Source organism: Gluconobacter cerinus (assembly GCF_002723935.1).
Lineage (GTDB): Bacteria > Pseudomonadota > Alphaproteobacteria > Acetobacterales > Acetobacteraceae > Gluconobacter > Gluconobacter cerinus.
On the sequence record NZ_BEWM01000009.1, the window covers coordinates 1 to 47,623 of the forward strand.

At 56.3% G+C, this 47,623-nt stretch carries 43 protein-coding genes and 2 pseudogenes; 20 read left to right on the plus strand and 25 right to left on the minus strand.

Annotated features, from left to right (window positions below; genetic code table 11):
• From GCE01_RS14745 to GCE01_RS14790, 10 genes and pseudogenes are all read right to left on the minus strand, one after another.
• Positions 1-1,452 (minus strand): annotated as a pseudogene (locus GCE01_RS14745) (ATP-binding protein); the annotation flags it as partial.
• A gap of 13 nt (positions 1,453-1,465) precedes the next feature.
• Positions 1,466-2,113 carry a hypothetical protein gene (locus GCE01_RS14750; RefSeq protein WP_099213460.1) on the minus strand — a complete coding sequence of 216 codons (648 nt, stop codon included), beginning with the start codon at positions 2,111-2,113 and terminating at the stop codon, positions 1,466-1,468.
• A 6-nt stretch (positions 2,114-2,119) separates the two neighbouring features.
• Complete coding sequence (locus GCE01_RS14755; protein ID WP_099213461.1) at positions 2,120-2,551, minus strand: hypothetical protein; 432 nt, start codon at positions 2,549-2,551, stop codon at positions 2,120-2,122.
• Positions 2,552-2,654: 103 nt separating this feature from the next.
• On the minus strand, positions 2,655-3,188 hold the full coding sequence (locus GCE01_RS14760; RefSeq protein ID WP_064273044.1) for a hypothetical protein: 534 nt from the start codon (positions 3,186-3,188) through the stop codon (positions 2,655-2,657).
• A 10-nt stretch (positions 3,189-3,198) separates the two neighbouring features.
• The gene (locus tag GCE01_RS14765; protein ID WP_064273045.1) at positions 3,199-4,392 is read right to left on the minus strand and encodes a hypothetical protein; all 1,194 of its coding nucleotides are present in this window, start codon (positions 4,390-4,392) and stop codon (positions 3,199-3,201) included.
• 67 nt (positions 4,393-4,459) lie between these two features.
• The gene (locus GCE01_RS14770; RefSeq protein ID WP_064272963.1) at positions 4,460-5,746 is read right to left on the minus strand and encodes a DotG/IcmE/VirB10 family protein; all 1,287 of its coding nucleotides are present in this window, start codon (positions 5,744-5,746) and stop codon (positions 4,460-4,462) included.
• Positions 5,743-6,720 carry a DotH/IcmK family type IV secretion protein gene (locus tag GCE01_RS14775; protein WP_064272964.1) on the minus strand — a complete coding sequence of 326 codons (978 nt, stop codon included), beginning with the start codon at positions 6,718-6,720 and terminating at the stop codon, positions 5,743-5,745. The genes GCE01_RS14770 and GCE01_RS14775 overlap by 4 nt, the downstream gene beginning before the upstream one ends.
• An 11-nt stretch (positions 6,721-6,731) precedes the next feature.
• Complete coding sequence (locus GCE01_RS14780; protein WP_064272965.1) at positions 6,732-7,361, minus strand: DotI/IcmL/TraM family protein; 630 nt, start codon at positions 7,359-7,361, stop codon at positions 6,732-6,734.
• Between the two features lie 127 nt (positions 7,362-7,488).
• Complete coding sequence (locus GCE01_RS14785) at positions 7,489-8,535, minus strand: hypothetical protein (protein WP_232309036.1); 1,047 nt, start codon at positions 8,533-8,535, stop codon at positions 7,489-7,491.
• A 99-nt stretch (positions 8,536-8,634) separates the two neighbouring features.
• The gene (locus tag GCE01_RS14790; RefSeq protein ID WP_099213462.1) at positions 8,635-9,408 is read right to left on the minus strand and encodes a helix-turn-helix domain-containing protein; all 774 of its coding nucleotides are present in this window, start codon (positions 9,406-9,408) and stop codon (positions 8,635-8,637) included.
• 163 nt (positions 9,409-9,571) lie between these two features.
• Here GCE01_RS14790 and GCE01_RS17225 point away from each other — a divergent pair, with 163 nt between their 5' ends.
• The 9 genes from GCE01_RS17225 to GCE01_RS14835 are packed head-to-tail and all read left to right on the plus strand — an operon-like array spanning position 9,572 to position 18,067.
• Positions 9,572-9,988, plus strand: coding sequence for a hypothetical protein (locus GCE01_RS17225; protein ID WP_064272967.1), 417 nt, complete (start codon positions 9,572-9,574; stop codon positions 9,986-9,988).
• A gap of 54 nt (positions 9,989-10,042) precedes the next feature.
• Positions 10,043-10,429: a hypothetical protein gene (locus GCE01_RS14800; protein ID WP_064272968.1), complete on the plus strand. Its 387-nt coding sequence runs from the start codon at positions 10,043-10,045 to the stop codon at positions 10,427-10,429.
• Positions 10,426-10,968 carry a hypothetical protein gene (locus GCE01_RS14805; protein ID WP_099213463.1) on the plus strand — a complete coding sequence of 181 codons (543 nt, stop codon included), beginning with the start codon at positions 10,426-10,428 and terminating at the stop codon, positions 10,966-10,968. Before GCE01_RS14800 ends, GCE01_RS14805 begins: the two co-directional genes overlap by 4 nt.
• On the plus strand, positions 10,968-12,161 hold the full coding sequence (locus GCE01_RS14810; protein WP_064272970.1) for a hypothetical protein: 1,194 nt from the start codon (positions 10,968-10,970) through the stop codon (positions 12,159-12,161). Before GCE01_RS14805 ends, GCE01_RS14810 begins: the two co-directional genes overlap by 1 nt.
• A 1-nt stretch (position 12,162) precedes the next feature.
• Positions 12,163-13,701, plus strand: a complete 1,539-nt coding sequence (locus tag GCE01_RS14815; protein WP_064272971.1) for a chromosomal replication initiator protein DnaA — start codon at positions 12,163-12,165, stop codon at positions 13,699-13,701.
• A 3-nt stretch (positions 13,702-13,704) separates the two neighbouring features.
• The gene (locus tag GCE01_RS14820) at positions 13,705-16,047 is read left to right on the plus strand and encodes a DotA/TraY family protein (protein WP_099213464.1); all 2,343 of its coding nucleotides are present in this window, start codon (positions 13,705-13,707) and stop codon (positions 16,045-16,047) included.
• Entirely contained in the window at positions 16,044-16,481 is a 438-nt protein-coding gene (locus GCE01_RS14825) for a hypothetical protein (protein WP_145995810.1), read from the plus strand. The genes GCE01_RS14820 and GCE01_RS14825 overlap by 4 nt, the downstream gene beginning before the upstream one ends.
• 48 nt (positions 16,482-16,529) lie before the next feature.
• Positions 16,530-17,543, plus strand: a complete 1,014-nt coding sequence (locus GCE01_RS14830; RefSeq protein WP_064272974.1) for a hypothetical protein — start codon at positions 16,530-16,532, stop codon at positions 17,541-17,543.
• A complete protein-coding gene (locus GCE01_RS14835) occupies positions 17,540-18,067 on the plus strand; it encodes a hypothetical protein (RefSeq protein WP_064272975.1) in 528 nt (175 codons plus the stop codon). Before GCE01_RS14830 ends, GCE01_RS14835 begins: the two co-directional genes overlap by 4 nt.
• Positions 18,068-18,100: 33 nt before the next feature.
• Here GCE01_RS14835 and GCE01_RS14840 read toward each other — a convergent pair whose 3' ends face one another.
• A complete protein-coding gene (locus GCE01_RS14840) occupies positions 18,101-18,400 on the minus strand; it encodes a hypothetical protein (RefSeq protein WP_064272976.1) in 300 nt (99 codons plus the stop codon).
• Between the two features lie 966 nt (positions 18,401-19,366).
• On the opposite strand from GCE01_RS14840, the gene repC reads away from it, so the two are divergent.
• On the plus strand, positions 19,367-20,611 hold the full coding sequence (gene repC / locus GCE01_RS14850) for a plasmid replication protein RepC (protein WP_064272978.1): 1,245 nt from the start codon (positions 19,367-19,369) through the stop codon (positions 20,609-20,611).
• Positions 20,612-20,663: 52 nt separating this feature from the next.
• On the plus strand, positions 20,664-20,948 hold the full coding sequence (locus GCE01_RS14855; RefSeq protein ID WP_015074983.1) for a DUF2312 domain-containing protein: 285 nt from the start codon (positions 20,664-20,666) through the stop codon (positions 20,946-20,948).
• 165 nt (positions 20,949-21,113) lie between these two features.
• Here GCE01_RS14855 and GCE01_RS14865 read toward each other — a convergent pair whose 3' ends face one another.
• A complete protein-coding gene (locus GCE01_RS14865) occupies positions 21,114-21,782 on the minus strand; it encodes a recombinase family protein (RefSeq protein ID WP_083956171.1) in 669 nt (222 codons plus the stop codon).
• 319 nt (positions 21,783-22,101) lie between these two features.
• Between GCE01_RS14865 and GCE01_RS14870 the strand changes: the two genes are divergently transcribed.
• Positions 22,102-23,478, plus strand: a complete 1,377-nt coding sequence (locus GCE01_RS14870; RefSeq protein ID WP_099213465.1) for a transposase — start codon at positions 22,102-22,104, stop codon at positions 23,476-23,478.
• A 193-nt stretch (positions 23,479-23,671) separates the two neighbouring features.
• Here the strand turns inward: GCE01_RS14870 and GCE01_RS14875 are convergent, their stop codons facing one another.
• Complete coding sequence (locus GCE01_RS14875; RefSeq protein WP_099213466.1) at positions 23,672-24,397, minus strand: helix-turn-helix transcriptional regulator; 726 nt, start codon at positions 24,395-24,397, stop codon at positions 23,672-23,674.
• A gap of 68 nt (positions 24,398-24,465) precedes the next feature.
• Here GCE01_RS14875 and GCE01_RS14880 point away from each other — a divergent pair, with 68 nt between their 5' ends.
• Complete coding sequence (locus GCE01_RS14880; protein ID WP_099213467.1) at positions 24,466-24,864, plus strand: VOC family protein; 399 nt, start codon at positions 24,466-24,468, stop codon at positions 24,862-24,864.
• A gap of 236 nt (positions 24,865-25,100) precedes the next feature.
• Here the strand turns inward: GCE01_RS14880 and GCE01_RS14885 are convergent, their stop codons facing one another.
• A complete protein-coding gene (locus GCE01_RS14885; RefSeq protein ID WP_099213468.1) occupies positions 25,101-25,748 on the minus strand; it encodes a TetR/AcrR family transcriptional regulator in 648 nt (215 codons plus the stop codon).
• 79 nt (positions 25,749-25,827) lie between these two features.
• Between GCE01_RS14885 and GCE01_RS14890 the strand changes: the two genes are divergently transcribed.
• The 4 genes and pseudogenes from GCE01_RS14890 to GCE01_RS14900 all read left to right on the plus strand — a co-directional run bounded on the left by GCE01_RS14890 (position 25,828) and on the right by GCE01_RS14900 (position 29,577).
• Positions 25,828-26,577 (plus strand): SDR family oxidoreductase, encoded by a 750-nt coding sequence (locus GCE01_RS14890; RefSeq protein ID WP_099213469.1) that lies wholly within the window; start codon positions 25,828-25,830, stop codon positions 26,575-26,577.
• A 398-nt stretch (positions 26,578-26,975) separates the two neighbouring features.
• Complete coding sequence (locus GCE01_RS16725; protein ID WP_145995811.1) at positions 26,976-27,749, plus strand: hypothetical protein; 774 nt, start codon at positions 26,976-26,978, stop codon at positions 27,747-27,749.
• Between the two features lie 64 nt (positions 27,750-27,813).
• A pseudogene (locus tag GCE01_RS14895) lies at positions 27,814-28,635 on the plus strand (IS5 family transposase); the annotation flags it as partial.
• A gap of 363 nt (positions 28,636-28,998) precedes the next feature.
• On the plus strand, positions 28,999-29,577 hold the full coding sequence (locus GCE01_RS14900) for a hypothetical protein (RefSeq protein ID WP_099213470.1): 579 nt from the start codon (positions 28,999-29,001) through the stop codon (positions 29,575-29,577).
• Positions 29,578-30,059: 482 nt separating this feature from the next.
• Here the strand turns inward: GCE01_RS14900 and GCE01_RS14905 are convergent, their stop codons facing one another.
• On the minus strand, positions 30,060-31,076 hold the full coding sequence (locus tag GCE01_RS14905; RefSeq protein WP_099213471.1) for a hypothetical protein: 1,017 nt from the start codon (positions 31,074-31,076) through the stop codon (positions 30,060-30,062).
• A 187-nt stretch (positions 31,077-31,263) separates the two neighbouring features.
• Positions 31,264-31,857 (minus strand): recombinase family protein, encoded by a 594-nt coding sequence (locus GCE01_RS14910; RefSeq protein WP_099213472.1) that lies wholly within the window; start codon positions 31,855-31,857, stop codon positions 31,264-31,266.
• 208 nt (positions 31,858-32,065) lie between these two features.
• Between GCE01_RS14910 and GCE01_RS14915 the strand changes: the two genes are divergently transcribed.
• On the plus strand, positions 32,066-32,332 hold the full coding sequence (locus GCE01_RS14915; RefSeq protein WP_099213473.1) for an AbrB/MazE/SpoVT family DNA-binding domain-containing protein: 267 nt from the start codon (positions 32,066-32,068) through the stop codon (positions 32,330-32,332).
• Entirely contained in the window at positions 32,332-32,721 is a 390-nt protein-coding gene (locus GCE01_RS14920) for a PIN domain-containing protein (protein ID WP_099213474.1), read from the plus strand. The genes GCE01_RS14915 and GCE01_RS14920 overlap by 1 nt, the downstream gene beginning before the upstream one ends.
• A 267-nt stretch (positions 32,722-32,988) precedes the next feature.
• Here GCE01_RS14920 and GCE01_RS14925 read toward each other — a convergent pair whose 3' ends face one another.
• The 5 genes from GCE01_RS14925 to GCE01_RS14950 all read right to left on the minus strand — a co-directional run bounded on the left by GCE01_RS14925 (position 32,989) and on the right by GCE01_RS14950 (position 43,737).
• Entirely contained in the window at positions 32,989-33,792 is an 804-nt protein-coding gene (locus GCE01_RS14925) for a YdcF family protein (protein WP_099213475.1), read from the minus strand.
• 482 nt (positions 33,793-34,274) lie between these two features.
• Positions 34,275-35,480 (minus strand): GIY-YIG nuclease family protein, encoded by a 1,206-nt coding sequence (locus GCE01_RS14935; protein WP_099213476.1) that lies wholly within the window; start codon positions 35,478-35,480, stop codon positions 34,275-34,277.
• Positions 35,480-37,573, minus strand: a complete 2,094-nt coding sequence (locus GCE01_RS14940) for a DEAD/DEAH box helicase (protein WP_099213477.1) — start codon at positions 37,571-37,573, stop codon at positions 35,480-35,482. The genes GCE01_RS14935 and GCE01_RS14940 overlap by 1 nt, the downstream gene beginning before the upstream one ends.
• Positions 37,574-37,576: 3 nt before the next feature.
• Positions 37,577-40,282: a class I SAM-dependent DNA methyltransferase gene (locus GCE01_RS14945; RefSeq protein WP_099213478.1), complete on the minus strand. Its 2,706-nt coding sequence runs from the start codon at positions 40,280-40,282 to the stop codon at positions 37,577-37,579.
• A 314-nt stretch (positions 40,283-40,596) separates the two neighbouring features.
• Positions 40,597-43,737, minus strand: coding sequence for an error-prone DNA polymerase (locus tag GCE01_RS14950; protein WP_099213479.1), 3,141 nt, complete (start codon positions 43,735-43,737; stop codon positions 40,597-40,599).
• A gap of 18 nt (positions 43,738-43,755) precedes the next feature.
• On the opposite strand from GCE01_RS14950, the gene GCE01_RS16895 reads away from it, so the two are divergent.
• Entirely contained in the window at positions 43,756-43,977 is a 222-nt protein-coding gene (locus GCE01_RS16895) for a hypothetical protein (RefSeq protein WP_167386178.1), read from the plus strand.
• On the opposite strand, the gene GCE01_RS14960 is transcribed toward GCE01_RS16895, so the two are convergent.
• The 4 genes from GCE01_RS14960 to GCE01_RS14975 all read right to left on the minus strand — a co-directional run bounded on the left by GCE01_RS14960 (position 43,974) and on the right by GCE01_RS14975 (position 47,362).
• Positions 43,974-45,503, minus strand: a complete 1,530-nt coding sequence (locus tag GCE01_RS14960) for a Y-family DNA polymerase (protein WP_244591260.1) — start codon at positions 45,501-45,503, stop codon at positions 43,974-43,976. The genes GCE01_RS16895 and GCE01_RS14960 overlap by 4 nt on opposite strands.
• Complete coding sequence (locus tag GCE01_RS14965) at positions 45,388-46,179, minus strand: ImuA family protein (RefSeq protein ID WP_099213482.1); 792 nt, start codon at positions 46,177-46,179, stop codon at positions 45,388-45,390. The genes GCE01_RS14960 and GCE01_RS14965 overlap by 116 nt, the downstream gene beginning before the upstream one ends.
• A gap of 182 nt (positions 46,180-46,361) precedes the next feature.
• Positions 46,362-46,676: a hypothetical protein gene (locus GCE01_RS14970; protein WP_062500473.1), complete on the minus strand. Its 315-nt coding sequence runs from the start codon at positions 46,674-46,676 to the stop codon at positions 46,362-46,364.
• A complete protein-coding gene (locus GCE01_RS14975; RefSeq protein ID WP_062105920.1) occupies positions 46,673-47,362 on the minus strand; it encodes a ParA family protein in 690 nt (229 codons plus the stop codon). The genes GCE01_RS14970 and GCE01_RS14975 overlap by 4 nt, the downstream gene beginning before the upstream one ends.
• Between the last annotated feature and the right edge of the window lie 261 nt (positions 47,363-47,623).

Consider the following 47,623-nt stretch of genomic DNA (forward strand, 5'->3'; position numbering starts at 1 on the left):
AATATCCGCGATATGTTCGCGCACACCACCGCCAGTCGGATCGAACGGCCAGATCCCGCCGTCGGGCTTGCGAAAGAGGATGGAGCCTTGCGGGAAGGGTGAGGCGCTTCGCATCCACGGCATCATGCTCATGGCATCGCCGAGAGGCGCAAGAGACGGGGTGGCCGTAGAGCCCAGAGAGAGCACGGGAACCGATCCCATGGCGGCCTCAAGCGGATCACCCGGTACCCGGGTCGTTTTGCAGCCGCCCCAGCTTTCAATGCCCTGAGACAGATCGGCCGCACGGCGACGCAGCAGCTTGTCTTCGCCGACTGGTGCCCAGGTGCTGGCGGTCATCCGCATCCGGACGGAATTATGGTTTTCCGTCTCGCGCATACGTTTGATGGCCTGAAAGGCGCGCGTGATGTCCTTGTTGCCCGGAAACATGCCGAGCATGGTGGCCCCCGTTTCCTTGATCGCGAACGCAGCCTTGCCGCCGCCTTCGAGGATCATGGAACTCCGCCAGGGCAGACGCTTGCGGCCCAGAGTGTTGAGCAGTTCGGAGAACGGGCGCGGATCCTCGGGGCCGAGAAGCATGTCCACGGGCGCATAGGTGTAGTCACCGACCGTCACGAGCTGGCCGCCCTGATTTTCGGCATCTGCGTTGAAAATCTGATCGCGCAGGGACGGCCAGAGCAGGTTTTCGGTCTTTTTACTCTGCTTTTCGTCATCCGGAAGACGCGGCATGACAGGGTCGCCCACCAGCGTCGGCTTCCAGCCGCTTCCGGCCGTCTCTCGGTAGAGCGTCTCACGCGCCAGCGTGATGGATTCATCGGCGCGCAGCAGCGTCGTGGAAATGCCAAGATTGGACATGCTGTCCTGCACACGCGCGACAAAGGCGTCGTGACGACCGGCCATCAGTTCAGAGCGCAGGGTGAAGCGCTGACCGCTCCCCGCTTTTGGCCAGGCCTTGACCTGATCTTTCCGCTCCGCCGCCACCTGTTTCTTTTCTTCGCGGGTCAGCACGGCGGGTCGGGTCCACAGGATGTAGCAGGCATCTTCCCATCGCATCACCTGAGGCCACCGCAGGCGGCGCTCGTTGATGATGTCGTGGAAGTCGGCGTTCATCATGCGTGAAATCTGCTCGCACCCGTTGAGCGCCAGCAGATCGACGGCCACGCGGGCCTGATCGGGGTCGGAGATGTACCAGCCTTCGATCGCATGGCCGGTGCCTTCGAGAAGGCCTTGCAGCTCAATGCGCTGTTGCTCGGCGATGGCCTCAACGTCTGCACGCGAGCACATGGTGCGCAGACCGTTCACGCGCAGGACAGAGACGTACTCGCCCCGCAGCGTCACGAGCCGGTCCTGATGAACGGCATCCGTGTGATTGGTCTCGACATCACAAAAGGATTCGAGGGGCTGACGAAGGAAGAGGCTCGCGCTGGCAAGCAACTCGGTCAAAAAGCCAGACATTGGAAACTCCGCGTCAGGATGGGGTGAGAGCAAGGGCCTTGTCGAGAAAGGCCGGATAAACGTCAGCGCCAGCGTCGAGCAGTCTGCCGGTCGGCAGAATACGAAGGCCTGCGCGGAGCAGATCGAGATTGCGTCGGACGGCTTCATCGGCGCTGCCACACAGGCGCATGGCCGTTGTGACCTGACGGATGGAGCCCGATTGCAGCCGGTGCTCGGCTTCAGCGCGCCGACTTTCGAGCAGACGCAGGAGCGTCATGGGCGTGCGGAAGGAGGGGGAAAACTGCGTGCCAAGCAACGGGTCCGGGATAGCCTTGAGGATGTTCTCCCAGAACTGGAGGTCAGACTGACCCTGTTGTCTGGCCATCAAGCGGAGTGTCTGGTGGGCCGTGCGAACAAGAAACATCAGGCGCGACTGAGACATTTCCGGCCACCAGACGAGCATGGCTTCGGCGTCGATAGCTGCCCGCGACGTATCCTGAAGAAGATTGCACACCTGACAGACCCGGAGACCGGCCCCTGAGGAGGGACCAGTCCATGGGAGACCTGCACCGGGCGACAGCAAACCGCAGCACGAGCAGGTAAACGCGCCATCCGACCCGTCTTTCCCGGGCCGGATCTCCTGGTCGAGACCAGGCTGGAGGAAGAACGGATCGGAGGTCATGTCGGCTTACTGGAACTGGTAGCTCTTGGCGGTATTGCTGATTTCAGCATTCCCGTTGGAGGCCGTGTTTGCAGAGTTGTTGATCCACTTCGGACCCGTTGCCGCCACACCGGCCAGAACGAAGCAGACGACGCCGGCGATTGCCATGCCAGGGCGCTTCGTCTCTTCCTTCTGGGACTTGTAGAACAGCACGATACCCGTCACGAGGGCGACAATGGCCAGAGCGTAAAGGGTTGCGGCAGACCCGACACCGATTGTGTCCGTGCCTTCCTGCGCCATGTTCTGGATCTGATGGCCAAGACCGTTGCTGGAGGCTGTGCCCCCTGCGGCAGCAAGGGCTGTGCCAGCCATCACCATCGGCAGCATGGTTGCTGTTGCAACGGTTGCGCCGATCTTGGTGAGGGCGCGGGAAGAAGACGGGGCTGTCTGGGATGTCATGAGTTGTTTCTCCGTTGTGAGGGACAATCCCCTCTGCCGATGACTCTGACCGCGCGATCTGCGACTGAGGCGGGAGAGGGGTATTTTTTTTCGTCAGTCCGTTTCAGGGCCAGAAAGAGAGGATCCAGGTGGCGTCCTTGACCGGATTGAGGAGCATGACGCCAAAGACGTACTGAATGCCGCAACCAAGGCGCTCGCGGTTCGATCGGCCTTTCTGGATGGCAAACCAGGTCAGGACGGCGAAAAAGCACGTCCAGGCCCCGAACATCTGAAAGAACAGGGCAAAGTCTTTGACGATCGCCATGATCGCGTCTTTGGGGCCGGTGCCGGTAATCAGACTGTCGGCCGTGCTGTAACTGGTGGCAGCGTCGCCCAGAGTGACCTGCACGTCCGTTCCGGCCGAGGCGGTGCTTTTGGTGAGGATGACGTTGAACGAGGCGAAGACACCGCACAGGACGAGGGACAGATAGGGCAGCCAGGGCTTGTCCTGCAGGGCCTGAATGGTCGGGTGGTAATACTGGTAGATCCCGATCAGGCTGAAGATCAGGCAGGACACGGCCGCCGCATAGCAGGCCGTTGGCAGGAGCCAGCCCATGCCAACGGCGATTTCGTGGACGAGATTGACAAGGCCTTCCATGCTGGCCTCCTCAGTTCAGGTCGCCATGAGCCGTGTGCAGAACCCAGGTGGCGCCCTGCTGGCTAATGGTCAGGACCGCGCCGTAGCCCGGGATGACCGTGCCAACACCCACCTCGAACTGGCGGGCCTGCCCGCTTGGGGCCGCACTGTCCTCAATCATGGCGAGTTGCGGCGAGGCCGCGACGATCCGGTAGTGATGGACCCACTCAGGCTTTGGAGCCGGACCCGCCACGGCGGCCGGAGCGGGTGGGGCGGCTGAAGATGTTGCGGCCACTGTCGCAGGCTTGTTCATGGCAGCGCTCAGGGCCGCACGTGCCTTTTCGGCGGCGGCATGGGCCTGGGCGGCTTCATCGGCACCGGAGTTCTCGGCACCTGTCACGGCGTGATTGGCTTCGACCAGAGAGACGCGCCGCGTCAGATCGTTCAGCCGGTCTTCTTCGGCCTTGCGCTGTCCGGCAAGGGACTGGCGCAGCTCTTCGACTTCGCCGCGCTCGCGTTCAATCACGCGGGCCTCAGCCGTGACGAGCTGAAGCACGTCGATCTGCTGCTGCGTCGCCATGGGCGCGGCCTGAAGGGTCTGGGCTGTCTTGACCGGATCGGCAGGCGGTGCGGGCGGCACAACGGCCGGAGCCTCAGTTCGGGGGGCGTCAGGCTGGGCTGACGCAGACTGCGATGCGGCTGACGGCGTTGCAACGACGGCCGCAGGCGGCGCTTTCGGGGACGTCGCAGTGTCGGGCGGGCTCGCAGCAGCTTTCGGATGGCCGAGGGTCTGCATTTCTGCAAGATCGGCGGTTGCAGGAGGGGCCGCTACCGGAGCGGGTTCGGGGGCCTGAGCCACGGGCGCTGCCGACTGATCCATGCCGACTTCCTGGCCAGGCGCGGAGACAGCGCGATGGTGGTGCCCACTTGTCGCCAGAATCCCCACGAGGAGAACGGCGCAGATCCCGAGGCCCGAACCGCCGTAGAGTTTCTGGCGGGGTGTCAGTGCCTCGTAGCGCGAGATGATGGGCGTGAGAAAAGAAGCAGAGCCGGACGATGCAGGGGCCGTCGTGTGATTGTCATCATGGCCCGTGGCTTCGGGGGTGTCCCCGTCCGGACCGTCAGACACCGTGTCGTGCTGGTGAGGCGGTGGGGGCGCTGCCGGGACGGGATCCATCCGGCGTGGCGTGACTTCGGTGTTCAGGTGGTGAACTGTGGAACTCATAAAAAAGATCCTTCTGGCTGAGACTGCCAGAAGGATCGGGGAACGATCTGCGACTGAGTGCGAAAAATCAGGGCTTGTCGAGAACAGGATCCATGAACATCACACCCACGTTCACGTTGGCGGCGAGGATGATCCGCGCGCGTGTTGGCGTGTCCTGTGTCAGGGCACTGTTGACGGCCGAGGCGGCACTTCCTGCGGCGACACCGAGCTGCTGACCCATGTTCAGGCGCTGGATATAGTTCATGCCGCCCAGGGCGCTGTAGCTGCCTTGGACATTGGACGTGGTTTCGATGGCCTGCCCAAGGCCCTGCACGAAGGCTGCGGCGGCAGGCATGACAAACCGCTGGAAAATCAGGGGATCAACGCTGGAGGCGACACCCTGCTTCATGGTGTCGGGCGCCATCACCACGCCGTTGGTTGCGAGAGTGCGGCCCTGATGAATGATCTTGTTGACCTGCACGACCAGGAGCTGCTCGTTTCCGGGTGCCCGCGCAACCGTTGCAATCATGCGGTCGCCCGCAATCGGGCCGCTATCGGCTTCCAGCACGATCTGCCCTGACAGGTCGCTGTCGGTCGCTGTGACGGTATGGGCATAAATCCCTCGACCGGCCGGAATGAGCGCTGGCGCGGCGGCTGTATCATGTGAGGCCGTGGCCGCTGCGGAGGCTCCTGCCGCACCACGCGAGGCCATGGCTTTCTCGGCCTGGGGCTGCGCCTCCTGCTCTGGCTTGAAGACGGCTTCCTGAAGATCCGAGACAGGCGGCCGGGTCTGAAGGCCGCTTTCGATGCGCGCGATCTCTGCGACATAGCGGGCACGGCGCTTCTCGCGCTCCTGCTGCTCGGCCTGAGACGTCTCACCATTCCCGGATGCGGAATAGGCGGGATCGGTCTGGACCAGCGGGGCTTCCGGCGCGTTTTCGATGTGTGGAGGCCTCGGTGGTGGAGCTGGCGACGGTATCGGAGCGCTGTAGCCGACTTCCTGGGGGTGAGGCGCTTCGGCTTCATGCGGAAGAACCGCATCCGTCCGCTCGCCCTTGGTGTTGCGTGTTACTGCGGGAGCGAGATCCGGGGTGTAGGATTTCCCGTCCCCCTCGGATTGCTGTGCGGCCTCAGTGTTTTGCATCTGGCGCAGGCGATCCTGCTCAGGGTTGGTATTGGTCCCACCGGGCAGAGCGTTCATCTCCACGATCTGCCCTGGATTGGATTTGGGCATCTGCTTGGTCTCATGATGTGAGACGAGAAGCACCAGAGCGATCACGGAGACGGCCGAGGCACCGAGCAGAATCAGGCGGCGGTTTCCTCCGCGTGTTGCGCTCGACAGAACGGATTTGAATTTGGGAAGCTTCGGGATCATGGCGTCATGTCCTTGAGAGACGCGGACACGGTCCGACCGGAATCCGACAGGAGAATGTAGGGGGTCTGGCGGAAGGCATAGAGGGTGTAGCCGTCTTCGCCACGCTCTGAGCTGTCCCAGGCAGGCGTCATGAGCGCCAGCCGCGTGCGGATGTAGAGTTCATTGCCCATGCGCCACGCCCGCACATCATCAGGAGAAAGACCCTCGACGCTCTGGGGAACGGCGGAGGCCGGAGCGATCCCGGACAGCATGGCATTCATGAACGGCTCTGCCGTCCCGGGGGCGGCTTCCGGACCCATTTCCTGCTTTGCATTGGGGCCGTCTTCGTTCACGCGGACCGTCAGGTTGTCATCATAGGTGCCGCGCCCTGCCAGAAGCAGGAAAGAGATCGGCTTGATTGCGCCCTTCAACGTGACGAGCAGGCCGCCACGCGGTGACAGCGACAGTGGCTCGATGTTGATGGTGTTGCTGCCAGCATAGGGAACACAGGTGTAAAAGCCTGTGGTCTGCACGGCAGGCGATCCCCCTTTGCCACCGTCCGAGGAACAGTTCTTCAGACCGTCAGGATTGGCGGATGTGCTGGTCGTGTTCCAGGCAATCGGCCAGGGTGCGCCCGAGCGGTCCACAAAAGAGACGGCTGTGGGATAGCCCTTGGTCGTAAAAATCAGGGATGTCTGCTGACCGGGCGCGAAAGAGACGCGGATGGCCGGTCGGCTGGTCGGTGCGGCGACTTCCGTAGCAACATCTTCACGCGCCTTCTGGTTCTCTTTGAGGCGATTGCCGAGACGGCGGATCATCTCCGGTGTCAGGGGAATGGCTTCGTCCTCGGCAGCCTGCTGGTCCTGCTGCTCTGGAGAGAGGTGTGGCGCGGCTGGCGCGGCATCTGGAGCAGGTGCAACCGACTGTGCCATCGCGGTGAAGGGCAGGAGGCCCATGAGGCCGAGAAGGGCCAGCGAAAAAGAGCGGGTTTTCATGGCGCGGATCCTCACTGCGGGCTGGCCACAAGCTGGGTGATGGCAATGCCGTCGGGGTGATCCTGATCTTCGACCCTTTCCACATGCACGGTTGCAATCAGGGTCTGCGAACTCTCCTGATTGACGTTCTCGCAGGTCTGAACGAACGGAAACTGCACGACATAATGGTGATGGCCGTTGACCATGCTCTGCTGGCGAATGGTTGCGGCGCGCGTTGGCTGTGCATAGCAGAGCAGTTTGGCTTCTTTCATTTTCGCCAGATTGCCGTCCTGAACGAAGGACTGCGCGAACGTATTCCAGCCATTGATGGTGAAATGCGAGCCTGCTGCGTTGAGCTGCGACGGATAATCCCGGTAATTGATGTTGTACGGCTTGAGCGACCACTTGATGACCCAGGACAGGAAATCCTCCTGACTGAGGATCGGGCTGTTCAGCGCGATAGCCGGGCGAGGAGCGTTGATCCCGTCCACGAAGAAATACTTCGGGTGCGGATGGTACGACCAGGCGCGGGCCAGGAGCACGGCCAGCACCACCACGACGGCGGCGAGGGCAATGGACGTCTGCAAGGAACGCTCAACGATCTTACCCTGAAAATCAGGATCGGTCAGGCGTCGGCTCAGGGATCCCGAGGAGCGGCTCATGGCGCGGTGTCTCCGTGGAACGACAGCGGGGCTGCGGATGGCATTTCAAACCTCATGATGACTGTGTCATCGTCACCGTGACCCGTTGATCTGCGACTGAAGCTGAAAAAACAGAGAAATTTGCGGATTAATCGCCAGAGCGCATGACGGCGGTCTGTTGGTGCAAACGGCTGATCCGGCGGCCGTTACGGCGGGTGGTCCAGAAGTAGAACCCGGCCTTGCCGAGGCATTCGCGGCGCACGTAATCCATCTTGTTCAGATAGACTTCATACAGGGCCGGTTCGAACGCCTTGCGCATGTCTTTCTTGGAACGGCGAGGCAGGTGCAGCCAGCCGGACTGACTGACGATAGTGCGATCCGTCAGGAGGAAGTCCTCTGCCACGGCATCAGGGGACTGGTGTGCAAAATGTCGCATGGCGAGCTCGTGCTGCATTTCTACGGACCAGCGTGTGGTGCAGGCGTTCCGGCTGAAGCCGATGACCAACCCGGAGGGTGAGTTTCGGACCTGCCATCTGCGGCCCCGACGCTCTTCCGGTGTCAGGCGGGACGCCTGTTCCCAGGTGAGAATGACGGATGGATCAGCGGGAATAGCAGTGGAGTCAGGGGTAGGGCGGAGACTAACGAGCTTACGCTGGAGACTACGGACACTGCGGCCCATCTGTTTCGCAATGCGTTGGAGCCCGATGCGCCGCTCACGGTGGGCCAGAAGAGTGGCAACGTCGGCGTCCGTCCAGACCACCTCGGCATAACGCTCCCGGGCAGGCAGGCCGAGGGCGGCGCGTTTCTTGCGCACGGCCATGACGGTGCGATCGAGGCGCTTTGCGATAGTGGGAAGGTCTTCGCCCTCGGCCCATGCGCGGCTGAGGCGGCTGATATCGAGGAGAGACCATGCCCGAGGGCCATTCCTGAGCGGAGTGCGCTTGAGAACAAGTCCTTCCTCTCGCGCAATGGCCTCTATTTCGAGACGGCTTATGAAAAGTGCAGCCGCGATGTACGCGACGTTCACACCCTGAACGATCATCTTTTTTAAGAGGGAACGTGCTTGTTCAGGAGCTCCGAACGGCGAGAGACCAGACGACCGAAAAGCATCTTCGTTTTTACTGTGAAGCTGCATCCCTGAAGCCAGATTGGCCTGGGTAGACAGGGCAAACGACGGTTGAAGAGCAGCAAGCATCGCTAGAAATACCGTTATTGTTGCAGACGGTATCCTTATCTAGCGACGATAGCTTATATGCAAGAAAAAACTTCCTTAAACGATAAGATTATCGTCTAGTCAGTTTATTATATCTTTCGTGACGCGTTGAAGAACGTCCAGTTTATCGAACAATATCCTTGCCTGTTCGGATGTGGAGAGGATTCCGCTGTAGAGGCCCCGAACACGAAAGAGAGCAAAAAAAGTGGCGTCTACCCTTGGAAAGCCTGCGAATAGCAAGGCTGTCGGAACACGTAGGGCCGCTGCAATCTTCAAGAGGGTGTCGAGATTGGGGTTTCGCATTCCTATCTCGATAAGGTGGATTGCTGGCGCGTGAAGGCCGCTGGCGGCAGCCAGATCGGCACCGCTCAGCCCTCTGGCCAGACGAATGTCGCGTATTCGTTCGCCGAGTTCTACGAGAACTGGCTGTCTCTTGTCGGGCGGAACCTTTTTGCCCTCGTTAAGAGTGTGGTCTGTCTTAATCCTCTCCACTTCCGAAAGGATTTCCAGCAATGATTCCCTGTTCTTTTCGAATATCTTACTGAGCGAAAGGCATATCTGTAGTTCGTCGTCAGACGCCTGACCTTCCAAAGGTAATATTTCGTGCCTATCGGGAGGTAATATGTTGTCAGGAACTTCTTCAAGACCCTGAATAAGCTTCCATAGAGAGTTGTAGGCAGGCGCCTTACCTTTCTCCATGTTCTGAACTGTATTCACAGATAGTCCACTCATAAAGCAGACCCGAACAACATTTAGTTCCCGTTTCTCCCGAACCTCGCGTACTCTATCGCCTAACTCAGTCAGATATCCTTCAACAGAAGCATCATTTGCCTGCGTCTCTGTTTTCTTGTTCATGGCTAGTTCTCTTTCTCGGCAGGCTTACGCACCGGACTTCGGGTCCGGATACTGCAAAATACCCACGAGAGCGCCCCTGACAACTGAGTTCGTATTTAACATTTCTCCTCAGTCGCATGTTGATCTGCGATTTAGAATTTTAAGTTATTTCAGGAGAAACCGAATGTTTGTAATCTTGCCTCCCGCCCATGTGCAACCAGCTCCAACGACGCCTAAGTCTTTGCTGACGGAAGCGGCTTTTGAGATCAGTCATGCGCCTCCACCTCTTCCCTCGCCTGTCCCCACGGGGCCAGTCTCGCTGGCACCGTCCGCAGAGCTACCCGCTCCATCCGAACAGCCAAAGGTGGTTCATCACTTCCGCATGACCGCCGGATATGGGCATCAGGTGCCGTTGTCGTTCGCCGTCAGGCAGATCGTGCCATCCGGTGTCCGTGTCACTTACGGCGCAGGCGTTGATCCAGGTGAGGCCGTGGACTGGCAGGGCGGCCGGGAATGGAACAAGGTTCTGGCCACCACAGTCGGTCCACTCGGCGAGCGTATCGAGGTCGGGCGTGCACACGTCACTATTTTGAAGAAATAAGCGTTAGTCGCAGATCGAGCTGCTTCTCTGCTGGGACTTACCCAGGAGAGAGGCATGTCACCAGACGATCAAACACCGCACAGGGAAACCCCCCCGAGTTCTCTGGCTCCCAATCTCGCTCTCGCACGCCACAATCTGCTTGAGCATTTTCGTGTCCGGAATGGACACACGTTCGGCACCGACGGGGCGGTCGTCGCCTCTCTGGCCGACCTTCTTGCGTCCCTGCCCAATGAGGAGCGACGGACCCTTGTTGCCGAGGTGATCTCAACCGTGGCCGGTGGAGAGGATCTTGTGGCAGCCGCTGTTGCCAGCCGTACTGACCTTGTCACCTGGACCGACAGTCAGAAGCGGGCAGAACTCTCTGGCCGGGTTTTCTCAGAGGACCGTCTGGCGCTTTTGCGCGATCTTCTCGCTCCTGAAGAAGAAAGGGCGGTCGCATGAAACGGGCACCCTTTCTATTTATCGCGGCTGCCTTGTCGCTTCCCGTAGGTGCCTCTGCCGCAACACAGGGCAGTCAGGCCTGCGCCACCCTGACACAGGCCGCAGCGGACGCCGTCAACGGGCGGATCAAGGCCAACAATGCCTACGAAAAGCAGCCTGAAAGCGTCAGTGGCCTGTCGTGTCTCGACAAATTCTTTAACGGGACCGGCCTCAATCTCCTGACAAACATCGCCAACCCTGCGGCACTGATCAACGATGTTGTCGGGCAGGTCGAAGGAGAGATCTGTTCTGCGGCCCAGAGTGAGTGGAACAACACCGTCGGGGCCGCGCAGCAGTGTGGCCTGAGTTTGAACGGTGTGAATGTCGGTCTTGGCCTGTCAGGCGGGAATGGCCTGATGTGCCCCTCTCTGAATTTTGGCGGCAATCGTCCCCAGCTCGCGGCCGGAAGTCTCGGGAATGGGGATTCCAATGGCTACGTGCGCGGTGAGCCACGCTTACCGACCGGGTACACAAGCACACCGTTGGATGGGGTATTCTGATGAAGATCCGCCTCAAGCCAACAATCGCAACGATGCTCCTCTGCACGACCGTTCTTATCGCGATGCCGAAGCCTGCGAATGCGTTCATTGGTGAAGCAGCCGTGGTCGCGGCCATCAGTGCCCTGCAGAAGTTTACGGGCAGTGCGCTGTCGTCGATGACCAAGACCCTGACTTCTCAGTTGAATAATTCGATGGACAGCCTGACGAACCCGAACTCCGTCAGTTCCATGCTGAACAAGGGCTTCACCCAGCTAAGTAACTACGAGAAGGCAGGTGTTGCGGCCGAGCAACGCATCGCGGATGCGTCCAATACAGCCATGGCGGAGTTCGCTCGCCGCCAGCAGGACACCACGATCCGCGATGAGCACATGATGAACCCCGAGTTCTGCACGGGGATCGACGGGTCGCAGGCCACCCAGGGCGCGTCTCAGTCGGCAAGGACGGCGACACGGGCCATTGCGACGATTACGGACAGTCGGGGAGAAGCCGACGCAGGAACGCCGTCTTACTACGGCAAGGGCCAGGGCGTGGCATCGAGCATGGCGCTGCACGGGCGGCGGTATTGCTCACAGGAAGACGTCACGGCCGGTCTCTGCTCGGCTCTCTCTCGACTGCCCAATGCAGACCAACGGGCCATTTCGCTATTTGGGCAGGATACTCTGTCGGCTGACGGCGGTGTGGACGCTGCCAACGATTACAGCACCACACTCATTCAACCCGTGGCTCCGGCTGCGCTGCGCGGGGAGCAGCTCACGTCCACGTCCGGCCGCGAAGCCGCGCTGCGTCGGCGTGCCTACAACGCCCGCATGTCGCTCTCGCGCTACGTCATGAATTTCATCACTTCGCTTGAGATACCGTCGATCAATCTGACGGATGTGCAGAAAACCGAGATGCAGGCTGAAGGAATGGCCGTCTCGGATCAGGCCTCGTGGCTGACGTCGATGAGCCTTGAGGTCAACCGTCGTGTCTCTGGTGTGACCTGGAACAAGAACCTTCAGCAGATGCCACCCGCCACAGTGATGCGTGAGCTGGCCATTGAGCAGGCGCAGGCCAACTACCTCGCCCTACAGAATTACCGCCTCGGCCTTTTTCAGTCCTCGCTCGCCGCTACGCAGGTGGCGCAGCACGAAGAGGAAAGCGAGGCCAAAAGACTTGCCCCCATCCCATCTCCCAACGTCAATCCCGGAGGCTGACATGGCCCAGAATGATACGCAGATCCCTGCCCTTGCGGACGTCTTCCAGAGCCTGGAGCGCGTGCGGCCTCAACTTGAGAAGGATGCGCCCCAACTGGCCGGGCAGATCACCCTGCTGGCGCAGAAGCATCAGGATCCGGACCTTGCGGCCAATGAGCGGTTTCGGACCAACGTGGCCTATATGCTTCAGGACGCCGAACGTCTGGTTGGGCCTGTTCTGCCGCAGGAGAGCGGGCTACGCGAAGAGATGACGCAACGCGCCATGACCGTGCCCGGCCTGACGTCCGAGACCCTCAAAGGCTTCATGGGTCAAACCCCGGATCTGATGGATCAGCGACTGGTTGACACCGTCCGCTCCGTTTCCGAGCAGGTGGCCTCCATGGGGGCTGACCAGCAGGGCAATCCGGAGATTGACGAGGTTCTGCACTCGCTAACAGATCGGGTCGCCAACGCCGCACGGTTCTCCACGCATGACCCTGACGTGCAGGCCGTTACACAGGACGAACAGGCAGACGTAAGACCTGTGGAACCGGCCTCCGAATTTGATGGCAGTCCTGAGCCACCACCTTTCGATGATATTCCGGACGCTCCTGCGCCAGAGGACAGTGAGGATCCACGCGTGCAAGAGGGTGAAGCCCCAACTCATCCCTCGGAAGAAAAGGCTGATCCACGGATGCATGCCTCTCCTGGCGGAGGCGATCCGGGTGCAGATCACCCACAGGCCCAACGTCCCGGGCGGCCGCCCGGGACTGAGGCGAAAGAGAAAGCGGCTCCTGAAACCCCAGACAACGGAAAGGCTGGCTCGAAGGCGAAGGCCAAACCTGGGCCGGAAAAGGAAGAAGCAAAAACTCCGGAAGACGAAGCGAAGGAACAAGTTGTCTATCAGGTGCGCGGCCCGGGTCTCTTTACCCGTCTCGCACAGGCCATTCGTCCCGAGGCTGTGCAGCAGACCGTCACGCCCGGGTCCAACTGGATGGCCAAGGCCCAGACGATGAATGCGGCCCATGGGCAGCAGGCCGATGCCAATCATCTGGATCAGACCGAGGCCCTGGGCCTGAAGGCGCAGAGTGCTCTGGAGGCCGTGCAGAATACTCCGGCGTCTTCGGTGATGCGCGAAATCGCTGAGGCCGCAAAATCTGAGCCAAATGGCATGGATGATGTGTTGAGCGAAATGCGGCCGGGAGGTCGGCATGAAGGCCTGCAATCGCGATTTCAAGCCGAGCGGAGCACCAACCAGGCGTTCGCAGCGCAACTAAAGGAAGCGGGTGAAGCCGTCGCGGCCTATGGTGCTCATCGTGAGAAAGCCGCCGATATTGGGGTGCAGCGTGGGACAGAGGCTCAGGTCGAGCAGCGCTTCAACGGCCTGGACAGCAAGATTGGCGAACTCGCCAAGGGGGTGCCGGGAAAGGAGGCCGGGACCAGCATGGTCGAAGATCTCTCAGAGAAGGCGCGTGAACTGGTGAAAAAGGCGGTTGAGGCCGTCGCCTCTGTCTTCCGGCCGTCTCCATCCGCATCCGCCAGCGCAAGCCCAGGAATGTAACTGATGACCTTCTTTAAACGGTTCAGCAGAACAGGCGGGGCGCTCTGCGCCCTGCCCCTCCTTTTTGCAGCAGGGATAGCTCACGCACAGTCGGTCACAGGCAACTCGACGTCCGGGAACTCCACCTACGGCGTGACCTGGAACATGCTCGATCCTGGTGACGACTGGGCTGCGACGATGATCAAGTCCGTCTTTCCGGTGTTCGGATCGTCCTCGACCTCCACAGGCACCGAGGCCACGGTTATCGGAACCATGCTGGGCGATCTGTCCGGTTTCGTCATGGCGCTGGCCATGGCGTTCGTCTCATACGTCATGATGATGAACATGCACCGCTCGGCCGAGACGTCGAAGGTGCTTGGATCCAATCAGACCTCCATGAGTATCGTGCGGATGGCCTTTGGCGCCATCATGATGCTTCCGGTGGCAGGTGGTTTCAGTGCTGGTCAGGCCGCGTTCGTTCAGGGTTCGCTCTGGGGTGTTGGCATGGCGAAGACGGTCTATTCCTCCGCCGTGCAGGCGATTGGTCCGGACGGAAAAACCATCGCACAGCCCATGGTACCGGGTACGAAAACCATTGTGGCTGGCTTGATCGCCAATGAAATGTGCCGGGATCTGGTCAATCTTGCCTCGTCCAATTCCAGCCTTGTACCGGCACCGACCGGGAGAACTGTGAAGGCCGTATCCGGCTCCGATCTGGGTATGATTACTTATCCGTATCAGATGACGACGGGAGACGGGCAGCCCGTTTGTGGGTCCGTGACCATCCAGGCGCCACGTACCGCGACGAAGATCCTGGGCGTTACGGTCGATACGGCCGCTATGCAGCAGCAAATTCTGGATAGCGTTCTGGTGGGCGAGATCCGGCCTCAGGTCCAGCAAGTTGCGAACCAGTTCTGGCAGACCAAAAAGTCGTCCAGCCTGGCACCCCTTGTTGATCTGATGACGCAAGCGACAAACGATTATACCAGCAAGCTCACGACAAAGGCGGCGAGTATCCGCCAGCAGGTTCAGGCCGCCGTCACGAAACGGAGCACCAGCTTCCAGGCATGGGACAGCGGAACCAACGGAGACGCTGCCAATACCAAGGGCCGTCTCGACAATCTCGGCTGGACGGGCGCGGGCGCCTATTATCTTGAGTTTGCCCGTCTTAACGGGGAAACCATGTCGCTGATGGCGTCCACGCCGACTGTGAGCGCCCCGACCTACGTTGGATTGGGCGAAGACGTTCATGGCGATATTGCGCCGATGATGCAGTCCATTGGCGCACTTCTGGCCAACATCTCCAACATGGTTGCGACGCAGGACGGCATGAACGCTCCAGGTGGCAGCAGTGATCTTTATGCCGGTGTAACCCCAAGTGGTGACGGCGCTGGCGTGCTGTCACAGGTTGCCCGCTCTCTTCACCTGAGTGACTACACGCTTCAGACGGTCATGGCGTTCATCGAGCCGTCTGGTGCTGAGGGCTACTGGACGGATCCGTTCGGGAACCTCATGGGGCTTGGAAACTGGATGATCACCACGGCCCTTCTGGTCATGGCGTCCGCAGCGCTCCTCAGCTCGGACGCGGGATCGGCAGTCACAGCGGCTGGCGCGGCTCTAACTGGCAATTTCGCGGGGGCTGCTGGCATTGGTGTGGGGCATGTCGTCGTGCAGTTCCTCAGCACGCCAATCCTCACAGGCGCAATGGCGCTTCTGCTTCCGGGCCTTACACTCGCGTTCGTGCTGCCGATGATTCCCTGGGTGATGTGGATGGCGGGCGTTGCTGGCTGGCTCATTCTGGTGTGCGAAGGCGTAATCGCTGTCCCGCTCTGGATGCTGGCCCACATGACAATGTCCGGAGAAGGCCTGCATGGGCACGCGAAAGCAGGATATGCCCTGATCTTCAACGTCCTTTTCCGACCGACCCTGATGCTGTTCGGGCTTTTCCTGGGCTACTTCGTGTTTGATGCCATGTCCTGGCTGATCCACCAGACATTCGGCGTAGCCGCAGGGTTCGTACTGTCACATGGCTGGATCGTGACCAATCTCATCGGCGTTGTCGTCATGCTCGGCATGTACGTCACGGTCCATATCACGCTTGCTCTCATGTGCTTCAGGCTGATTGCGATCCTGCCAGAACGTGTTCCTGCCATGATCGGCTTCCATGAAGGGAACCGTGTCGATCTGGATCAGTTTTCAAGAGATGCGGCTGTTGTTGGTATGGCGGGTACATTACAAGGCATCCAAAGATCACTGGCTCCGCAAAAAGGTTCTAATGATGGACAGCGACCTTCAGCACAGTTAGTGAATGGGGTACGTAATTCTGCCGCTGGTGGTAACGACACGACCATGCAGCGCATTACTTGAAGGTGAAGGCAATGGCTGAAAGTGAGGGCATGGGAGCGTTAGCAGGCTATATGCTTGGTCGCGCTTCGGTACAGCAGGACCAGTTCATAGAGAGCTGGTCTTCCCGACTGCGCAGACGGTCCGGTCCAACTTTTGAGCAGCTTACTCACGAGCTGCTCGCCCAAAGAGATACCCTGAATAGCATGGTAGCTAATTTGCGCGAGAAGCTGGAGCACTCATCTCGAAGAGAAGGTGCTTTAGTTGCCGAGCTGTCACAAGCGCGCTACGACTACGAGCGTCAGCAAGCGCTAACAAAGCAGTGGCAGGATTTTGGCGATAAGTCGGAGGCTAACTACGACGAGCTGAAGGCTTGGGCGGAAAAGGCCGAGGTTTCACTCAAACAGTATCGCGCCCTCTACGGCCCTCTTCCAGACGCTCCAAAAAGCAGCTCTTAGTCGCATCTCACCCCGATAGGGTCTCCTTAATTCTTCAGGAGACCCTTCATGCGTTCTCGTACTTCTCTTTATCTCGCCGGATCGCTGTTCCTGGCAGCACCGGCAATGGCGCAGACCCAATGCGCCGTTCCTTCCTCGCCTGCCCAAACATCAGCACCTCCAAAAACCGCTCCGCTCGGGCCTCAGCCGACTGACGCGATCCAGCGACTGGTACAGGCAGGCAGCGAGATTCTATGGGCAGAGCCGCAGCACGGACTACAGACAGGTGTTGCTCATGGCGATAACCAGCTTCTGGTATTCTTCACGCCTGAAAATCACAGCTTCATTATTGGCGGGACGCTCATTCCCGTTCCCTATGACCGCCTTCACGAGCTGATGGGCAAACGGGCGACGGATCTTGAGGTCTGGCGCGGAACCAAAGGCATGTTTGTGCGCAATGGCGACCGCTTCCAAGTAGTTTATGCGACGCCAGACGGTCAGGCCGCGATCGCCGGCACGGTGTGGGACACCGCAGGCAAAAACATCACAAGACAGCAGATCCGCTACATTCCAGGGGCCGTTCCCACGGTTCGGATCGACGTCCCGGGAGGCGGAAAGGCCTCGGCCGGGTCGTTGTCCGAGCAGATCTATGCTGGTGTGATCGGCCAGAAGGGCGCGCCGGAAGTGGTCATGTTCATTGATCCGCGCTGCACGTTCTCGATCCGGGCCATGCAGCTCCTTCAGCCCGCCGTTGATAGCGGCAAGCTGCGTCTAAGGGTCGTGCCGCTTTCGCTCCTGGATTATGAGGATGGAGGCGCAAGTACCCGTTACGCTAAGGCCATGACCTCGCTGCCTGAGGATGCAAGTATGGTTCAGGCCTGGACGTCTGGAGGCCTTTCGACTGCTCTGGATCAGCCTTCTGCCGAAGCACAGTCACGACTTAACGCGAACATGGCCGCCGCGAAGGCGGTATCGCTAACAGGCACTCCGACCTTCTTCTGGAAGCACCATGACGGATCTCTGGGACGTCTCGATGGCGTGCCGCCCGATCTGAACAAGTTCCTTGCGGACGTCAGCCAGTGAGCGGGGCGAGCGAAAAGAAGGGAGTCCTGGCTAAAACAGGCCGGGCCGCCCGGTTTGTTGTGGGCTCTCCATCTGTCGCAGTCGGGGCCACGAGTATCCGTGACGGATACAGTCTGCTTCGGACGCTCTGGGGCATCGTCCGGAGAAAGCCTGAGGCGGAGGACGGGTTTCAGGTGGATGAGTCGGGTCGCATCGACCTGGTTGCGACGGCAGAAGTGTATGATGTCAGTCCGGCCGCAGTCGAGATCTATCTCCAGAATCAGCAGGCCAAGACGTATCAGCGCGCCTGGGCCGCCGCCCTCATCGGGGCTATTCTGCTCGCAGCTTGGATCATCGTAGGCCTCAGCGGCTTGTGGCATAGCCAGACTCTCGTGACAGCGATCGAGATGATGCCGTTCTGGTTCGCTCTGGGGCTTTATATTCTGCAGAATGGCTGGCTGAACTGGCAATTTCGCCAGCGGCGAAAGGTCGGGATGTTGGCCTATATCAGAGAGGCCGACACCCTTTTCCCTCGACGTCCCTGAAACAGGAAGCGGCCCAGACGGACCGCTTTTCTTTTAGAAGGTTCCAGGGGGATGCGTGGAGTTATTGTTGGGGCCACCAACGGCCCAGCCCGCGTGCTCATAGTCTTCACGGTCCCCCGAGTTACGGGGATCTTCGATTTTTACGATGTGGCCCTGCCGGTCGTAGACAGGCGGTGCCCAGACGGCTCTTGACGACCCGTAGGCCGCGCCCGGCTCATAGCGAGCATGTTTGAGCGGAGGCGGCTTGGGGCCATGGCCGTGATCGGCCGTGACGTTGCCTGAGCAGGCGGTCAGGACAAGCAGTCCTGTAACCGATAAAAGACGCACAATCATATCTAGATCTCCTGAATGGAGATCATAGAATTGCGCCGGCTTCTGCGACTTAACGAAAAACCTTTCGCTTAGTCAGGCAGGGAACCAACGTCTTCCTCTTCGATGCACAAACCTGCTTCGAGAATAGCAAGACAGTTTAGGCACTCGCGTTTCAATTTTTCGCTCTCAGCATTCTCGAATGAAAGCGACGTAACTTGGACTGAAAGTCTACGAGCATTGGAAAAGCATTGATAAATCTTCTGAATGTCAGAAGCCGCAATGGCGAAGGAGCAGGAGAGCTCTTTTGACTGTTCTTTGATCAGCATTAAGCAACTATGGAAGTCTTTCAGTATTTCTCGTGAGTTATAATCACGAAAACTTGTAGGAGTATTGGCTGAAGGAACTGTCGAACCCATCTTGCACCTTTGCGACTACAGAACGCTCCGAGAGATAGAGGCAAAACCGGCATACATTATCAAGTTTAACTTTGCCTTTATCTTATCTCTTGTTTGCTCGTAGCACGGGCCTGCGCAAAGAAAAAAGGTTTCATTAACGAATTGTGAAAAAAAATTACTAAAGGCCGCTTTTGTTCTCATCGGCAGCTTGCGAGTGTGGAACGGAGTCATGTTACAGATGAAAGTCGCAGATCCCTGTGGCGATCTCTGAGCGGCCGAGAGACTCTGAAAAGGGCCTTTCTTTCTCGCTACAGGAGAAGCATAAAGGCAAATCGCCTATTTGGGCTTGAAGAAGGAATTGTTTGAGTGAGTTAGCCAGAGCCCAGATACGTTTAAGGCCCCGCTTTCACGAGGCCCTAGAACGTAGTCCCATCGGTCACCAAACCGATTGAACTGGATTGAAAATTTCAGTGCTGATTTTTCAATCCTACATTTCAGCTTCGAATGCAAGAGTTTCTTGCAAACGGGAGGGGCTTGTTTGAAGGGTTGGAGAGCAGGGCTTCGGAAATCCCGAAATCCTGAGAAGTTTTCCATGACCTATTCTCTTTCGCATGACCCCCGTCAGGCCGGGGTGAGACGCATTACCCCGGCCATGATCCTCGCGGAGATGCAGTGCGAAGCTCTCCCGCGAAGTGGTGCCAGCAAGGCGCAGATTCTCAGTGCGTTGCACACAGAGCCTCGTGCGCTTGGCCTTCAGCCGCGCCAGTCCGATCTGCTTGGCTTTCTAATCAGCCGCACGAAGCCGGTGGACTGGGAGGACGACAACCTCACAATCTGCGCCGTGCGCAATCGTGACATCTGCGAGCGGTTCGGCATCGAGAGGTCCACGGTCAAACGCTGGTTACGCGGCCTCAGCGAGTTAGGCTGGATCATCATGCGCGATAGTCCGAATCAACAGCGCTGGTTGAGACGTGACGGCCGCAATGGGGCCATCCTTGAGGGATACGGGTTCGATCTGTCGCCGCTGTCTCGGCGCTACGACGAAATGCTCCAACGCGTTGAGGCCTTCAGAGAGCGGGAGCGCGAAGGAAAGCGCCTGCACAAGCGCGCCATGATCCTGAGCCGCCGCATCACGGCCCTTTCCGCCACGGCCCTTGAGACGGTCGGGGATAAGGCAGAGGTCATGAGCATCCAGCAGAACGGGCATCAGCTCCTGGCGCTGCGTGGCAATGACCACGATGTGGACATCCTGTCGCCATTGGTTGAGCAGATGGAGGGATTGGTCGAGCGTCTGGAGGCCCTGATCGCAGGCGTTGACCCTGTGGAAATGGACCCCATGGGGCGCACTGATGGACCCCATAATACTGATACAAACCCAAATACGATAACTAAAGTTACTGTAAGCGGAGCCGGCTGCGCCGGCGTTGGCATAGACGAAGGAGTAGTTGGGTCTGACAGTGCCTCCCCTGCCAAGGCCTCGCCGCTTCGGGGCTTCAAGGCCGGACCGAACTTCCTCCTTCAGCTCGTCCCGGATCTGCGCGATCTCTGCACCAGCAGCCGTCCCCATGAGGCCGAACTGATCGAGGCCGTGGAGATGCTCACTGGCTCTCTGGGGATTTCGTCTCATGCCTGGCGTCAGGCTTGCAGTGTGATGGGCCGATATGAGGCGGCTGTCGCGGTGTGCGTCATTTCCGCCAAGGCGCGAAAGGGCAAGGTCAGGTCGGCCGGTGGGCTGCTACGGGCCATGATCGAGCGCCACCTCGACGGTACGTTGGCTCTGGACCGGACCCTCTATGGCCTGGCGTCAGATCTTTCGGCCGACCGCACCTACCATTGAGGTGTCAGTCGCAGATGGGATCTGCAGAATGGGCGAGTGAAAGGAGAATTGTATGTTGGCACATGAGGAACAGGACGTAGCACCTGCCGAGACAGCAGCTCAGACCGGAGGAATTGCGGCCGATCGTCTCAGATCCATTATCGAGCGTGTCGAGCGACTGGAAGAAGAGCGAAAGGCACTGGCTGGCGACATCAAAGACATCTTCAGCGAGGCCAAGTCGGCTGGCTTCGACGTCAAGATCATCAAACAGATCCTGAAACTTCGGAAAATGGAGCCCGCCCAGGTCGAGGAGCAGGAGACCCTTCTGGACATCTATCGCCGTGCTCTGGGAATGTGAATCAATGGTGTGTCCATTGCGGACACACCCTTTAGGAGAGAGCGAATTTCTACGCCAACAGTTGCGGCCTTATCCTACCGTGTGGCCATGGTGTCCGGAGCCGTTGGAATCAGCCTGATTCTCGCGGGATATGCGCGGCTAAAATATCTTCGGTCTCACCCAACCTCACCTGGACTGTCGGCCGCGACGACCGAGCGGCTTCTTCTGATCGTATTCTGCGGGGCGATCCTGAATATTGCCGTCGGTTTTCTCGTTCTCTGAAGGCGGTTGCCATCCAATCCGTTCCAGAGTGTTCAACAGGGTGGTGCGAGGAATCTGGAAGCTGCGGGCGACGGACATTTTGCTCGCTCCCTTCTTCAGGGCTTCAAGGGCCATTTCCAGCTTTTCCTGATTTATCGCAGGCGGCCTTCCTCCCTTACGGCCTCGACGTTTCGCAGCGGCAAGCCCTGCCATGACCCGTTCATGAATCAGAGCCCGCTCGTATTGCGCTAGGGCGCCGAAGAGCGAGAACATCAGTTCACCATGTGGCGTCGTGGTGTCCATTTGCTCTGTCAACGACCGAAAGGAGACAGATTTCTCCTTGAGACCCGCGATGATTGACAGGAGATGCGGAAGAGATCGGCCCAGGCGATCCAGCTTCCAGACCACGAGAACGTCTCCACTCTTTATATAAGAGAGACATTCTTTCAGACCCGGTCTGTCGTCGCGTGTTCCCGAGGCCTTGTCCTGGAAGATATTCCGTTCGTCCACCCCCGCCGCGAGAAGGGCGTCGCGCTGGAGGTCGACAGACTGACGCTCATCGAGCGAAGAAACACGCATGTAACCGATCAGCATGTCGGAAAACCCCGTTTTTTGTGTTTTGGTCACTTACACCAAAGCGACGGGGTTTGTCGTCAGTTTTCACTTCATTTTAGGCTAGGAGGCCTCATGAGCGTGATCCGAAACGTAGGTCATGTCGGAAAACAGATGATTCCCGACAGGGGGGAATGCCAGTCTGGCGCGCTCGCATGTTTGTAGATGTTCACGCTAAATGGCCGGTTTTTGATCACGGTATATGGCCACCTACAGGCAGCAATGGGGGGATAGTGTTGAAAAAGTCGCGCTTGCTTTGAGAGTGAAGCACTGATTCATTCTTCGCAGGAGGACCCTGCAAATGATGGGTGATCGAACGAAAATACAGGAGGAACTGTTCTACGAGTTCCGTCTTGAAGATCATGTGCCAGCTGGCCACCTTTTGCGTTCAATTGATCGCTTTGTTGATCTGGACGGCCTGCGTGAGCATCTTCGCCCATTTTACAGCGGCACGGGGCGGCCTTCGATCGATCCCGAGCTGATCATCAGGATGTTAATCGTTGGCTACGTGATGGGTATTCGATCCGAGCGACGGTTATGTGAAGAAGTCCATCTTAACCTGGCCTACCGGTGGTTCTGCGGCCTTGGTCTCAACGGCCCTGTACCTGATCATTCGACATTCTCGAAAAACCGGCACGGACGCTTCCGGGAGAGTGATCTGCTTCGCCAAATGTTTGAAATGACCGTCCGACAGTGCATCGCCAAGGGACTAGTGGGCGGTGAAGGCTTTGCGGTCGATGCCAGCACGATCAAGGCCGACGCTAATCGGCAGCGTAGTGTTCCGAGCCCAGACAAGCTGCCAATCGAGGCCGCCCATCGTGCTGTGCGGGAGTATTTCTCGGTGCTGGACGATGCTGCATTTGGGTCTGCTACGCCCGTACAACCAAAATATATCTCTCCGGTCGATCCTGCGGCACGTTGGAACGCTGCAAGCGGTGGCCTTGCTTATTATGCCTACTGCACAAATTACCTCATCGACCTTAAATCGGCTGTCATCATGGATGTAGAAACCACGACAGCCATCCGGCAGGCCGAGGTTACGGCGCAACGCCGAATGATAGAGCGTACTCAGGAAACATTTGGAATATGGCCCGAAAAGCTTGCTGCGGATACAGCTTATGGCTCCGCTGAAAACCTTGCGTGGCTGGTTCATGAGCGTGGCATAGAACCTCACATTCCGGTTTTCGACAAATCTGCCCGGCAGGACGGGACTTTCGAACGCCGAGATTTCACATATGACCACGTGCACGATCTTTACGTCTGTCCTGGCGGACAGGAACTGAAGCAGCAGTGGCGCAAGATCAACTCGGATCGACCAAACGCCCCTCCCGACAACCTACTTCGATACCGTTCGTCGAAACTCGCGTGCGACGTATGCACTCTCAAACCGAAATGCTGCCCCGATCAGCCCAGTCGTAAGGTCCTGCGCTCCGTCCATGAAGGCGCTCGTGATCTGGCCCGCGACATTGCCTTAACTGACGCCTATATCGTCTCCAGACGAGAACGAAAGAAGGTCGAAATGCTGTTTGCTCACCTCAAGCGCATTTTGAAGATCGATCGGTTGAGGCTCAGAGGACCAAACGGCGCCCGTGATGAGTTCCATCTCGCCGCAGCTGCCCAAAATCTCCGCAAAATGGCGAAACTGATACCTCCCGGAGCGCCTGCCTTGTCCACCTGAGGCAAGAAAGCTGCACCTATGCCGAAGTGGTTTGGCAACACTTTCACTCTTCACCATGAGTTTTTCAACACTATCGGGGGAAAGCAGAACGTCCGCTATCTGTGCTCGAACGCAAAACAACAGACGTTCCTACTCGCCTAAAATATGTATCGAACGATATTAACGCCTTCGTCTGGCAGGACTGGGGAAGCGATCAACCGGCTTCACTGGTAATTTTAGCGAGTTCCGATGTGCGTTGCGCTTTCCAGCGTTGAAGCAGTCGGGTGCGAGGCTCACCTATCTTCTTATCCAGAATTTCTACCGCCTGTATTCGGTCCGTGCGGAAATGACGAAAGTCCTGCCTCAGCTCGCACCAGGCGATCAACATGCACGTGGTGTCCGAATAACCGAGAACAACCGGCCATACTGTACGCTCGGTAACCTCCCCCTGTTGATCCCGATAATGCAGATGTAGCTTTGTTCCGGCACGGATTGCCGCTCGAAGGTTCGTCCTGTCATCTTTGTCTTGTGATGCGTCCAGAGGCAGCTTTGTCGCTGTGCTTGGAACGCTGATAAACGGCTGCAAGGCCGGGGGGACAACCGCGGCAACCTTGGCGAGCACGTCCAATGCGGCGCGTGACAGCTCCTTTTCGCCATGGGCCGCCACCCACTGTGCTCCCAGAACGATTGCTTCAAGCTCAGCCGGGAGCAGTGCGAGGGGTGGCATGTCATATCCAGTTCCCAGAACGTATCCAACGCCAGCTTCTCCTGAAATAGGCACGCGCTGCCCGATCAAATGTGCGATGTCGCGGTAGATCGTACGGATGGAGACTTCCAGTTCTTCGGCCAGAGCCCTTGCCGTAACGGGGCGAGACGACCGACGCAGGATTTGGATGATCTGAAAAAGGCGATCGGTGCTACGCAAAGCTTCTGCAATCATGCTGACAGGATGTTGTCAGCATGATTGTGCCAAAAGGTTGGGAGCACAACCTGAGCAGGAACTGCCCGATGACGTTTACCTCTATCCGCCTGATCGCCTCCGACATCACGACGATGGTGGCCTTTTACGAACTGGTGACGGGACAGTCTGCCGAATGGCTTGCACCCCAGTTTGCCGAAATCCTAACTCCTGGCGCGACACTTGCGATCGGGAGTGCTGAGACGGTAGCACTGTTTATGGAAGGGAGTGCCGAACCAGGTGCCAATCGCACGGCCATTCTGGAATTCAGGGTCGACGACGTGGATGCCGAGTTTACGCGCCTGAAAGACAAGGTAGACGTTGTGATCGAACCCAAACTGCTGCCGTGGGGTAACCGTACGGCCCAGTTCCGCGATCCCGAAGGCACGATCATCAGCCTGTTCACGCCGGTAACTGAAGCCGCCAGAGCCCGTTTCGGGAGCCGGTAACAAAGCACCGGATGATCTCCGATGATGAGCTACACGTCGTGTTTTGTATTAGGTAAGTAGTACGCATAAATGCGGCGAATACCGCTGTCGAGAACCACTCTCCCGCGATACATCCCCCGTTTTCTTCGTAGACTGCTATCAATGTCTTCTTTACGTTCCGTTTTAGCAGTACGCTGACGTCTGAGACGTCGACAGAAGTGTTCGGACAAACGCTCGACTTTGCAGAATGGATGAAATTAGGGGGCTATCTCCACGGTGCCTGATGGCGCACCAATGCAGGCATCATCAAAGGCGACTGTCCTAAAAACGCCGGCAATACCGACCGAAACACGCCGCCTTGCCGTCAATTCATTGTCCCCGAACCGGTCTATGGCCCAGGACAATGCCACGACGAGTTCGAACACTTCTGCCGCTGTCACAGTATCCACAGTGTTTCCGGACAGGGTTGCCTGACGGAGAAATGCCCCCGTTCGATCAATCAGCGCAGCGCACGCAGAAGCCATGGACGATTGCGGGTCTGCCTGAGCGGAGGCAACACAGGTCGGCAGGTCATGCCAGATGCGCAGTGTCCATGCGAGCCGGATCAGCCATTCTGCCAGTGCCTCTTTCGGCGCGAGTGATATGGACAGCGCATCAGCTTCGGCCAGAGCAGCCTCGATGCTGACCGAAGCCACGGCGGCAAGCAAATCGTCCCGCGTCGGAAAGTTCCGATACAGCGTCGCATTTCCCACTCCTGCACGTAGGGCGATGCCGTCAAGGGAGGCGAGAACGCCTTCTTCCTCGAATGTGGCACGTGCGGCCGTAAGGATCGCATCACGGTTACGCCGCGCATCGGCGCGCATGGGGCGCGGCGCGGCTGAACGTATTTCCCGCTCAGCGGTCATAAATATCCTCCCTTGACGAATCGGGGATAGTCCCCGGATAGTGTTCCGGGGAAAATCCCCACTTTCGGAGAACTATAGAATGACGCAGGCAATCGACAAGACCAACCGTAATCTGGAGGATCGGGTCGTTCTCGTAACGGGTGCCAATGGGGGGCTCGGGGAAGAATTCGTCCAACAGGCCATTCAGCGTGGCGCTCGCCGCGTTTATGCCGCAGCGCGAAAACCCAAAGTCTGGAATGACGCTCGTATCGTGCCGCTAACGCTCGACATTACGAAAGCCGAGGACATCGCACGCGCTGTTGCGACTGCGCAAGACTGTGACCTGCTCATCAACAACGCGGCCATCGCACCGGAAGCCGATGTCTTACTTCAGCCCGAGATGGAAACACGGCGAATCTTTGACACGAATTTCTTCGGCACGCTGAACGTCGCCAACGCCTTTACACCGGTCCTCGGTGCCAATGGCGGCGGGACAATGCTCAATATTCTGTCCGTTGCGGCTTGGGTCAGTATACCGACGGCCTATGCCGCATCGAAGGCCGCGTTGTGGTCCGCGACCAACGGTTTGCGTATGGCGCTTGAGGGACAAAACACGCAGGTCATCGGGCTGCTGGTCGGTATGATCGACACGCCGATGACGAAAAACTGGACTATTCCGAAGAGCAGCGCGGCGAGCGTCGTGACAGAAGCTTATGTCGGTATTGCCGCCGGTGCTCTGGAAATTTTGGCCGATGATACGACGCGCGACCTGAAGTCGAGACTCAACACGAAGGGCGAGGAACTCTATCCGTGGGTCCATGCCCAGCTCCGAACGCTGATGGCCTCGTAACCCGAGCTGACATAAGAGGGTGAAGCTGAGTTGATGACTGTCCCTGTCTGATTCAACGTCTTTGAACAGACAGGCAGTTCAGGGGGGTGAACGGAATGTCCGCTTCTCGAAAAAAACGGGAGAAGCGGCAATAGAAGCTCAAACTTACGGGTAGCTTCACAATGGTGGACAGTCTGACGACACAACCTTATCAAACCAATTTCTCAACAATTTTAGGTATGCATAAAGAAAGTTTCATGCACGACCCAAAAAAGCAGCACGCCCTCAGAGCGTAATAAGCATTTCTATTTTGATGTTGGCGGAGCCCCGGACACTTGCAAGCAGAGGTGAACCGGGGCCACGTTTGACAGTCTAGAAAATTTCGCTCATTAATTCAATACCATGCGAGGAGGAAAATTGTGGCACAATGTTTTTCTCCGGCGGAGATAACAGAGTTTGAAAAAATTCTATCTCGCGAGAGAATAGATTATTGGAAAGCCATAGCAAATGATCAAAGACTGGCTACATGGCGATCCCGAATTAAATGTCCGGTTCCTGTAGACGATAGTCATGCAATTTTGTTGCACGAATGGAATTTCGCGCTGTCGTCAGCGTTTTTAGCAACTTTGCAGCCGTTCGAGTTGAGCATCCGCAATCACATGCATTCCGCGATGTCCAATTATTTAAAGACGGACCATTGGTGGGGTAAACACGGGAACAATAAATGGGAGGCGTCCGACAATATTGTTGGTAATTATAAAGAAGCCGTAAATGATGCAATAGCTATTGCAAGTAGGCGCGCTAAAGGTGTTACGTCCGGCGGCGTAATATCTGAGTTGTCATTTGGTTTCTGGTTATCCCTGCTTGGACCGTCCTATGATAACCCAAATAGCCACCCTTATTGGAGACAATGCTTTCATTCTGTTTTTGATAAACTGGGACCTTCGAGGCGAAAAGATGTCTATTTTGATCTGGAGCGTATTATTCGTTTAAGAAATAAATGTGCACACTTAGATCCCATAGTGAAAATGGATTTACAGAACGAATTTAATCATATCATTTATTTTTGCAAAAAATTTAGCCCGGAAACAGCTAAATGGATTGAAGATACTAGTTTACTTCCGGGCCTCTTAAATCGTGACTGGATTTCTGCTTTAAAAAAATGTGGGAGACTAATTGGAAGCGCTCCCTAAGAGCCCTTTTGGAAATTCAGCATGATGGGTTTTCAGGGCGTGTCGCGCGTGATTCAAGCTCTTGATGTGGACGCCCGAGCAGAGAGGCCGAATAGCCGATATTACTCGCAGGACGAAACGCTATCCGTCTGACCTGACAGATGAGGAATGGGAACGCCTAGCGCCTCTGATGCCGCCTGCGAACCGACGTGGTCGGAAACGGGCAACCGATTTTCGTGAGATCATCAATGCTCTGTGCTATCTCGTGCGCTCAGGTTGCGGCTGGGAGATGCTTCCGGTTCATTTTGGCCCGTGGCAGACGGTTTACTGGTGGTTTCGCCGGCTGATGCGCCGTTTCCTGTTCCAGACCATTCATGGCATTTGTCTGATGCTCGATCGTGAAGCGGCAGGACGTGAAGCCAGTCCATCGGGCAGCGTCATTGATAGCCAGGGTATCAAGGCGCCTCATGCAAAGACGCGTGGTTATGACGCAGGCAAGAAGATCGTCGGTCGAAAACGCCACATCGCAGTTGATACGGATGGCCGGCTTCTCTTGGTCCGGCTGACAACAGCCGATATTTCGGACAGCGCAGGGGGACAGATGATCCTTGATGCCATTCGTAAACGCTGGCCTTGGGTGAAGCACCTGTTTGCCGATGGAACCTATGATCGCCTCCAGTTGATGGATAAGGCCGCTTTTCTCGACTTCACAGTCGAGGTCGTCCGGCGATCAGATACAGCGAAAGGGTTTGAAGTCCTACCGCGTCGATGGGTCGTTGAACCGACCTTCGGCTGGAGGATCCGCTGGCGTCGTCTTGTGAAGGATTACGAGCAACGGATCGACGTTGCCGAGGCCATGATCCACATCGCCATGGGAAGCCTCATGCTACGCAGAAACGCTCATCCTTGGATTTCCAAAAGGGCTCTAAGCGCAAGCCGTTATGTAATAAATCCGTTATTTAATCTCAATTATAAGCGACAGCAGAAACATGTCCGCTTTCGGGAGACCAATACATAATTTGAATGTCGGATATGTAGGCGGAAGGAGCCATCCCCCAACGATCTGGGTAGTCTGTTACGATTTAATTGCTTTTTAGCCTGCGAGGACGGAATTTTTTGCCTTGCGTTCGGCAAGGGATTCCAAGGGGCTGGAAAGCCCGGTGTCCGGCGAGTTATCCTCATATTCTGGAATTTTCCTATTGGCTTTCGGGTCGTATTTCTTACCTCCCACAAAGAGATTTAGTTTGTCGGTGCTAGATGGAGGATGTAATTGGAAAAAAACATAAAAGATGGTGACGCAGAACAACTACTGCCGCGGCAGATCAGGTTGGTTCAGTCCCTCGCTGATTTCCAGATGGCATGCAGTGCCATGGAATTTATATGTGAACTTGACGAAGATCGCCTCGTTACTCGCGTTGAGCGACGGCGCTATCGATGTTTTGAAGACACCGCTGTAATTGCCTATGGGCGCGCCTTCACAAATGCTAATAATTTGCCTTTGCTTAGTTTTAAACAGATCAAGATTAGCCCCAGCTCTGACGAACGTGCTCTGCATGAGCGACTGTTAGAGCGGCGCAACAAGGTCATAGCTCACTCCGATGCTGATCGGCAGCGCATTACCTTCACAACCGAATGCTTCAGTTTGGAAAACAAGCTGGTAATGATGCCACGTTGGGACTTCGACGATGCGCTGGAATTTTTTGCTGAGCGGGAGGCGTTGGCTGCGTGGTTCGGCACCCTTATATCGGCGACTAGCAAACGTCTATTTGAACAAGTGCAAAGCATGTCGGAGATACGCTTCGTTCGTGATCATACTTTGATTGTAAGTTCCGGTGCAGAAGAGGGCTAGGATTCAAAGGTGCTATGTATTCGCCTACGGACTAAGATCACTAATTAATCGGGCACAAGGCCAATACGTTACCAAAATCCTAAACCTCGCGTGAGGAAATGTAATAGATCACAGCGGGGTGTGAGCCGCCTCTCGGCAGAAAGAAGTAATGCGGGTGTTGCTCGCCAATATCCCCAGCTACTTTATGATGGTCGTAACGGGGCTGCGTGTCCGGTCGTAAACGAAAGTCCGCTTTTAAGACGGGCTCCAAAGAGCTTGAGCGTCCGGCATGAAGGCGCATCCCGTCTGTCCGCTTCATATTCGTTGAGCGGACAGGCAACTTACGGAGCTAGCGGAACGTCCAGATTCAACGGGATAGTACAAACGAACACTCACTACACCAAAATAGATAAACCCAAAAAATTACAAATTAAGCTCCATATTTGGCGACAATTCACAATGGATACCTGTTCTGAAGACCAAGCAATCTGGACAAATACCATTTACCGAGGAAGCGTCAGGAGGAAATTATCTGCCAAATCGAACAGATAATCTGTAGGATCCTCGCCGCGCTCTTTCATATGTAGCATCTCGCATACCTTATCATCATCTAGAATGAGCATAAGTTTACCTGATTCTCGCATCGCTCCCTGAGTCATCGTCACCGCATTTTTGTCAGCACCATCTCGACTAAAAATAATGGCAACACGCCTTAGAGCTTTTTCCAATAAATATTTCTCTGTCGTAAGAATTTGTCCTTGCTTTATTTTTCCTGTATAATTTTTAAATTCGAAAATTACGTATCGACTATCCAAGTGTTGTACAATAAATTGCCAAAACTCAGTGGTGGATTGGATGCGGCAAACAGAATCGTAACGGTTTAATCCATCATCAGTTCGTTTTTGATCATGCCAGCCATAAAGATCATTAGGAAATAAATATTTTAGTATTCTCACGCACAGTTTTTCATAGTCAGGCCAATGTTTTTTGCCTCGATTAAGCTTTTTAAGCTCTTGACACAGTTCAGTGCCTTTAGAGTCTTCTTGAGGTGGCGCCTGGTTCAATGGCGTCTCGTTTAATTTTGGTTCTGATGTTGTATCACCGTCTTGTGTCAGATCATTGGACGGTATCCCAAGAATTGATTGGAGTTTTCCAAGAATCTCAGTATTTTTTGCAGACCAATTTATTAGATCGGCGCGGTCTATGAAGGTCAAATTAAAGCTCGTCTCTAGGTAAAGACGCAATTCGGCGGGAAGATAGCAGGATACGACTAGCATACCTTTTGTGACTCGCGCTTTAACACCTTCGTGGTTCAGTCGGATAGCTGCATTTTCAATAAGTCCTGCTTGAGCACGTGGGGTCCTATAAAATTTGACTTCAATCGCCCATTTTTCGTTGCCAAGCGTTGCATGGAAATCGAATTTATTATTTGTCTCCGGTAAAGAAGGAGAAATAATAAAATTATTAATCTCTAGTATATTTCCAACCAGATTTTCAAATTCTACCGCTTGATCTTCCATATTTCCCCACAAAAGTGACAGAAGAAAAGTCTTCTACATTTGCCAAAATATTATCTGTTATTTTAAATCTAATAATCCGTTTGCACAACGGCATTCATAAAATGATTTTGAGTGATGTCCGTGATTGCTTTTGCATTGTGGGGAAAACCTGATGGTGTCGGATATGTAGGCGGAAGCGGAACTACCGCTATAGAGAGCCGGAAGGAAAGCTCTCAGACCGAACCCGCATAATGGTCTGCCGACTTGTGGAGAATTTTCTGGCAAGTGCAGAAACGCTCATACCCTCCGCCAGGTCCTTGAGGACGCCTTGCTTCTCACCTTCTGACAGTGTGGAAGGCCGCCCCAGGGTCTTCCCTTCTGACTTTGCCCGCCTGAGACCAGACTGCGTGCGCTCAATCAGCAGATCCCGCTCGAACTGTGCGACAGCATTCAGAACCTGCATCGTCATTGTGCCGGAGGAACTGGTCAAATCAGCACCGCCAAGTGCGAGGCAGTAAACCTTCACTCCCATGGCTCCCAGCATTTTAACCGTGGTGCTGACATCCATCGCATCGCGACCAAGACGATCAAGCTTGGTCACGATCAGAACATCTCCAGCTTCCAGTCTATCCATAAGGCGAGCAAAGCCACGCCGTTGCGCGATGGATGTACTCCCGGAAATTGTTTCGGTAACGACGCGACGCGGCTCAACCCGAAAACCGGCTGCTTCAATTTCCTGAATTTGGTTTTCGGTCGTCTGCCCGACTGTAGAGACGCGAACATAGGCAAAGGTGCGTGGCATGGGGCTCATTTCGTCCGAATAGGATGTCCGAAATATGAACTATGTCCGAAACACTGTAAAGGTAATTTGCGGACAGATTGGTTTGCCCCTGTCCGAAAACGATCGTTTTCGGACACCCGAATGTTATGGCATCAAAAATAAAAATGACCTAAACACAGAAAATGACTCAAACTAAGAATGCAACCTTCTTGGATAGGAGATCAGTTACATGATTCGTGTCAACGTTATGCCGAATGGTCGACTTGTTCTGCCGGTTGGCTTGCGTAAGTCGCTTGGCGTCGAAAAAGGCGGCCAGCTCATGGCGGAGATCGTAGATGGGCAGGTTCGCTTAATGACGCCTGATGCCTCGCTTGATCGGGCAAGAGCACTGTTCCGAAAATATGTCCCGGCCGGCACCTCGATTGCGGACGAAGTCATTGCTGAGCGACGCGCTGAAAATGCGCTCGACAGCCATGACGATGGGGTGAAGCGCTGATGCCGATTTGCGTCATTGACACATCCGCTGTCTTTGCGGACCTGAACGAGGAAACAGGAGCTGAAGAAGCTCGGTACTGGCTGCGCGATGCAGCCATTTCCGCGATCAACCTGCAGGAGATCGTTTCTAAAGCTGTTGATAAAGGCGTCCCGGCCGAAGGAATATCCGAACTTATCTCAGCTTTGCGCCTAGACGTGCGGCCTCTTGATCAGAACCTGGCTCTCGCGGCCGGATTGATGCGCGATGCGACCAAGCGGGTTGGTCTCAGTCACGGAGACCGTGCCTGTCTGGCGCTAGCCAAAAAAATGGGTCTCCCCGCGGTCACGGCCGATCGGGCATGGGCTGAAATTGCGGACGCAATCGGAGTTGAGGTGGTTCTCATTCGATAGTCGTACGCAGTGTAAACCCTATGCAGGTTTTCTGTTCCACGGCTGCTTGCCCCCCCAGAAGGAGCCGCTCGAAATAAGCGGATCTTCCGGTTTCGCCTCATCTCAGACGTAGAAGATTCGAAAAGAGGAATCGAATAGCGGACAAGACTTATGAAAGAGCAGACCATAAAATGGGTTCAAAATCGGGTCAGTCGTTTTCAATTTCTTCTGGTTGCACTCCATGCATTACATACAAAAACTCATTATGAGACAGGATGATCCTCCCAGTCATGCAAGCGCACGATTCTTCGCTTTTTCATGATTTTTCAAAAGCCCATGAACATGTTGATACGCGGTCTCAATCTCAGAAGGAATTTCAACATGTGGGATAAAACCCCGTCCACACGGGCCGTAACCGTTCTCATCATCTCGCAACCGGGGAATTTCTCCCATGATCAGAGACAGGAACCGCTCCGGGCTCCATAGTCGCGAAGGGAGCTCCTCAGCATACGTCACGATTCCGTCTCGTATCTCGAGACGCGGAACAAAAGTCGGACAGCTATAAAAAACAGTTGCACATGATGCCTCCTGCCAGACTTTCTGGAAGGTGACGAAAGTTCGTAACTGCATGGCCGGATCCTGAAATAGGATAGTAGAGCAGGGTTCCAGCCCGAGTTCCGAGAGCAGTAATTTTGTAAAGCTCGCGTTCTCGCCGCAATTGGTGGAGCGCGTTTCCAGAACCAATTTTTCTTTGGGAAAACTCCAGACTTCCGAAGCCAAAGTGCCAAAAATCTCGGCTTCGGATCTGTCTTTCAGGTATATTTCTGGTAGCAGGTTTTCTGATCTGACAGTCTCTACAAGAAGAGTGGTAGAGTGCCCGATGCCCCCTGAAAAAAGCAGGTGACAGTTGGCTTCACGTGCAGCCTCACAGGCTGCATGAGCCGTCTCAAGGATGGCATTTCCGGCGTGGATCACCAGATCCACTGAAGCACTGTCAGCCTGAGGCATGTCATTGAGGGCCAGAAAAGCTGATATCGCATTGACTGCATCAATATCGTTCTGCGCTTTAAGATAGGTATTGAAATCAGACATATTATTCTCTTTATCTCACCGAAGGCCGCCCTACACAGGACATAATGTCTCTACCGTAATGCGCCCGATTTCGGAAAATACCTCAAAAAAAAGTTTTTCATCAGGGTGACCGCCACGGGTATAGGCGCAGACGATGGGCGTTGCTTCCGACCTTGGTCATGCACGGCTATATCTTCGGCAGCATCCTTACCATTATTGCCGGTTTTGTCGCCCGCAGCCCAAGTGGTTGGAAACCTTGCATGTAATCTTCTGCTGACCTTCACTTACGGTCGTTTTTAAATGTCTGCTTATTGATGGCAAACGCTAAAAAGCAGACAGTCGCAAATCCCCCCAGAGCTGCCTGAGAGACACCACGCAGGCGGCCAGATACCGTGATGAGAAACTGGGGCATTTAATGTGAAGATTTATACAACGCACACGAAAGTGCATTTTACGTACGCGTGGGGTGAGCACCGTTAGAATTCGTGTCATCGCTCCACGCCTCAGTTCGGTACGATTTTCTGCGTCGCCACATCGTAGTGGAAGAGATGTAGCTGCCCGTCCTCGATCAGTTTAACGGCTTGGCCAACGTGTTCTGGCAGCACATAAAACCACTCTTTTGGCGAGATCTTCTTTCCAAGACGATCCACGACGAATAATTCGGCAGGGCGTGCGGATACGAAAAAGCGATGCAGAAGATCCTCAACTTTATGGCGGGAGAGGTTCTTGAGGCTGTATGTGGCGACGATATCCACTGGAGCTAGTAGAAATGTTGGATCGTTACGGGCATCAGCTACACGGCGGGCAACGTCCTGACTGGTCACACCAATTTTGTGTAAGATCATCCGCTGCTCACGAATGGCAGGATCCTCTGAGCGCGACCGAGCGACATAGATTGTGCCAGATAGTTCAAGCTGATCACTCTCCCATTCTGGGTCAACCGGGCCAAGTCCCACCTTCTGCACGGTGCGCGCAGTCTTGTCTTCCGATAAGGACTTCCGGAAGGAAGACATTAAAGGGTCGCTCTCTGTCCCGTTCGAAAAAATGATCCGCAACCGATGATCCCGAGAACCGCCGCGTGAGGTCATCTCTGACTTCTCCGCAATCATGGCGAGCAGGCCGTTACGAATGAAAAAATCGCCTTCGATAGGCTCAATAATGGCCCATTTTTTTACAGCCCTTGCTTTTCTCTCTCCCGTCTCAAGAGCGCGCTGAACGATCTCGAAGCGCTCACGAAATTTCTCAAAATCCCGGCAGGGTACAAACTCAGCGCGATGATCGGGTGTCACCCGTTCGCTTGAGGGGGTTGTGTGTTGGAAGGTGACGAGTGAGGGATCAACCTCCAGTTCGTCATCATCAAAGATGTCATCGAGACTTTCCGGGATAGCCTCCTCAGGGACTTCGTCTTTCCACGAACGAGGCGGGGCGATTGACTTTTCGTCCAGAAGACCTAGGCGATCGGCTGCTATCATTTTCTCGGTTGGTGAAGTTTTTACAGCGCCCCACGTCATCGCCAGCTTCATCTCGTCATGAGACAGTGCCTCTGGATCTGGCAAGCGGCCGTTCTGCTCGACAAAACAGGTAACGTCCAGCAACACCGCGACGCCACGATCTGTGGCGCTTCCACTTCGGGTGCCACGTTGTTTGAGATCCAGAAGACCAAACTCGTCGTGTTCGCTGTAGATGTCATCCAGAGAGGGGCGCGCCATTATTGTGCCGCCTCGCGCAGACGCTTGGCTTTTTCGGCTTTCAGCCAGGCAAGCGCTTCGGCCATGCGTTTCTCCAGTGTGTTAGCGGAGTTCACATTGGGCTCGCGGCCTTCTGTCGCGCGAAATGCTTTAATGCGCGGCCATAAAGTCCGTGCTTCGTCTCCACTCATATTCACCCGCAAGGCGACCATGGCGGATTGCACATGCGCGAGGATCTCAGCATTCAAGGACTTAGACGCGACTTCGAAGCGTTCCTGAAAGACGTTGATGCTATCAATCAACTCAATATCGATGTCCCGAACATTGATAAATTTCTTCACCATGGCCAGCAGAGTGTTCGGAGCACTGTCAGGTGTCTCCTCACCACCATCGTTCGCTTCGCCTGTTGTGGGGGCACCTTCGGTTGGTGGAGCACCAAGCACGGATTGCGCGCCCGTAATATCCTGCTCGGCTTGCTTGCGGGCCAATGTCAGGACGTTCATATGCGCAGCCAGATGCTGGCGAACGGATTCAGCCTCTTCTGTGTCCAACGTCTCGTAACGTCTTTCGATGATATCCGTCAGAACCATCTGCGTTGCGACTTCAGGTGCGGTTTCCGGTGACAGCACACGGCGGTCCATTTCCTGATAGGCCGTCGCCATCAGATCGTTCATGTCCTTTTCACAAATCGCCCGCGCGCGGTCTGTGGGTGGCTCCATGAGGCCTTTAATCCCGATGGTGACATTACCTTCATCATCCGTGCCAATCGGTGCACGAACATCCCCATCTTCCCGCCGGTAGAATTTCAGGTTCGGAGCGAGGACCTGCTCCATCAGCAATGAACCCGAGATCGCTTTCAGCATATCATTCACAGCATCAGTGACGACGCCCGTTTCAACCCCGGGCTCAGCGACAAGGTTTGTGAACAAGGCGCGAGGCTTCCCGGGCGCATCACGGGTTGCACGACCGATGATTTGCACGATCTCAGTCAAGGAGGAGCGGTAGCCGATGGTCAGAGCGTGTTCACACCATACCCAATCAAAGCCTTCCTTAGCCATGCCAAGGGCGATGATGATATCGACTTTGGCTCTGTCAGCGTCATCATCACGCTTACCATCCGCTCCTCTAATCTCATGGGATAGAGCGGTCTTCACGTTGTTGCGGCCCGGACCATCATCTACCAGATCAGCAATCTTCAGAAGCCGTCCTTCTGCTGTGCGGACCAAATCAAAGCCGGTCTCAGGGTCTCGACCTTCATGCTTTCCTAAGAAATCAAGGATCCGACCAACCTCGTTGTATTTGTCATCAAACGCTTCAGACGAGCCGCGATGCGGGATATGGATAATCGTCTTTTGATTGGGGTTCAGAACGCCCTCAAGGCCGTTGATGTAATTCCCTTTATAGAAATCGTAATTGATGCCGAGTGCTTTGAGGAAGGCGTAGCTCTCCAATTGCTCGTAATAGCTGTAGGTAATCTTGGTGAAGCGGTCTTCGTCTTCCTCCCGGAGAACCGGATCTGAATCTCCCCGGAAATAGCTGCCCGTCATAGCCATGATATGACAGGCGTCCCGGGTAATCAGGTTCCGAAGAATAACGCCGAGACGGTTGTTGTCTGATGCCGAGACGTGATGGAACTCGTCTATCGCAATGAAGCATCGATCAAACGCTTCGATACCACTGGTCTCAATGACAGCATCAACGCCAAAACGGAATGTCGCATGGGTGCAGACCAGAACCTTTGCGTCGCTTTGCAGAAAAGCCTGAAACGCCTTGACCTTTTCTTTGCTCGCGTCATCGCCCGTCAGGCAGAGGTTCCAGCGCGGCTCAACCTCCCAATTTGCCTCAAAGCCGTAGCTCATCAGATTGGTAGAGCGAAAAGAGCCACCGATTGACGTTTCAGGAACGCAAACGATCACCTTCTCCAGCCCCTGATGTAGTAGTTTATCAAGTGCCACGAACATGAGTGCGCGGCTTTTACCCGCAGCCGGGGGGGCTTTGAGAAGGAGAAACTGCGCGGCACGGGCATCGTAGGTGCGGGCCTGCATCGGGCGTTGGCCTAATGCGTTCGTCTTGGCTGTTGACGTGCCATAGGTGACGTTGAGCATCTCAACCATGGGTCAGGCCTTTTTCTTTTTGCTGGCAGTTTCTAGCGTTTTGATCTTGGCCGCATAGAGCTTGAAGAGTGTTTCCAGGCGTTCCGTATCATTGCGGAAGGGGCGGCCGATATACATGCTCTCCAGCAAGTCATCGTTTTCCTTATGCACCGCACGAAGGTCGTCAGGCATTTTGTCTGGATCGTATAAATCCGCGATTGTTTTGGGGTAGTGGGAATAGCGGCATTTCAGGATGCGGCGCGCTGAAGCCGAGAGGGCTTCCAACTGCTCGTCCGTGAACTTCGGGACTGGGAAGGTGTTCCAGCCGAGCGTGTTGGAATAACGGAAATCGGACTTCAGTTTGCCGCAGACAGTGGCGATCCAGACAAGATGCAGACGTGACGCAATGAGCGCGATGCACCATTCAGGGGCGTCATAGAGTACCTGATTGAGGTCCGATGAAATCACGTCAGCTCCCACTCGCTCCACTGGAAGGTACGGGCGGCGCTCTGAAGTAACGCGGGGGACGAGGATGGCGTGGGTTTTGGTTTCTGGTCCTGTAAACCAAAACTTATACGGGGTTGCAGCAGTTGGGCGTGTAACAGGATTACTGCTCTCGGTCCTAAACTGACGGACCGCGTCTATTCGTTTTTGGAATGGTGGGTACTGATATGCGTCTGATGCTTCTTGGTCCTTGATCCACATGCAATAGCGAACCTGTCCACGAACGACCTCCTGGGACCCAAGATACTTACGGATGAATCGGTTCGAATCTGGATATAATTGAACGATTTCGTCTCTTTCTTCAGTCGATAATATAAGGTTTCCGCCATCAGCTGGCTTTGACCCATAGTCCATGCGGGGAAGACCAAATATAGATTTTCCAGAACCTTCTACATATACAGGAGGAATTGGTATTAAATACGGACTGATAGAGGATACATCGCTAATTACTTTTCCATCAAATAATTTTGCTCCAGAAATATATTTAGGGCACAAACCAATTATAACGCAGATAACTGCTGCATTTGACGATGCATTATTTCTCCACTGAAATGACGTATGTGCAAATCTTATTTTTTGATTTTCAAGTATCCGAGGCCAAAATGAAGGTACCTGACGACCTTGCGTAATTGAATTTGTCGACACAAAGGCGAAATTCGTTCGACAGAATGCTTCTGCGTATAGTGTTGCCAAATAAAACCACGATGCTACGTAATCTAAATTCTTATAAGATTTAAAATCACTCTTAAATAGTTCGCTTCGATCGCTCTTTTGCTCTGATGTTTGAAAATTTGATCCCACAAACGGCGGATTCCCCGCAATAAAAATCTCCTCATCATTGTTGGGAGGTGGGCATACGGCCTCCCACTCAATCTCTAGAGCATTACCTCTGTGAATACGGGCAGCATCTCGCAAAGGTAGAGCCGCAGGACATCGTCCAAAAATGGCTTTAAAACTCGCATTAGCCTGATATTCAGCGATGAAGAGTGCAAGTTTTGCTGTTTCAGCTGCGAAATCCGAGATCTCAATCCCGTAGAAATGGTCGATCTTGATGCGCGAGAACATCTCGCTCGTACCCATGGCATTACGTCCATCAAGCTCTTCCAGGCGCTGCATGATACGCGTCTCGCGTGCCCGGAGTTCTCGATAAGACACAACAAGGAAGTTCCCCGATCCGCAGGCGGGGTCAAACACACGGATGTGCGACATACGACCCAGAGTTTGCTGAAGTGCACGAGCACGATCCCAACCCTTATGGATCTCCGCGTCCAGATCATCGAGAAAAAGAGGCCCGATAACCTTCATGATATTCGGAACCGAGGTGTAATGCATTCCCAGTTCAGAGCGTTGCTTTGGATCCGCAACGGACTGGATCATCGAACCGAAAATGTCCGGATTGATCTTACCCCAATCCAACCCACAGGCCTCACGCAGATAGCGGAAGGCAATAGTATCGAATTTCGGTGCATCAATGGTGCCAGCGAAGAGACCACCATTCACGTAGTCCAACTCACCGGTCCATGCGGGCAGACCTGTTCGTTCGTGCGTGGGAAGGTTCATCGCCCGGAAGGCTGCAATAATGGCCTTATGGGCTTCCTCCCCCTTATCGCCTGCATAGGTGAAAATCAGGCGGGAGAATTGTTGCTCTGGAAAAATACCGACGTCTTCGGCAAACATACAGAAGATCAGTCGCATCATGAGTTGGTTCATCTCATGACGACGTGCATCTGTTCCCCAGTCGGGATTTGCCCTGATTAACGCGTCATAAAGCTTGGCGAGCTTACCCGTCGCCTTCACATCAACCGGGTTTTCCTCAACAGCACGATATCGCTCCTTACCCGCAGCGGGAAGGAAGAAGCCGAACTGATCCCCCAACTCTTTGAAGGCGCAATGGAGTGTTTCGCCCGAAGCAGTATGTTCCGCCGCAATCATCTCACCATCCGTTGCGAGCAGAATGGCGGGTTTGGAGGATTTGGTTTTCTTCGATGCTCTCAACTGCTCAAGAGTAGTGTCGCTCTTTCCGGTTGTGGCCGGTGCATAATGAAATCGCCTGCCAAACAAGACCCCGCCCGGAAGGTCAGATTTATTGGTCGACCCGTTGCGAAGCTTTGAAATTGCCGCCTGTGAAGCATCTGTTGCTTCAGCAAACGAGAAGGGAAATTCCTCTGCGTCAAAGGATGCCTCCGCGATCTGGGATAGGGCATCATAGATTTCAGTCGGGTTCATGTCGGGCCTTGGGGTGCAGCAGAGTTCAGCAGGATCAAACAACTGGCGATATTACTGCAACCGTGTGTCACATATGACAAGGTAAGGCCGGGACGTCAGGAGAAGGACGCCTATGTTTGTGTATCACTGCTTTTGGCTATACCGGCATGAGCCGCCCATGGACTTATGGACAGCCGCTCCGCGGTCGCTCGCGTCCTGATGGACAGCCCTGCCGGCTGACCACAGGGTGCGGCTCTGCCCACAACTCCACAGGTTCAACACCAACAACAATGTCTTCATTCATAAAATAAGTTCGCTCGAAGCGGCGCTCTTCCCTACCGGAAGTCCCGTGCCTTCAGCAGCTCCGAGCCCTGAAGCAATGGTGTCTGGTCTTCCAGACTGAGCACAACGACATGGATCACATCGCCTTCCTTCTGAAGCCTCCCCTTGCAGGCCAAAAGACGGGACGCCAGAAGAGGACGGCGGTGCTTCTCCTGCACATCCTTCCAGACAATCAGATTGGCTGTGCCGGTTTCGTCCTCGATCGTGACGAACATGGTGCCGTTGGCCGTCCCTGGCCGCTGCCGCATCAGCACAAGACCCGTAAGCTGGATCCGGCGCCCATCCCGTAGATAAGGAAGATCCCCGCAACGAATAATCCCTTCTTTTCGCAGTCCCTCCCTCAGAAACGCGACGGGATGACCTGTCAGACTGAGGCCAGTGGCCCGGTAATCCTCATGCACCGACGCCCGCTCTGACATCTGCGGCAGGACAATCTCCGGCTCGATCACCTCCGGCAGCGGAAAGTTCCGACCCCGATCCGCCGCTTCAAACAGCGGCAGCGCCGTGTCCGCGAGCCCCTTGATTGACCAGAGCGCAGCACGGCGCATCTGTCCGAATACCCGGAAGGCGTCCGCTTCCGCCAGACATTCCAGGGCCGAGACCGGCACATCCGCACGCCGCCACACATCGTCAATACTCTCATAATCCGGCATCCGAGCTGCAATCAGGGCCGCGCCGTGCCCGTTTGCAAGCCCGCGCACCATACGAAAGCCCATCCTTACGGCTTTACGTAAAGACGTACCGCTACGTTCCAGTGTGCAATCCCATCGTGAGGCATTGATACAGATCGGCCGGACCTCGACCCCATGGCGTTGCGCGTCCTGAACAATCTGCGAAGGCGCATAAAACCCCATGGGCTGACTGTTCAGCAGGGCGGCACAGAACACATCCGGGTAATGGCATTTCATCCAGGCGGACGCATAGGCGATCAGGGCAAAGGAGGCGGCGTGACTTTCGGGAAAGCCATAGCTGCCAAACCCTTCGAGCTGGCTGAACGTCTGTTCGGCAAATTCCTGCTCATAGCCATTGGCCAGCATCCCGTTCACCAGCTTGTCGCGGAACGGCGAGACCCCGCCTGTCGCTTTGAACGTGGCCATGGCGCGACGGAGCTGATCCGCCTCGCCTGGCGTAAAGCCCGCGCAGTGGATCGCGACCTGCATTGCCTGCTCCTGGAACAGCGGGACACCGAGTGTTTTCCCCAGAATGCCGCGCAGGGTCTCGGACGGGTAGGTGACAGGCTCCAGTTTCTCTCTTCTGCGGAGATAGGGATGGACCATATCCCCCTGGATTGGTCCCGGCCGGACGATCGCCACCTGAATCACCAGATCATAAAAGGTCCGGGGCTTCATGCGCGGCAGCATCGACATCTGCGCCCGGCTTTCGATCTGGAATGTGCCGAGTGTGTCAGCCTGCTGGATCATGCGATAGGTCTTCGGATCCTCGGCCGGGATCGAAGCGAGATCCATACGGGTCTGATACACGGTGTGCAGCAATTCGAACCCGCGACGCAGGCAGCCCAACATTCCCAAACCCAGAACATCCACCTTCATGAAGCGCAGCACGTCAATGTCGTCTTTGTCCCAGACGATGATCTGCCGCCCGTCCATAGCGGTTGGCATCAGGGGGACGAGTTCGTCCAGGCGATCCTCGGTCAGCACAAATCCGCCCGGATGCGTCCCAAACTGGCGCGGGAAGCCGAGAAGCTGGCGGGCAAGATGATAGGTGAGGCTGAGGCGGCGATCTTTCAGGTTCAGGCCAAGATCGGCCGAACGCGCCTTGCACAGATCAGGATCCGCGAGAGAGGAGGCGATGTGTCTGGAAAGCTGACCCGTCAGATCCTCCGGTAGCCCGAGTACCTTGCCAACTTCTCGCAATGCGCCTTTGGGCTGATAGCGCTGCACGGTCGCGCACAGGGCCGCGCGGTGGCGGCCATAGTGCCGGTAAATCCACTGGATGACTTCTTCGCGGCGGTCACTCTCGAAATCCACGTCGATGTCGGGCGGTTCCTGCCGTTCGGCCGAGATGAACCGCTCGAACAGCAGGCCCGAGCGAACCGGATCAATACTCGTGATGCCCAAAACGTAGCAGACGGCCGAGTTCGCGGCAGATCCGCGCCCCTGACAGACAATCCCGAGTGAGCGGGCATGACGCACAATCGTATTCACAGTCAGGAAATATGGCGCGTAGGACAGAGAGCCGATCAGCCTCAGCTCATGGGCGATCTGCGCCTCGACCTCAGGGGGCGTCCCGGCCGGATAGCGTCGCGGCAGTGCGGCCTGGACCAGACGTGTCAGGGTGCCCTGCGCGCTTTCGCCCGTTCTCTCGGTTTCGGTCGGATACTGATAGGTGAGATCATCCAGACTGAAGGCGCAGGCCTCGGCAATTCGCCGTGTGTTGGCCACGGCGTCCGGAAAAGCGGCGAAGAGGCGTGCCTGTTCTTCCGGGGCTTTCAGGTGGCGATCGGCATGAACGTGCCGACGGTGGCCGAGAGCATCGACCGTGCAGCCTTCTCGGATCGCCGTGACGACGTCCTGAAAAACGTGCCGGCGCGCATCGTGGTAAAGAACATCTCCCGTCGCCACGCAGGCCAGACCGCGCGATGTGCAGAAGGCGACAATCGCATGAAGACGCGCCAGATCCCCGGGCTGCCGTAGCAGCGTCAGCGCGAGAAACCGGCTCTCTTCTTCGGCTGCCCTTTGTCCGGGCAGATCCAGCAGGCTCTGAACGTGCTCCGGGAGTGTCGCCAGATCCTCGGGCGGCAACAGGATCAGGAGGAGGTCTGGTGCTGCTGCGACGAGATCCTCCCACCCCAGAAGAAACACGTCCCGCTCGCCCCGGTGATGACCAAGCGTCAAAAGCTGGCAGAGACCTGCCCAGCCCGCACGGTTGCGAGGATAGGCCAGGAGCGCACTGCCATCGCGTAGAGCCAGACGGCATCCGGGTAGAAGACGAAGACCGGCCTCCCGCGCCGCCAGATGCGCGCGGATCACGCCAGCCACAGTATTCCAGTCGGTCAGGCCGATTGTGTCATAGCCCAGGGCTTTCGCCTGGAAGATCAGTTCATCCGGCTGGCTGCCCGAGCGCAGGAACGAAAACGAGGACGTGACCTGCAGTTCGACATAAGGCGCGCTCATGGCTTAGCGGCGGTGGGGATGGGGGTGCCGGCTGCTATCAGGCGCGTTGCTGGTGGGCGCGCGCATGACCACGAAGCCGGAGCGTTCGAGATAAGCGACCAGACGCTCGGCTACGAGACGCGCCATCAGCTCGGCGGCGTCATGCGTTCGCCTGCGTCCGTCGTAACACAGCGCGTGCATCAGGACTTCGGCCACATCCGAGGTGCTGGCCGGGATCAGATCATCGCGGGGGTCCATTAGAACATCCCCTGTAGAAACCAGTCACCTGAACCGGACCAGCCGTGGACTCCGTCGCCTTTGCGAAACAGCCACAGGCGCAGGCCGGTCGTGGTCTCGACCTGCCAGTAGTCGCGGATCGCGCCGTAACTTTCGGGCGTCTGCCACCATTCGCCCAGCAGTCGTTCGGGGCCATCGGCCGCCGCAATGCGATGCGTCTGTCGCTTCAGGACGAACTGGCGGGGCGCACCGTCCGGAAGCAGGGCAGTCACCTGCACCCGGACGGGCAGATCGAACAGAATGTTCGGCCGCGCCCAGAGCATCTGGCCCGCGAAAGGCGGTTTTGCCATGTCGCCTGGAGAAACGCGAGACTGCCCGTCTTCCGGCCAGGCGGAAAACCGGGGCGCGAGCTGGTGAACCGAAACCACGCCCGGACGATTCAGTAACCGGTCGATCAGAGAGGCCGGGAGGCCCGTTTCAGAGGATCCTGCTTCGTCTGGCAAGACAGACCGCTCGGGCCCGGCTTCCAGCGGTTCGTTCGCGCTCACGGTCAGGATGACGGTTTCAATTCCAAACTCTGGCGCGATCTGCGGGATCTGGTCCTTCAGCAGGCGCGTCAGACGCGTGATGTCAGCCGTGGGATCGGACGTCCCCACGCGGACGGCCTGGATGGATCCGTCCACGCGAACACAGAGAAAGTCGAGCTGCCGTGCCCCCTCCCCGCGTGCCATCAGCCTTTCGCAAACAACCGGCACAAGGGCTGCAATCACTGTAGCAATGGCCTCCGGCGTGCTGATCGGCTCGACCAGAGAGCGGGTCAGGGAGATCCGGTCCACAGGTTGAAACACGCTGAGCGGGCGGACCTGCCGTCCCAGAGCCTCATCGAGACAGGTCAGAAGCTCTGCCCCAAAACGCTTGGCTAGAGGTGCGCGCGGGAGGTCCGCCAGCGCGCCGATCGTGTTTAGGCCGAGACGGCTAAGGCGGGATAGCGTCTGTTCCGGCAAAGGAAGCGCTGAACAGGGCAACGGCTGCAGCGCCTGTTTCTGCTGACCGGGAGGCACGAGACAGATCCGGTCGATCGCCGAGCGGGCCAAGGCGCGTGAGGCAGCGGCCGTATCGCTCAGCGCCACAGAGCAGGAATGCCCCCTCGCCTTCAGGCGTTCCCTGACGAGATCCAACATGGCCGTCTCACCCCCGTAAAGATGGGCGCATCCGGTGGTATCGCTGTAGAGCCCGTCCGGAGCGTCGAACGCGGGCAGCGGCGACAGCCAGATCAACCATGAGCACAGATTAGTCAGCGCGACCCTCTGTGCGTCGGCGTCCTCTTCTGCGGTCAGAAGATCCGGCACCAGGGAGCGGGCCTGCGCTAGCGGCATTCCGGGTGTCAGTCCGGCTGCGAGCGCAGCCGGACTGACACCAGTGACGGTGTGGCGGTTATGTGCCAGCGCGTGCACAACGAGCGGCCTGTCGGGCGGGAAGTCTTCCGGGCGGGAGAGCTGGAGGCGCTCGGTGCGCCAGAAGGGCATCCAGAGAGCGAGAAAGCGGCGCATGATCGGTGCAGTCGAGGATCCAGTGAGCAGGGCGGCCTCCCCTCACCCGCAGCAGCGCGGCAGAAAGGCGTCGGGAACCGGGAAGCGGCATGGCCAGTCCCGGAAAAAATCGTGGTGATGAGGGATGAGAGAGGATCCGCCAGCGCGTGGCGCACGCGCAGGGATCTTTCCCGGGAGCGCGCGCGAGCGGTGCAAAGCGCAGGAAGAAGCCTGTGTTGCCACTCGCTTCCACTGCCAGATTGAGGCGACGGATTTCCTTAAGGGTTGGAACTTGGCTGCCAGTGATGACGGCCAATGCGCGCTCTGGTCCGCGCAACACGTCTTCGGCGACAGCGAGCAGGCTGGTCGGGTCCGTTTCAATGCAGACCAGACGTTCTAGTGAAACGCCGGACTGATGCAGCCCGCAGGCGTTCAGTTCGGCAGGTGTATCGCTGATCCAGAAGATAGGCCCCCTGCCCTCTTTCAGGATGGGCAGCAGCATGGCGAGACTGGCTCCGATTTCCAGAGGATCGGAGATCAGGAAGTCATGCAGGCTACCCGTTTTGAGGCCACCGCCGAGATGGTCATCGACGGCAGAATGCCCGGTAGGCAGCGTGTCAGTATGGGAATGAGGAAGGCTTCGACGCTCCAGGCGTCGGACCTGCTCGCGCAGTCGCGCCACGGCGTCCGTTGTCATCTTTATTCTCCTTAACGAGAACATAAAGAGAACAAAGTGACCTCTAAAGCAAGATCAATCTTTTCGCCGAGTGCCCCCTGTGAAAGCCAAGAGTAACGGAATTAGCCATAGTCTCGGTAGAGCAGAGTGCATGAAAGTGCATGCTACCGGTTGCATGCAGTGCTACCGGTAGCATTCTACTTTCAGACTTTAGCGCGGTCCATCAGTTCCCGAATGCCTTCCCAGTAGGCAAGACGGTTCGCATCACAAAACTCAATGAACCTCTCAGCAACGTCTTCTGGAACTCTGGTGTTTATCGTCACAGTCGGTCCAACCGACTTCTTCCTGCGAGGAACCAATCGCGCGCCCGCTTCGCGGCTTGTAAATCCAGCGCTACGCCCCGCCTGATCAATGCGCTCAAGGTCATCGCGGCCTAATGCGCTTGGTTCACGCGGTGTTATCGCAGCCAATTTTGAAGTGACTTTTTTCGGTTTGAAGCCGAATGCGTCGTCGTTCATGCTGAGATTTCCTCGGTGTCTGATGTCTCGACGAATGATGAGATAAGTTCTTCCGCTACGGCTTCTGCGTTCCTCAGTGCTTCTGGCAGACCATTAACATCTGTCGGGTCCAACTCTTGAAGGGCCAGTCGCCTTACGAAGATCGCCTTGTAAGCCTGACGCTCGTTGAGCGCGTTTGCAAATAGCGGCAATTCGGCCTGTTTCAAGCCCGCGAGTATCTCGCGCTCAATGCGCGTTTTTATCACCGGGCTGGTACGAGTGAGAATGATGCGGAATGGAATCTCGTGACCGCGCAGAGCCTCTTCTTCTTCGTGGATTAGGTCGATGGCTCGGCTTGCCTGGCGTGCATCGACGCCGCTGGCTTGGAGCGGTACTACTACCAGATCTGCATGGCTAATCGCGCGAGAGACGAGACGGCTGGCTGTTCCTTCCAGATCAACAAATACGAATTGCTTTTGACGGGCAGCCTCGACGATTTGGCGGATAACGGTTCCTTCCTTCACGTCGGAAATCACTTCGAAATCAGCCTGTGAATTACCCGTGCGCCAATCGGCAATCGGCTTATTAGGATCGGCGTCGATTACGGTGACGCTTGCTCCCATTGCTGTCAGGGTCTGTGCCATCACGAGAGTGAAGGTACTCTTCCCGGCGCCCCCTTTCGGGTTGGCTGTAACAATTACTGGCATCAGAACTCCTAGCGGCAACGCATATAATATTGGTTGCATGTCGTGCTGTTGAATGCTTCTGGTAGCACTACATGCAACCGGTTGCAACTGGTTGCAAGGCAACCAACTGCATGCACGAAAATGCCTGCTGCCAGAAAGCACTGGAATAATGCCAGATTATTGGGGATTTCGTGCAAAAAGGAAGGTCAGAATATATGGTTGCTACTGGTAGCAATCGGTAGCAGACAACAAAAACGACAAGATTTGAAGAAGGAAAAAGAC

Coding starts and splice junctions, on each gene's coding strand:
- GCE01_RS14750 (WP_099213460.1), bottom strand. CDS start 2,113: ATGACCTCCGATCCGTTCTTCCTCCAGCCTGGTCTCGACCAGGAGATC.
- GCE01_RS14755 (WP_099213461.1), bottom strand. CDS start 2,551: ATGACATCCCAGACAGCCCCGTCTTCTTCCCGCGCCCTCACCAAGATC.
- GCE01_RS14760 (WP_064273044.1), bottom strand. CDS start 3,188: ATGGAAGGCCTTGTCAATCTCGTCCACGAAATCGCCGTTGGCATGGGC.
- GCE01_RS14765 (WP_064273045.1), bottom strand. CDS start 4,392: ATGAGTTCCACAGTTCACCACCTGAACACCGAAGTCACGCCACGCCGG.
- GCE01_RS14770 (WP_064272963.1), bottom strand. CDS start 5,746: ATGATCCCGAAGCTTCCCAAATTCAAATCCGTTCTGTCGAGCGCAACA.
- GCE01_RS14775 (WP_064272964.1), bottom strand. CDS start 6,720: ATGAAAACCCGCTCTTTTTCGCTGGCCCTTCTCGGCCTCATGGGCCTC.
- GCE01_RS14780 (WP_064272965.1), bottom strand. CDS start 7,361: ATGAGCCGCTCCTCGGGATCCCTGAGCCGACGCCTGACCGATCCTGAT.
- GCE01_RS14785 (WP_232309036.1), bottom strand. CDS start 8,535: ATGCTTGCTGCTCTTCAACCGTCGTTTGCCCTGTCTACCCAGGCCAAT.
- GCE01_RS14790 (WP_099213462.1), bottom strand. CDS start 9,408: ATGAACAAGAAAACAGAGACGCAGGCAAATGATGCTTCTGTTGAAGGA.
- GCE01_RS17225 (WP_064272967.1), top strand. CDS start 9,572: ATGTTTGTAATCTTGCCTCCCGCCCATGTGCAACCAGCTCCAACGACG.
- GCE01_RS14800 (WP_064272968.1), top strand. CDS start 10,043: ATGTCACCAGACGATCAAACACCGCACAGGGAAACCCCCCCGAGTTCT.
- GCE01_RS14805 (WP_099213463.1), top strand. CDS start 10,426: ATGAAACGGGCACCCTTTCTATTTATCGCGGCTGCCTTGTCGCTTCCC.
- GCE01_RS14810 (WP_064272970.1), top strand. CDS start 10,968: ATGAAGATCCGCCTCAAGCCAACAATCGCAACGATGCTCCTCTGCACG.
- GCE01_RS14815 (WP_064272971.1), top strand. CDS start 12,163: ATGGCCCAGAATGATACGCAGATCCCTGCCCTTGCGGACGTCTTCCAG.
- GCE01_RS14820 (WP_099213464.1), top strand. CDS start 13,705: ATGACCTTCTTTAAACGGTTCAGCAGAACAGGCGGGGCGCTCTGCGCC.
- GCE01_RS14830 (WP_064272974.1), top strand. CDS start 16,530: ATGCGTTCTCGTACTTCTCTTTATCTCGCCGGATCGCTGTTCCTGGCA.
- GCE01_RS14840 (WP_064272976.1), bottom strand. CDS start 18,400: ATGATTGTGCGTCTTTTATCGGTTACAGGACTGCTTGTCCTGACCGCC.
- repC (WP_064272978.1), top strand. CDS start 19,367: ATGACCTATTCTCTTTCGCATGACCCCCGTCAGGCCGGGGTGAGACGC.
- GCE01_RS14855 (WP_015074983.1), top strand. CDS start 20,664: ATGTTGGCACATGAGGAACAGGACGTAGCACCTGCCGAGACAGCAGCT.
- GCE01_RS14865 (WP_083956171.1), bottom strand. CDS start 21,782: ATGCTGATCGGTTACATGCGTGTTTCTTCGCTCGATGAGCGTCAGTCT.
- GCE01_RS14870 (WP_099213465.1), top strand. CDS start 22,102: ATGATGGGTGATCGAACGAAAATACAGGAGGAACTGTTCTACGAGTTC.
- GCE01_RS14875 (WP_099213466.1), bottom strand. CDS start 24,397: ATGATTGCAGAAGCTTTGCGTAGCACCGATCGCCTTTTTCAGATCATC.
- GCE01_RS14880 (WP_099213467.1), top strand. CDS start 24,466: ATGACGTTTACCTCTATCCGCCTGATCGCCTCCGACATCACGACGATG.
- GCE01_RS14885 (WP_099213468.1), bottom strand. CDS start 25,748: ATGACCGCTGAGCGGGAAATACGTTCAGCCGCGCCGCGCCCCATGCGC.
- GCE01_RS14890 (WP_099213469.1), top strand. CDS start 25,828: ATGACGCAGGCAATCGACAAGACCAACCGTAATCTGGAGGATCGGGTC.
- GCE01_RS14905 (WP_099213471.1), bottom strand. CDS start 31,076: ATGGAAGATCAAGCGGTAGAATTTGAAAATCTGGTTGGAAATATACTA.
- GCE01_RS14910 (WP_099213472.1), bottom strand. CDS start 31,857: ATGCCACGCACCTTTGCCTATGTTCGCGTCTCTACAGTCGGGCAGACG.
- GCE01_RS14915 (WP_099213473.1), top strand. CDS start 32,066: ATGATTCGTGTCAACGTTATGCCGAATGGTCGACTTGTTCTGCCGGTT.
- GCE01_RS14920 (WP_099213474.1), top strand. CDS start 32,332: ATGCCGATTTGCGTCATTGACACATCCGCTGTCTTTGCGGACCTGAAC.
- GCE01_RS14925 (WP_099213475.1), bottom strand. CDS start 33,792: ATGTCTGATTTCAATACCTATCTTAAAGCGCAGAACGATATTGATGCA.
- GCE01_RS14935 (WP_099213476.1), bottom strand. CDS start 35,480: ATGGCGCGCCCCTCTCTGGATGACATCTACAGCGAACACGACGAGTTT.
- GCE01_RS14940 (WP_099213477.1), bottom strand. CDS start 37,573: ATGGTTGAGATGCTCAACGTCACCTATGGCACGTCAACAGCCAAGACG.
- GCE01_RS14945 (WP_099213478.1), bottom strand. CDS start 40,282: ATGAACCCGACTGAAATCTATGATGCCCTATCCCAGATCGCGGAGGCA.
- GCE01_RS14950 (WP_099213479.1), bottom strand. CDS start 43,737: ATGAGCGCGCCTTATGTCGAACTGCAGGTCACGTCCTCGTTTTCGTTC.
- GCE01_RS16895 (WP_167386178.1), top strand. CDS start 43,756: ATGGGGGTGCCGGCTGCTATCAGGCGCGTTGCTGGTGGGCGCGCGCAT.
- GCE01_RS14960 (WP_244591260.1), bottom strand. CDS start 45,503: ATGCGCCGCTTTCTCGCTCTCTGGATGCCCTTCTGGCGCACCGAGCGC.
- GCE01_RS14965 (WP_099213482.1), bottom strand. CDS start 46,179: ATGACAACGGACGCCGTGGCGCGACTGCGCGAGCAGGTCCGACGCCTG.
- GCE01_RS14970 (WP_062500473.1), bottom strand. CDS start 46,676: ATGAACGACGACGCATTCGGCTTCAAACCGAAAAAAGTCACTTCAAAA.
- GCE01_RS14975 (WP_062105920.1), bottom strand. CDS start 47,362: ATGCCAGTAATTGTTACAGCCAACCCGAAAGGGGGCGCCGGGAAGAGT.